This is a genomic window from Dinoroseobacter sp. S375 (assembly GCF_049800775.1).
Taxonomy (GTDB): domain Bacteria; phylum Pseudomonadota; class Alphaproteobacteria; order Rhodobacterales; family Rhodobacteraceae; genus Dinoroseobacter.
This window is the reverse complement of the sequence record NZ_JBNAFR010000016.1, coordinates 1-56,357: the sequence shown is the minus strand read 5'-3', so window position 1 is coordinate 56,357 and position 56,357 is coordinate 1. Positions and strand designations below refer to the sequence as shown.

Below are 56,357 nucleotides of genomic sequence, written 5' to 3'. Positions count from 1 at the left end.
GGGGTAGAGGCGCGGCGCGTCCATGGCCGCAGACTGGGCCCTGATGTCGCCGATCGCAACTCGGCGCTTGACCCGGTCGCGCCCGCCCCGCCATATCGCCGGAACCACGCGTCACCCCGGAGGATCCCATGAGCCGCATTGTCTATGTCAACGGAGACTACGTGCCCGAAGAAGAGGCCAAGATCTCGGTCTTTGACAGGGGGTTTCTCTTTGCGGATGGCGTCTATGAGGTGACCAGCGTGCTTGAGGGCAAGCTGGTGGATTTCGAGGGCCACGCCCAGCGGCTGGAGCGGTCTCTGGCCGAGCTGGAGATGCCCACGCCCTGCACCATGGATGAGTTGCTGGAGATCCATCGCGAGCTTGTCGCCCGTAACGAGGTGACCGAGGGTATGGTCTATCTGCAGGTGACGCGCGGGGCGGCGGACCGGGACTTCGCCTATCCTGCCGAGCCTGTGCCCTCGCTGGTGCTGTTTACCCAGACCAAGACGCTGGCCGATGCGCCTGCCGTGCAAAGCGGCATCAAGGTGATCTCGATCGAGGATGCGCGCTGGGGCCGTCGCGATATCAAGACCGTGCAGCTGCTCTACCCGTCCATGGGCAAAATGATGGCCAAGGCCGCCGGGGTGGATGACGCCTGGATGGTTGAGGACGGGGCGGTGACCGAGGGCACCTCGAACAACGCCTATATCGTCACGCAGGAGGGGACGATCGTGACCCGCCATCTGGGTACCGAGATTCTGCATGGGATCACCCGCGCGGCGGTGCTGCGCTTCGCCCGCGAGGCACAGATGAAGGTCGAAGAGCGTCCCTTCACCATCGAAGAGGCGCAGAATGCCCGCGAGGCTTTCATCACCTCGGCCTCGACCTTTGTGATGCCCGTCGTCGAAGTGGATGGCGCGCAGGTGGGCGAGGGCACCCCGGGCCCCGTAGCCCTGCGTCTGCGCGAGATCTATCTTGAGGAAAGCCGCGCCAAGGCGGTCTGACGGGCTCTAGCCGCGCGGGGCATCGCGCGCGATTAACGCATCGAAATGCCCGCGCAGCTCGTCTGCCGGGCGCACCCCCTGCAGGATCTGCTGCACCGCGCCCGCCCCCTCGAGCAGCACCAGTGTGACATGGGACTGCCCGTGCCGATGGGCAAAGGCGGTCCCGTCCGGGGTGCGGATGCTCGCGATCCGGTAGGCGACCATGTCGCTGTCCAACCCTTCCAGAGCCTTGCGGGTCTCGCGCTGCAATTCGATGCAGAGCGTGCATTGCGGATCGTGGATCTGCACGATGGTGGGCAGCCCCGTTCCGATCACGCTCAGATCCTGCTCGGCGATGGTGGCGCGCACCGCATTCACCGAAAACACCCCGATCCCACCCAGCACCAGCGCGCCGAGCGCACCGTTGCGAAAGGTCCTCAGGGTCTCGCGCCGTGTGGGCATCTCGGGCGCGGCGGGTGTCTTGGCAGATTTCGAGCGGGTCTTGGAGGATTTGCGCGGCATGTCGGACCTTCGGCAGACGGGGATCCCCCAGTCCTAGCCGGTTTGGCGATCACGCAGGGTCACGCTTGTGTCAGTGCGAGGGCGTGCGCGCGCGACTGGTTGTGTTAGGCTCGGGCACCTGCCGAAAGGACCCGCGATGACAGATCCGCAGACCCATGTTATGCCCGCCGAGGAGGCCCCGCATCAGGCGACCTTCATGCAATGGCCGGTCCATCCCAAGGTCTATCGCGACCGGATCTTTCGCGAGATGGTCCAGCAAACCATCACCGACATCGCCAACGCGATCGCAGAGTTCGAGCCGGTCTATCTGCTGGCCGATGGGGCCGAGCACCGCCGCGCGCGGCGGGGGCTGTCGGAGGGGGTGACGCTGTGGGATATCCCGACCGATGACCTTTGGTGCCGGGATGCCGGGCCGATCTTCGTTCAAGGCAGTGACGGAACGCTCGCGCAGCGGCAGATCCAGTTCAACGGCTGGGGCAGGCGGCAGCCTCACAGGCATGACGCTGCCATTGCGGCGCGGGTGGCCAAGCGGCTCGACCTGCCGTTTCTGCCCTCCGGGCTGATCGGAGAGGGCGGCGGGGTGGAACAGAGCGGCCATGGCCTGCTCATGGCGCATGAGAGCTCCTGGGTGAACCCGAACCGCAATCCCGGCCTGTCGCGCGACGAGATCGGTGCGCGGCTCTGCACGGCGCTCGGGGCGGAGCGGATCATCTGGAGCCCGGGCCTCGTCGGCGAGGACATCACCGATTACCATATCGACAGCCTCGCGCGCTTTACCGGACCCGAGCGGGTGCTCATCGCCCTGCCGGACAGGCCCGACCCCCGGGGCCCGTTCCACAAGGCCGCACTGGAAACCCATGACATCCTTGCCGCGGCCGGGCTCGAGATCGAGGTGATCCCCGAGCCGACCCGCGCCCGGATCGAGCATCCGGACTTCGTGGCCTCCTACGCGAATTACTATGTCTGCAACGGTGCGGTGATCGCCCCCTATTTCGGTGATGCAGAGACAGATGAGATCGCGGCGCAGGCATTGGCGCGGCACTATCCCGGGCGCGAGATCGTCATGCTCAATGTCGATCCGCTGGGCGAGCTGGGGGGCGGGATCCACTGCGCCACCCAGCAGATGCCCGCGGGCTGAGCCCTGCCGCGCGCGGGGTCGGGGCGGGTTCTGCCTTGAAACCCGGACGCGGAGCCTGCACCCCTTGGGCAGATGCGCGACGGAAAAGGACAGGCCATGGGCTGGTGGACGAAACATGCGAGCGGGATCGAGGCGATGGCCGCCCTGGTCACCGCCTGCGTGGCGATTGCGGCTCTGGTTGGGGCCAAGATCCAGCTGGATCACGCCGACCTGGTCCAGCGAGAGCAATCGGCCCGCGACGCCTATCGCGCCCATCTGGCGCTGGCGGCGACCCGGCCGGAGTTTGCGCGACCAGTCGATTCTTGCCAGTTGGTCCAGTCCAACGAGGGCGGGGCCTATATCGCCTTTGTCGATCACCTTCTCTATTCCGCCGAGCAGATGTTGGCGGTTGAGGAAGGCTGGTCCCTGACCTTTCTGGATCAACTGGCGCCCCATCAGGACTACTTGTGTTCGCTGGAGGGGGTCTTGCCCCTCGAGGACGGGGTGGCGGCGCTGATGGATCGGTTCACCGACGCCTATTGTCCGGTTGAGCCCGTCTGCGGGCCCGGCGGTTAAAGCGTTACGATGCAGTGATCCTGATGCGGGTCCGCGAAATGCGCGCGGCAGGCCTCGACCACATGCTGTACCAGACGGCGGGGGCGGGAGGTGTCATAGGCGATCGCGAGACTCAGCGCCGGGAGCGGGTCCGAGATCGGCAGGGCGACAAGCCCGTCGCCGCCATAGCTTGTGGCGCTGCGGGGGCGCATGTTCAGGATCGCGCAGCCATGGCCCGCGCCCACGAGGCTCCGCACCATCTCGGTCGAACTGGCATAGGCCGCGATATGCGGGGGCGTCGCCTGAGCCTTGAGGATCCGGGCGTAATAGGCCGCCGCAACCGGACGGTTCAGCACCACCAGCGGCCCTTGCGCGATCTCCGCGAGGGAAATCTCGGCCCGCCCGGCCAGCGGATGATCGCGCGGCATCAGGCAATAGGCCGGAGCCTCCACCAGCACCTCGTAAGAGATCATCGGGCGGACATCCTCGCTGACGAACAGGATGATGTCATAGGTCCCGTTCAGCAGGCCATCCTGCGCGCTGATATTGTCGCATTCCTCCAGCTCCAGCTGGACAGCGCCCGGATCCGCGAGGCTCTCATGCAGGATCCGGGGCAGAAAAGCGGGTGCGATGGGCGCGTAATACCCGATCCGCAAACGGCCGCCGAGCGCCTGTTTGAGATCCTCGGTCTCGGTCAGGATCGCGCGGTAATCCTCCAGCAGCCGCTCGAATTTGCGCGCGATGGCCAGCCCGTTTGCCGTGCCCTGAATGCCCCGCGCCCGCTGGCGGGTCACAAGGGTCAGGTCAAACTCTGCCTCGATTTGGTCAATGGCCGCCGAGACCGCCGAGGCCGCGATGTTCAACTCGCCCGCCGCGCGCGCGATATTGCCATGCCGGAGGGCGGTCACGAAATAGGACATCGCACGCAAGGAGATCGCCATCGTAACCTCGGAAAATCAGGGATTATTGATCCATTAAATCTCTTTTTCATGCGAAGCGTGATCTGTCAAACTCGGGAAAAACCCATGTCGATCCCCGAGGTGCCCATGTCTGATGCTCCGCTCAAGGGCTGGAACCATGTTCCGAATGTCCCGATCAAGGTGTCCCCCTTCTTCAGCTGGCCCCTGCGCCCGGCCGAAATGCTGCGCTGGGTCTGGAACTCGTGGTTCCTGATCACCGAGAAGCTGATCATTCTCGGCATCGCCTGCGCCTCGTTCTACTGGTTCCAGCCGCCGCTTTCCGAGACCAAGACGCTCGCCTTTGGCTGGATCGCCGAGATGTGGCTGCGCAACATGGTTCTGATGAGCGTGGTGGCCGGGGGGCTGCATCTCTATTTCTATACCTTCACCAAGCAGGGGCAGCGGCTGAAATACGACCCGCGTCCGCTGATGAAGAACGGTCGGCAATTCACCCTCGGCGGGCAGATCCGGGACAACATGTTCTGGACGCTGGCGAGCGGGGTGACGATCTGGACCGCCTATGAGGTGTTGATGTTCTGGGCCATGGCCAATGGCTATGCGCCGATGCTGACATGGGCGGCCAACCCGGTCTGGTTCATCGCGCTCTTCCTGCTGATCCCGATCTGGGAGAGCTTTTACTTCTACTGGATCCACCGGTTGCTGCATGTGCCGTTTCTCTACAAGCATGTGCATGCGCTGCATCACCGCAACATCAATGTCGGGCCATGGTCGGGCATGTCCATGCATCCCGTGGAGCATGTGATCTATCTCGGGACCGTGCTGATCCACTGGGTCGTTGCGGCCCATCCGGTGCATATCCTGTTCCACATGCAGTATTACACCCTGACGGCGGCCACGACCCATACCGGCTTCGAAGGGCTGGTAGTCAAGGATGAGAACCGCCTCGCGCTGGGCACCTTTCACCACCAGATGCACCACCGGTATTTCGAGTGCAATTACGGCTCGCTCGAGATCCCGTGGGACAAGCTCTTCGGGTCCTTCCATGACGGGACGGTGGAGGCGGATGCCCGCATGAAAGAGCGCCGCAAGCGCATAATGGGGAGCTGAGCGATGGGTGGACTGACGGTCATGGACCTGCTGGCCGCCAAGGGTCAGCGCAAGCTTGCCTATGTGCAGGTCGCCCGCGAGGAAGAGGCGCGCGCCGCCGCCGAGGCCGGAATGGACATGATCGGCACGGCCTTCGTGCCGGAGCGGGCGCAGTTCGCCCGCGCCGTGCCGGACACCCATTTCCAGTACGGCCTGCCCTGGGGCAGCCATGCCTCGGCGACCGAGGCGCTGCGCACGGCCATGGCCGCCATGGGGGCCGGGGCGCAGTCGGTCTATTGCGGGATGAGCCCCGCCGTGGTCGAGGTGCTGGCGCGCGAAGGCGTGCCGGTGATCTGCCATGTGGGGCTGGTGCCGCCCAAGGCGACCTGGACCGGCGGGTTCCGCGCCGTGGGCAAGACCGCGGATCAGGCTCGCATGGTCTGGCGCCAGGTTCGGGATTTCGAGGCTGCCGGGGCCTTCGCGGTCGAGCTGGAGGTTGTCGCCGCCCCGCTCGCCCGCGAGGTCAGCGCGCGGACAAGCATGCTGACGATCTCGCTCGGGTCCGGGCCCGATTGTGACGCGCAATACCTGTTCTCGGCGGATCTGCTTGGCGAGACCACCGGCCATATCCCGCGCCATGCCAAGACCTATCGCAACTTCGCCGCCGAGCGGGCCCGCCTGCAGGCGGAGCGGGTCGCGGCCTATCGCGAATACATCGCCGATGTCACCGGCGGCACGTTTCCGGAGCCCGGCCATTCCGTCCGCATGGCGGAGGAGGTGCTGGCAGAGGTGTTTGACGCCCCCTAGCGGCCCGGTCGGGGGGCATGATCTGGCGTGGCCGCGACGGAAACCGCGCCATGGCCCGTATTACTCTCTGCATAGCCAAGCGGAGCATCTGATGATCAAGCCCTTTTCCCTCATCGCCTGTCTGGTGGCCTGTCCGCCAGTCTACGCCGCAGAGCCCTTTTTCGCCGATATCTGGGCGGATAACTGGTTCGAGATGCGCGTGAACGGCGTTTCCGTGGCCGAAGACAGCGTGCCGATCACCACCGAACGATCCTTTAACGCCGAAAGCTTCGGGTTCGAGGCCACGCGCCCCTTCGTGATCGGCCTCGTCGCCAAGGACTTCATCGAGAATGATACCGGTCTCGAATACATCGGATCGCGGCGGCAACAGATGGGCGATGGGGGCGTCATCGCCCAGATCACCAATGGCGCGGGCGAGGTTGTCGCCGTCAGCAGTGCGGCGTGGCGCTGCCTCGTGATCCATACCGCACCGCTGGACAAAAGCTGTGAGGCAGAGCCGAATCCGGTCGCGGGCGAGGGGGCGTGCGCCTTCGAGATCTCGGAGGAGCCCGCAGGCTGGGACGCCCCCGGTTTCGACGCATCCGATTGGGCCCCGGCCACGGTCTATTCCGCCCGGCAGGTCTCGCCCAAAGGGGGGTATAACCGGATCGACTGGCATCCCGACGCCGCCTTCGTCTGGGGACCGGATCTGGAGCAGAGCAACACCATCCTCTGTCGGGGGATCGTGGAGTAAAACCGCAATTGGGCGCGCGCAGATCAAAAGTCCGTCAAGGATGCCCGCGCCACATGGGCCGCGTTGAGGACCTGAGGCGCGCCCTATTTGCGCAGCGGGTGCGGTCGCCATCGTCACACGCGCTGCGGTCGGCCTCGCTCTGACATTGGCGCGGCGGGGCAGCGAATTGCCCCGGGGCTGACCCTTCCGTCCGCCCCGAGGGTATTCAGCCCTGCTTGTCGGTCACGTTTTCCTTGAAGGCCACGTCGAACTCGGCCTTCTGCGCCGCGTTGGCCTCGGTCTGGTAATTGGCTTTCCATTCGGACATGGGCATGCCGTAGAAGATCTCGCGTGCTTCTTCCTTGCCCAGCGTGATGCCCTTTTCGGCGGCGGCTTCCTGATACCAGCGGCTCAGGCAGTTCCGACAGAACCCGGCAAGGTTCATCATGTCGATATTCTGCACGTCTGTGCGTTCTTCCATCAGGTGCTTGCGCAGGGTGCGAAAGGCGGCGGCCTCGAGCTCGATCTGGGTCTGCGGGTCGATATCTGCCATGTCAGGTCTCCTCCATCTGGGATTTTGCCACCTGCAGCAGCCCGGCAAGGCGGCGTCCCCAGGCGGATTGCGTCTCTGGGGTTGAAATGAGGTCGTTGCGCAGCTCGATCAAGACATGGGGGCGTCCGGGCTGCACGCCGTGGCGGTCCATCGTGTCGCCGGGCAGGTGACCGGAATAGGGCTTGTTATCCCCGACGCAGAGATCGGCCTCGCCCTCGGCGGCGGTGATGAAGGGCCGCGCGAGCCGCGCATCCTCGGCATAGAGCACGCCGATATGCCAAGGCCGCGGAGCGCGTCCGCGCAGCTGCGGTGTGAAAGAGTGGATCGAGACCAGCAGGGCCTCGGGATGCCGCAGCAGCATCGCGCCCACCGCGTCGTGGTAGGGCCGGTGCCAATCGGCGATCCGGCGGGCGCGCTCGGTGGCATCCGCATGGCGGTTGCCGGGTATGATCGTGCCGTCATAGAGCCGCATCAGCAGCGTGGGATCGTCCTCGGACCGGTTCGGATCGATCACCAGCCGCGAGAAGGTCGAGATCACCGCAGGCGCGCCCAGTTCGGCCGCCAGGGCCCGTGTCACGCCCTCCGCCCCGGGGTCAAAGGCGATATGACGGGCCATATCCTCGGCGGGCAGGCCCAGATCGCCTCCGGCGACTGTGATCGGCACGCGGTTACGGGCGTGATCGCAGACCAGCACCCAGTCTGACTGCGCGGGGCCGGCAACCTCGAGAAAGGCGGGGCCATCCGTCTGTAATCCTGTCGTCATGCGCCTAGGCCATAGCCTCCTTTGCGGGCCGGGACCAGACCTCTGCCTGCTGCAACTGCAAAACGCCATGGAAAGCCGCTGGGCGACGTGATACCGCTAACGGCGACGGGACCGTCCGGACCGAGGGAGCCGATTGTGAGACGCCATAGAAACCTGAAAATTGTTGCAACGCTGGGCCCGAGCTCCAGTGATTACGAGACCATTCGAGAATTGTTCGAGACGGGCGCAGATGTTTTCCGCCTGAATATGAGCCATGGCAGCCACGAAGATGTGGCCGCGCGGCATGAGATTATCCGGCAGGTTGAGAAAGACACCGGGCGCCCCATCGCGATCCTTGCAGATCTGCAGGGGCCGAAGCTGCGGGTCGGGGCCTTTGCCGATGGACCGCATCAGCTGGAGCTGGGACAGGCCTTCCGTCTGGATCTCGATCCGGCCGAGGGGGATGCGACCCGCGTCTGCCTGCCCCACAAGGAGATTTTCGACGCGCTGGAACCCGGCGCGCGGCTTCTGGTCAATGACGGCAAGATCGTGCTGAAGGTCACCGATTGCGGGGCCGATTTCGCCGAAACCGAAGTGACCGTCGCGGGCGAGATTTCCGACCGCAAGGGCGTGAACGTGCCCGATGTGGTGCTGCCGCTGGCGGCGTTGTCGGACAAGGACCGGGCGGATCTTGATTTTGTCTGCACCCTGGGTGTGGAATGGCTGGCGCTGTCCTTCGTGCAGCGCGCCGAGGACGTGCAGGAAGCGCGCAAGCTGGCCGGGGGCCGGGCGGCGATTTTGTCCAAGATCGAGAAACCCGCCGCCGTCGAAGCCTATGAAGAAATCCTCGCCGCCTCGGACGGAATCATGGTCGCGCGCGGCGATCTTGGGGTCGAGCTGCCGGTGCAGAAGGTCCCGCCGATCCAGAAGCGCCTCGTGCGCGGGGCGCGGCGCGAGGCCAAGCCGGTCATCGTGGCGACCCAGATGCTCGAGAGCATGATCACTTCGCCCATGCCGACCCGGGCCGAGGTGTCGGACGTGGCTGCGGCGATCTATGAGGGCGCGGATGCGGTGATGCTCAGCGCGGAATCCGCCGCTGGCCAGTTCCCGATCGAGGCCGTGCGGACGATGAACAACGTGGCCATCGAGGTCGAGAGTGACCCGACCTACCGTCAGGTGATCGAGGCCTCGCGCCCCGGGGCCCGCTCCACCGTGGCGGACGGGATCGTTTCGGCGGCCCGCGAGATCGCCGAGACCACCTCGGGGATCAAGGCGATCTGCTGTTTCTCGGAATCCGGGACCACAGTGTCCAAGGTCAGCCGCGAGAAACCGCGCGTGCCGATCATTGCCCTGACCAGCCGTCTCGGTACGGCGCGCAAGCTCTGCCTGACATGGGGGGCCCATTGCGTGATGGTCACCGAGATCTCGCGCTTCAAGATGGCGGTGGTCGCCGCAGCACGGGCCGCGCGCACCGAGGAGTTCGCCACCGAGGCCGACCAGATCCTGGTTGTCGCCGGTGTCCCCTTCAACCAGGCGGGCAGTACGAACATTCTGCGTGTAGCGCCCTGTGAGGAACGGCTGATCTTCTCGACCGAACCGGGCTGAGGCGTCCATGCTGACGGAGCTGACACTGGTCTTCGGACTGCTCTGTGTCGTGTTCTCCGTAACGCGCAGCCTTGTGGCCTCCATCGAGGAGCGATCGCTCTGGCCGACCCTCGCCCTGGGCGGGGTCGGCCTGCTTTTGCTGGGGATTGCCTGGTATACCGATCCGGATGGCCTCCGGATCGAGGATGTGCCCATCGCGGTGGTCAAGCTTTTCCGGGCGATGTCGGACTGAGGGCGCGCGGTGGCGCAGATCCGAGATCTGCGCGGGCGCCTTGCATCGGCCGGGGGGCATGGCCACGTCTGGTGCATGACGCATCCCCCCTCCGGCCCCCCGAAACCTGAAACGCCGCGCGCTGACATTGTGGTGCGCGCTGGTTTCCCCGAGGCGCAGCGCGACCGTGCCGCCGCCCTCTACTGGCAGGCTTTTCAAGGCAAATTGCATCGGCTCATGGGCCCGGAGGCCAAGGCGCTGAGCTTCCTTCGGCAGGTGGCCGACCCGGATTTCGCGATCAGCGCTCTGGGACCGGATGGTCGGCTTTTGGGGGTGGCAGGGTTCAAGACCGCCGAGGGCGGGTTCATGGGCGGCGAGATGGCAGATCTGCGCGCAGTTTATGGCGGGCTCGGCGCGCTGTGGCGGGGTCTCGGGCTGTCGGTGCTGGAGCGTCCGGTGACGCCGGGCATTCTGTTGATGGACGGGATCATGGTCGAGGCCTCGGCGCGCGGGCAGGGGATTGGCCGCGCGCTCTTGACCGCGATCAAGCAGACAGCGCGCTCGCAGGGGTGCAGGCAGGTGCGGCTCGATGTGATCGACACCAATCCAAGGGCCCGCGCTCTCTATGAACGCGAGGGGTTCGTGGCGGGGGATACCACGGATCTCGGTCCGTTCCGGGCGCTGTTCGGGTTTCGCAGTGCGACAACGATGATCTGCCCCCTCTAGCCTCTGCGCGGCGATACTCGACAGCGGGATCCTGCTCTGACAGGCTCGCGACCATGGATCAGGGAGGGATCGATGACCACGCAAGACACGCTCGATGCACTGGCCGAGGCCTATACGGCCGCATGGAATTCCGGCGACCCGAATGCGGTCGCGGCGTTTTATGCCGAGGGCGGCGGGATCACCATCAATCGCGGCACCCCGTGGGAGGGGCGCGCAAAGGTGGCCGAGATGGCGGCGGGCTTCTTCGCCGATGTGCCAGACCTGCGGCTGAGCTGCGATGCGATCCGAGGGGCGGGCGCGCATGTGATCTATGTCTGGACCTTCACCGGCCATGACGCCACGTCCGGGCGTCCGCTCAATGTGCGCGGCTGGGAGGAATGGGAGCTCGACGCGGATCTCAAGGTCCAGAAATCCCTTGGCTGGTTCGATGCCGAGGACTACGCCCGTCAGGCCGGAGGCTGACCGCGTCGTTCCGCCCTTTGCGCGCAAAGGGCTTGCCAATTCCCGGCACCTGTCCTAAACGCGCACGCTCAAGCCCGAGACCGGCCGAAGTGGCATGCCGAGTCGCGGGATCAAGCGTAGACGACAGGAGACGCAAATGCCCAAGATGAAGACGAAGTCGAGCGCCAAAAAGCGCTTCAAGATGACGGCCAGTGGCAAGGTCAAAGCCGGTCAGGCCGGCAAGCGCCACGGCATGATCAAGCGGACCACGAAGTTCATTCGCACCGCGCGGGGCACCACGACCCTCAGCGCGCCCGATGCGAAGATCGTCAAGTCCTACATGCCCTACTCGCGCTAAGGAGACCGGAATATGTCCCGTACCAAAGGTGGAACCGTCACCCACGCCCGTCACAAGAAGGTCACCGATGCCGCCAAAGGCTATTACGGTCGCCGCAAGAACACCTTCAAGGTCGCCCGTCAGGCGGTCGACAAGGCCAACCAATACGCCACGCGCGACCGCAAGGCCCGCAAGCGTCAGTTCCGCGCTCTGTGGATCCAGCGGATCAATGCCGCCGTGCGCGCCCATGACGAGGCGCTGACATATTCGCGCTTCATCAATGGCCTGTCGCTGGCCGGGATCGAAGTGGACCGCAAGGTTCTGGCCGATCTGGCCGTGCATGAGCCCGACGCGTTCAACGCGATCGTGGACCAGGCGAAAGCTGCGCTGCCCGCGTAACGGGCCGCGGCGTTCGAGATTACGAGACCGCGCCTTTCAGGCGCGGTTTTTTTGTGCCCATTTGGGCGCGAAAATCTCGGTTTCCGACCGTGGGATCCGGTTTTGTTCTCTTTTTGTTTACCTAAATGCGGCGAGGATAGTGCCAAAGGCAGGGCAGCCCGACACAGGACCGTCACGCGGGGCCCGGCCAGGTAGACAGGCAGCAAGGCGGAGATCCCCGAACCGTGGCGCGTATCAGCGAAATGCACTACTCGAACGCCTATGCCAAGAAATCCGGCGTATCGGAGTTTCTGGAGGTTTCGCTCGATCCGTCCGAGGATCCGGGCGATTTCACGGTCAGTTTCTACAATCACAATGGCACCTCGGTGATGGAGGTGGATCTCGACCACGAGGACGTGCGCGTGTCTTATGACCCGGACTCGGGTGAGAATGTCTATGTGATCTCGCAGGACGCGTTCGGGATCCAGCTCACGGATCCGGATGGTGGCGGCAAGTACAATTCCGAGGCCTTTGCCCTGACCGATACGTCCAGTGGCGACGTCATCGACTTCTATGACATCGGGGGCGGCACCAAGAATATCGAGGCGGTGGAAGGGGCGGCTGCCGGTGCTGTGTCCACCAACATTCCCCTGCCAACCAGTGCCAATGCGTCGACCTATTCCATACAATTCAACCAGCCCGACCCGACCACGCCGGTCTTCATGGCCGTGAATGCGGGCGATAGCGGCGTGTGTTTCACGCCCGGCACGATGATCGACATGGAATTTGGCGCGCGCGCGGTCGAGGATCTGGTCCCCGGGGATCGCATCTGGACCCGCGATGCCGGGATCCAGACCCTGCGTTGGGTCAGTGCGCGGACCGTGCCAGCGGCGGGGGTACTGACCCCGGTGCGGATACCGGCGGGGATGTTCGGTCTGACCCGGCCGCTGCTGGTGTCGCCCCAGCATCGGATGCTGCTGACCGGCTGGCAGGCGGAGCTGTTGACCGGGCGGGATGAGGTGCTGGTCGCCGCGCGTCATCTGGTGGATGGCGACCGCGTGGTGCGCTGGCCCGGGGGGATGGTGCGCTACATTCACCTGCTCTTTGACACCCACCAACTGGTCTGCGCCAATGGTGCGTGGTCCGAGAGCTTTCATCCCGGACAGCAGGCGCTCGACACGCTCGATCCCGCCGCCCGGGCCGAGCTGTCGCGGCTCTTTCCGGGGCTTGTCGCGGATGCGGCCAGCTATGGTCACAGCGCCCGGATGACCCTCCGCGCCCATGAAGCGCAGCTTTTGCGGCAAGACGGGGCGGTCTGAGCGGTTGCATTCGGCCTCCGGGCTCGCTACCTCCGGGCGCGACGCAGGACGAGGCGAAAGACCATGGACGATCTCAAAGCGAAATACCTGACGGCGATTGCCGAGGCGGCGGACGAGTCGGCGCTGGAGAGTTTGCGCGTGGCCGCCGTGGGCAAGAAGGGCGAGGTCAGCCTCAAGATGCGCGAGCTGGGCAAGATGACGCCCGAGGAGCGGCAGGTCGCCGGTCCCGCGCTCAACGCCTTGAAGGATGAAATCAACTCTGCGCTGGCGGCCAAGAAAGCCGCCCTCGCGGATGCGGCGCTGGATGAACGGCTGCGCTCGGAATGGCTCGACGTGACCCTGCCCGGCCGGCAGCGGCCTGCGGGTTCGCTGCATCCGATCAGCCAGGTCTCCGAAGAGGTTGCGGCGATCTTTGCTGATATGGGCTTCGCAGTGGCCGAAGGGCCGCGGATCGAAAGCGACTGGTACAATTTCGACGCGCTCAACATCCCCGGCCACCACCCGGCCCGCGCCGAGATGGACACGTTTTACATGAAGCGCGCCGAGGGCGATGACCGCCCGCCCCATGTGCTGCGGACCCATACCTCGCCGGTGCAGATCCGCTCCATGCAAGAGCAGGGCGCCCCGCTGCGGGTGATCTGCCCGGGCGGCGTGTATCGCTGCGACTACGACCAGACCCACACGCCAATGTTCCATCAGGTCGAAGGGCTGGCGATCGACCGCGACATCTCTATGGCGAACCTGAAATGGGTGCTAGAAGAGTTCGTGCGCAGCTATTTCGAGGTCGACGATGTGGAGCTGCGCTTCCGCGCCTCGCACTTCCCCTTCACCGAGCCCTCGGCAGAGGTGGATATCCGCTGCTCCTGGGAGGGCGGTCAGCTCAAGGTCGGCGAGGGCGATGACTGGCTCGAGATCCTCGGCTCCGGCATGGTGCATCCCAAGGTGCTCGAGGCGGGCGGGATCGACCCGGCGGAATGGCAGGGCTTTGCCTTCGGCATGGGGATCGACCGGATCGCGATGCTGAAATACGGCATCCCGGACCTGCGCGCCTTCTTCGATTCGGACCTGCGCTGGCTGCGGAACTACGGCTTCCGCGCGCTGGATGTGCCGACGATCAATGCGGGCCTGAGCCGCTAGGCCAACACCCGACCGCTTTGCGGCATCGCGTGGTGGCCTAACTATGGGCCATGGCGACCCGTCTCGCGCTTGGCGCGCTCATAACCCTGATCATCCTCGCCCATATCGGGCTTTGGACCTCGGACCGCTGGCCCGTGGGGCTGAAGCTGCGTCTGACGTTGCTCAATGCGCTGGGCTGGGCGGTGATCCTGCTGCCGGCCTATGGCGTGTCGCGCTGGTTTGCCGCGCGGGAGCGGCGTGAGGAGCGCGATCCCTAGTTGAGCGGTGCGGTCCATTCGGACTTGCGCGAGGTGTCGAGTTCTGCGCCCATCTCGGCACGTGCTTCGCCCAGCAGCCCGGCCGTCAGGCCGAGGACCAGGACAAAGGCCACGCTCATGGCAAGCGTTTCAAACCGGAGGGCGCGGGGCACGGGTGCGGTGGGGATCGTCATGGAACTGTCTCTCTGGGCGGGGTTGGCCGTTAACTGGGTGTTAACTACCGACGCCCCGTGGCGGGAATGTGGCAGGGGCCGGGTTGTCTCGCGGCATGGGGCGCCTTGGCGCGGGGAATTCTCGGCCCGGCCTCTTTCCCGCGCGCATCCCTTCGGATAAGAGCAGCGGGACGTTTTACCCATGCAGGACCGGCCCGATGAAATTCACGCTTTCCTGGCTCAAGGATCACCTCGAGACCGAGGCCTCCCTTGACGACATCCTTTATGCCCTGACCGATCTCGGGCTGGAGGTGGAGGGGGTCGAGAACCCCGCCGCGACGCTGTCGGAGTTTATCGTGGGCAAGGTGATCTCGGCCGAGAAACACCCCGAGGCCGACCGGCTGAAGGTCTGTCAGGTGGAGTATGGCGAGGGCCCGACCCAGATCATCTGCGGCGCGCCGAACGCGCGCGAAGGCATCACGGTCGTCGTGGCCCGCCCGGGGGTCTATGTGCCGGGCATTGACACAACCATCGGCGTCGGGAAGATCCGCGGGATCGAGAGCTATGGCATGATGGCCTCCGAGCGCGAGCTCGAGATGTCGGACGAGCATACGGGTATCATCGAGCTGCCCGAGGGCGAGATTGGCCAGAGCTTCCCGGACTGGCTGGCGGCGCATGATCCGGCGCGCGTCGATCCGGTGATCGAGATTGCGATCACGCCGAACCGTCCGGACGCTCTGGGCGTGCGGGGCATCGCGCTCGACCTCGCGGCGCGCGGGCTCGGGACGATGAAGGCGCGCGATACGGACCCGGTGCAAGGCAGCTTCCCCTGTCCGATCTCGGTCAGCATCGACGAAGACACCCTGGGCGCGGCGCCGGTCTTCTATGGCCGTCTGATCCGCGGCGTTAAGAACGGTCCCTCGCCGGATTGGCTGCAGGCGGCCCTGCGGGCGATTGGCTTGCGCCCTATCTCGACCCTCGTGGATATCACCAACTTCTTCACCTATGACCGCAACCGGCCCCTGCATGTCTTCGATGCAGACAAGGTCAAGGGCGGGCTGCGCGTCCATGCGGCCAAGGGCGGCGAGACCTTCACCGGTCTCGACGAGAAGGAGTATGTGCTCGAACCCGGCATGACCGCGATCTCGGACGAGAATGGCGTCGAGAGCCTTGGCGGGATCATGGGCGGGCTGGCCTCGGGCTGTACCGATGAGACCGTGAATGTCTTTGTCGAGGCGGCCTATTTCGACCCGATCCGGACCGCCTATACGGGGCGCGCGCTGAAGATCAATTCGGACGCGCGCTACCGGTTCGAGCGCGGGATCGACCCGGCCTGGACCCCTACGGGCATGGAACACGCGACGCGGATGATCCTCGATCTCTGCGGCGGGGAGGCCTCGGACGTGGTCATGGCAGGTGCGATGCCGGATGTGAGCCGGGCCTATAAGCTGGATACCGACCGGGTGCAGAGCCTTGTGGGCATGGAGATCGCGCCCGAGACCCAGCGCGCGACGCTGGAGGCGTTGGGCTTCACGCTTGAGGGCGACATGGCCCATGTGCCGAGCTGGCGTCCGGATGTGATGGGCGAGGCGGATCTGGTCGAGGAAGTCGCGCGGATCGCATCCTTGACCAAGCTCGAAGGGCGGCCCTTGCCGCGCTCGGAGACCGGCGTGCCCAAGCCCGTGGTGACCCCGGGCCAGCGGCGGCAGGCCATGGCGCGCCGCATGGCTGCGGGGCTCGGCTATAATGAATGCGTGACCTATTCCTTCATCGATCAGCCGACCGCGGCGCTGTTCGGGGGGGGCACCGAGGCCACGGAGCTCGAGAACCCGATCAGTTCCGAGATGAGCCATATGCGGCCCGCGCTTCTGCCCGGGCTGATGCAGGCGGCGGCGCGCAATCAGGCGCGGGGCATGATGGATCTGGCCCTGTTCGAGGTCGGCCCGGCCTTTCATGGCGGCGAGCCGGGCGAGCAGCATACGCTGATCTCGGGCCTGCTGGTTGGGCGTACCGGGCCCAAGGATGTGCGCGGCGAGAGCCGTCCGGTCGATATCTATGACGTCAAGGCCGATGCGGAGGCCGTTCTGGCCGCGATTGGCGCGCCCGCCAAAGTACAGATCCTGCGCGGGGCGCAGGAATGGTGGCATCCGGGGCGGCACGGCAAGATTTGCCTCGGTCCCAAGAAGGTCCTTGGCGTGTTTGGCGAATTGCACCCCAAGGTCGTTGCGGCGCTGGACCTCAAGGGGCCGGTCATGGGCTTCACCATCTGGCCCGACGAGATCCCGATGCCGCGCAAGTCGAGCGCGACCCGCCCGGCTTTGGAGGCCAAAGACCTGCAGGCGGTGGAGCGGGATTTTGCCTTTGTTGTGGATGCGGGCGTCGAGGCGCTGAACCTGACCAACGCGGCCGCAGGAGCGGACAAGGCGCTGATCGAAGAGGTGCGCGTCTTTGACGAGTTCATCGGGGGTGCGCTGGGCGAGGGGAAGAAATCGCTCGCGATCACCGTGCGGCTGCAGCCGAAGGATGCGACCCTGACGGAGAAGGATATCGAGGCTGTCGCCGCCAAGATCATTGCCAAGGTCGAAAAGGCCACGGGCGGGGTTCTGCGCGGCTGATCTCGCGCGCTGCTGCGTGCGGCGCGTGGGCTGAGCGGTTGATCTTGCCTCCGGCGGGGATATTTCCTGACTTAAGATGGGGGCGGGGTGCCCCCGTTCCAGCGAACGGAGGGGGCCATGGGGCTGAACATTTATCTTTCGGGTGAGATCCACACGGATTGGCGCGAGCAGATCGTCGATGGGGCGGCGGGGCTTGATGTAAGTTTCAATGCGCCGGTGACCGATCACGCGGCGAGCGATGATTGCGGTGTCGCGATCCTCGGGGCGGAGCCGAACAAGTACTGGCATGACCACAAGGGTGCGATGGTCAACGCGATCCGCACTCGCAAAGGCATCGCCGATGCGGATATCGTCGTGGTGCGGTTTGGCGAGAAGTACAAGCAGTGGAACGCGGCCTTCGATGCGGGCTACGCGGCGGCGCTGGGCAAATCGATCATTGTTCTGAATCCGCCAGAGCATCAGCACGCCTTGAAAGAGGTTCATGCAGCGGCTCTGGCCGTGGCCGAGACCCCGGCGCAGGTCGTCGAAGTGTTGCGCTATGTGCTGACCGGGGCTTTGCCTGCGGGGGCGGCCGCGGCGGCAGAGTAGCGGCTCAGATCACCAGTGCTTCGTCGCGGTTCCGGATCGCGCGCAGCAGGCTGAAGGCGGTGGTGGCCGAGGTGCCGGGCGTTGCCGAGGGTTTCGCGGTCACCGCGAACGACATCTCGGCAGCCTCGGATGCGACGGTATAGGCGTGACTGTTGCCGGTCGCAGCCGGGTCTGCGACCAGCCGTGCGTCGGTCTTGTCAAACCCCAGCCCGGCCAGCGCCAGTGTCGCGGCCACATTGGCATTCTTGGGAAACCGCAACGCCGCCTCTCGGGCCGTGCCCTCGAACAACGGCGTGGGGCGCGTCAGGGCCACCAGGTCATGCCCTTCGGCTGCCGGGCTTCCGGCCCAGGCGCGGGGCGGTTTGGTCCCGGTATAGGTCACCGAATGCAGGGTGGATTTCGGCAAGGCGGCGACCATGTCCAGCCCGCCGAGCGCCCCTGCGGGGATCAACAATTGCGCGCCCTTCTGCGGGGCGGACCGAAACCTGTCCTCGGTCTCGGGATCCGCGAGCGCGCCGACAGAGGCAAGCAGGACGGACATCCCGTCGGCGAGAAGGGCCGGGGCATAGCTGCGCGCGGCGGCATGCCCTGCCGCCTCCACCACCAGGTCCGGCGCGAAGTCGCGCAGTGCGTCGAGGGTGCCCAGGGCGGGAACCTCCGGGGCGGTCGCACCCTGCCGTGTCAGGGCAGCCATGGTGGCCGGCTGCGCGCCCTCCCTCAGTCCGGCAGCGACGGCGCGGTTGATTGCGCCGAGCCCGATGAAGGCGATCCTCATCCGTTGCGATCCGGAATGTTGAGGCCGGTCTGCACGGCCGGGCGGGCGAGAAACCGGTCCAGATAGGCGACCAGGTTCTTGTGTTCGGACCAGCCCAAAAGCTCGCGCGTGCCGTAAAACTCGAGCGCGCGGAGCCAGGGAGCGATCGCGATATCGGCGATGGAATAGGTGCCCGCGATCCAGTCTTTGCCCTCCAGCGCCCCTTCGAGCACGGCGAGGAGCCGCTTGGCCTCGGCGATGTAACGCTCTCGCGGGCGGGGGTCCTCGATCTCGCTGCCTGCGAATTTCACGAAATAGCCCAGCTGACCCAGCATCGGCCCGAGCCCGCCCATCTGGAACATCAGCCATTGCGTGATCACGGCTTTCTCTGCCGGGCTGTTGCCGATCAGCTTGCCCGTCTTCTCGCCGAGATAGAGCAGGATGGCCCCCGATTCGAACAGTGCGACGGGGCCGTCCGGGCCATCGGGATCGATGATGGCCGGGATCTTGTTATTGGGGTTGAGCGAGAGGAACTCCGGGCTTTTCACATCCGCGTCCGAGAGGGTCACCTTATGGGGCTCATAGGGCAGGCCGAGCTCTTCGAGCGCGATCGACACCTTGATCCCGTTCGGTGTCGGGAAGGAGTAAAGCTGCAGCACCCCCGGGTTTTCAGCGGGCCATTTTCGGGTGATCGGAAAGGCAGAGAGGTCGGTCATCGGGGGCTCCTTCGGCGTTGTTCTGCACAGGTAAGCCAGATGCAGTGGGAAAACAGGGGAGCGGCTGTTAACCTCGCCGCGCAGACCATGTGCACCCATGCAGGGGCCGCGTCTGGGTCAAGAGTATTCAAGGAGAGCTTTGCGCAATGCTCAACGAGTTCAAGGAATTTATCGCCAAGGGCAATGTCATGGACATGGCCGTCGGGATCATCATCGGTGCGGCCTTCACGGCCATTGTCACATCACTGGTTCAGGACCTTATTAACCCGATTATCAGCCTGTTTACCGGAGGTTTGGATTTCTCCGGGCTCGGGATCGCCCTGACCGAGGGTGAAGAGGCGGCCATCTTCGCCTATGGGAACTTCATCATGGCTGTGATCAATTTCCTGATCATTGCCTGGGTCGTGTTTCTTCTTGTGAAGATGGTGAACCGGGTGAAAACCATGGCGGAAGAGCCCAAGGAGGAGGCCCCCGCCGAGGACCCGGGCCCCACGGAAAAAGAGCTGCTGATGCAGATCCGGGATGCGCTCGCCAAGTCCTGAGGCGGCGCTAACCCGATAGAAATCTCTCTCCATCATGCTTGTCGCAAGGACAGGTGTGATGGATCTGGTTTACGCGTATATTCGGGACTTGCTGGCGGCGCCGTTCAATATGAACCTGCGGATCTCGCTGGTGTATCTCGGTTGCACGCTCGGTCTGGCGGCGTCGATCTGGTTCTGGCGTGGGCGACCGGGGGGCTTTCTGGCATGGCTCTTGCCGGCCAAGGTCTATCGTCATCGCTCCAACCTGTTGGATATCAAGCTGTTTTTTACCAATCGGCTGGTCGATGTTTCTGGTCTGGCCGGGGCGCTGTTCTTTCCGCCTCTGGTGGCGAGCGGGGTGCTCAGCCTGTGGGCGGAGTTTGCTGGCTACGCGCCGCCGCCCGAAAGCTGGCTTCGCGTGCTGGCCGCCACCGTGATCATCGTGATGGCCTCGGATTTCTGCAAGTATTGGGCGCATCGATGGCACCATGAATGGCCGATCCTCTGGCCGTTCCATGCGGTTCATCATTCAGCCGAGGTGCTGACGCCGCTCACGGTGATGCGCGCGCATCCGGTGGAGACATTGCTGCGCAACCTGCTGATGACCCTGATCGTGGGGCTGGTGCAGGCGGTTGTGCTGATCGTGCTGCTTGGGCGGATCGATATCGTGACCATTGGCGGGGCGAATGCGCTCTACGTGGTGTTCAACGCCTTGGGGGCGAACCTGCGGCACAGCCATATCTGGCTGAGCTATGGGCGCGTGATGGAGCACGTGTTCATCTCTCCGGCGCAGCACCAGATCCACCATTCCATGGCTGTCGAGCATCACGACAAGAATTACGGATCGATCTTCGCGCTTTGGGACTGGGCCTTCGGTACGCTCTACATCCCCGATCGGCAGGAGGATCTCACTTTCGGGATCTCGGAGGCTGACGGGACACCCATTCCCCAACCGCATCGGACGCTCGGCGCAGCGTTGGTCGGGCCTTTCCGCAACAGCTTCGCCGTGCTGCGGGAGAAATCCCCCGAAGCGTCGAGACAGGCATCGGATCCGTGACCAGTCCTGCACCGGGGGGTATGACGCCGGGGTTCTCTCTCTGGCTGGATTTGTTGCGTGCGGGCGCGGCGCTGATGGTGCTGTTGGGGCATATGGCGCATCTCCGGTTCACCCGGGGCGACTACTACGTCCTGCGCGAATGGAACGTGGCGAGCGACGCGGTGATCGTTTTTTTCGTGCTTTCGGGCCTTGTGATCGCCGTGGCGGCGGCGCGTGACGGCAATCTCGGGCGGTTTGCCTTCAAGCGGCTCACGCGCATCTATGGGGTCCTGATCCCGGCCTTGCTGCTGACGGTGGTTTTCGATGCTTTGGGGCGCTGGGTCGATCCCGCTGCCTATCAGGCCCCGTTTTTTGAGCCGGTCTCCGGCGCTGATATGCTGTTGCGCGGGGTCACTGTGACGAGCGAATGGCAAGGGCTCTGGCCGCGTTTGCGGCTCGGCAGCAATGGCCCCTTGTGGTCCCTCAGTTATGAGGTTGCCTTTTACATGCTGTTCGCCACTTGCATGTTTCTGCGCGGGCTGGTGCGGGTGATCCTCGTGCTTTTGCTGGGTCTTCTCGCCGGGCTTCCGATCCTCGCGCTATTGCCGTGCTGGTGGCTCGGCGTTTTGGTGTGGCGGCGGATGGACCAGAAGGCTGCCCCATCCCTCAGTATGGCCTGGCTTTGCGCGATTGGAGGCCCGGTTTGCGCGCTGGTGCTGAAGATCTCGGGCCTGCCGGACCTGTTATCCCAACGAACGGCAGAGGCGCTCGCACCGTTCAACCATCATCTTGTGCTGAGCTATTCGGACGAGGCGCTTTGGAGCTTTGTGCTCGCGAGCTGCATCGCCCTGCATCTTTGGGGGGTCTACGGATTGGCGTCCCGGCGCCCCAGTCTAGAGCAGACCGCCCATGCGCGCGCCATTCGCTGGATCGCTGGCGGCAGTTTTTCGATCTATGTGGTGCACTATCCGAGCCTGCATTTGCTCGACGCGGTCCTCCCGAATGACCTGCCGGGTCATGATCTCTGGATGCTCGGGCTAACGCTGACCATCTGCTTCGCCTTTGCCCGCATGTTCGAGCTCCCGCTTGCCTGGCAACGGGGCTGGCTCATCGGGGTCTGGCAGCGCCTCTCGCGGGGGGCGGCGCAGGCCAAGCTTGAGATGGAGTAAGGGCGGCGTAGGGTCTGCACCGCCCGTTCTTGGTTCGTGGCCGCGGCAAGCGCGCCCTCAGGCGGCGAGCAGTTCCGCTTCGGTGACCGGGAGGCCAAGCGCTTCGCCCACGGCGCGGTAGGTCAGCTTGCCCGCATGCACGTTCAGACCGGCCCGCAGATGGGGGTCGGCGGCGATGGCCGCGCGCCAGCCCTTGTCGGCAATGTCGAGCATATAGGGCAGGGTCGCGTTGCCGAGCGCGATGGTCGAGGTCCGGGCCACGGCGCCGGGCATATTCGCCACGCAGTAATGCATGATCCCGTCCACGTCATAAATCGGATCCTGGTGCGTGGTTGCGCGCGAGGTCTCGAAGCAGCCGCCCTGATCGATGGCTACATCGACGATGGCCGCCCCGGGCTTCATGCTGCCGAGCTGCGCACGGCTGACGAGCTTGGGGGCCGCGGCCCCGGGCACGAGCACCGCGCCGATCACCATATCGGCGCTGGCCACCAGTTCGGCCGTCGCGGCGGAGGAGGCGTAACGGTTCGCAAATGTGCGGCCATGCACTTCGTCGAGATAGCGCAGACGCGTGAGCGAGCGGTCGAGAACGGTCACTTTCGCGCCCATCCCGGCGGCCACGCGCGCCGCATGGGTCCCCACGACCCCGCCGCCGATCACGACCACCTCGGCCGCGCCAACCCCGGGCACGCCGCCCATCAGAACACCGCGGCCCCCATTGGCCTTCTGCAGGGTCCAGGCCCCCACCTGCGGGGCGAGACGACCGGCCACTTCGGACATCGGCGCGAGCAGCGGCAGCGTGCCGTCCGGCGCGGTCACGGTCTCGTAGGCGATGGCGGTCACGCCGGAGGCCAGCAGATCACGGGTCTGGTCGGGATCGGGTGCCAGGTGGAGATAGGTGAAGAGGACCTGACCCTCGCGCAGCATGGCGCGCTCGATGGCCTGAGGCTCTTTCACTTTCACGATCATATCGGCGGTTGCGAAGATCTCGGCGGCTGTGTCGAGGATCGCAGCGCCCGCGGCCACGTAATCGGCATCGTCGAAGCCTGCGCCAACACCGGCACCGGCCTGCACGACGACCTCATGGCCATGGGCGATGGCCTCGGCAGCGGCAGCGGGCGTCAGACCGACGCGATATTCCTGGGGTTTGATTTCTGTCGGGCAACCGATGCGCATGAGAGCCTCCCTCGTGAGAAATGAACGCGATGGACCGAAGCTGTCACGGTTTGTCCGGGAATGCTTTGAAAAGTGATGTGTGAAATTGCTCTGATGTGATAGAATATTGCGCAAGAACACAAATTCTGGGAAAATTGTGCAAGATGACTGTCCTTGACGACAAGGATCTCCGAATCCTCGCGGCCCTTCAGACCTCCGGGCGCATGTCCAATGCGGAGCTCTCGGATCTGGCGCATCTGTCGCCCTCGGCCTGTCATCGCCGCGTGGCCCGAATGGAGGCAGCGGGTGTGATCCGGGATTATGTCGCCCTGCTGGACCCCCGGGCCGTGGATCGCAAGACGACCGTGTTTGTCGAAGTGACCCTGTCGGGGCAGGCGGATGAGGTCCTCGCGGCCTTCGAGAAGGCGGTGCAAACCGTGCCGGAGGTGCTGGAATGCCATCTGATGGCGGGCAAGGCGGACTATCTTCTCAAGGTCGTGGCGCAGGATACGGAGGCCTTTGCCGCGCTCCATCGCAGCCGTTTGGCCACTTTGCCCGGCGTCGCACAGATCCAGTCCAGCTTTGCCCTGCGCACCGTGTTCAAGACGACGGCGCTCCCGCTCTAGAGACTCTGGGGGGCTGAACGGTCGGCGCGCATCCCTGATCCGTCCACGGCCTGGTCTCAGGCAGGATGCGCCGAGCGAGACCGACCCGAAACTGCCCCGACCCGGTGGATTTTGCATTTTCCTGACAGTTTCTTGCAAAGCGCTCACGCATTGCGTGCCCATTGCCGATCCAATGGCGGCATCAAAACTGGAGGACTATATGCGCACAGTCTTATTGACCGCTTTGCTTTGCTTGGGCAGTGCTGCCCTTGCCGATCAACCGACCCCGCGCGAGATGATGATCGAGGATCATGGCACCCATAACCCCGAGGAGCTGTCCCTACGTGGCGCGCTGGCCCGGCTCAAGATCGGCGAGGCCACCCCTATGGACAGTGCGCTCGGCTATGGCGCAGCCAAGGCCGGCCTGCATGAGGAGGCGCGCGCGCTGTTCGAGGACAGTGCCGCGCGGGGCAATGTGCAGGGCATGACATGGCTCAGCTGGATGGAGGATAACGGGCTTGCCGGGCCCGAGAACCCGCAAGCCGCCGCCGAGTGGGATCGCCGCGCCGCCGAGCTTGGCAGCGAGGTCGCCATGTTCAATTACGGGCTCGATCTCTTGCGGGGGCGCGGTGTGCCCCGCGACGAGGCCGAGGGGCGTCGGGTGATTGCACGGGCCGCCGAGCTGGGCGAGCCCTCGGCACAGCATCTGATCGACAATGATTACGATCTCGACAGTGTCACGCCCGATGCGGATGCCTGGAAATACGCGCCGCATCTCTTCTGAGCGGCCCCTGAAAAACAACAAACCCCCGGGCAAGGCCTCGGGGGTCGTCGTTTTCAGCGAAAGCTGAGCGAGTTGGGCTTAGAGCCCCCCTTCGCGCTGGGCTTTCTTGCGTGCGAGTTTACGGGCACGGCGAATGGCCTCGGCCTTCTCGCGTGCTTTCTTCTCGGAGGGCTTTTCGTAATGTTGCTTGAGCTTCATTTCCCGAAACACACCCTCGCGCTGCAGCTTCTTCTTGAGAGCCCGCAGTGCCTGATCGACGTTGTTGTCGCGTACGCTGACCTGCATGTGGTTGTCACCACCTTCCTAAGTTTGTGTTGCGTCAGATTGCAGGAGGTGGCCGTATAGCAAGGGCTGGGCTAGATGTCCAGCATGCCTGATCGCCCGTTTGTTCGCCGCCGTTGGAGACCCTGATGACCGATACCCGTACCACCCCGGAACTGCGTGACGCGCTGCTCGATGCCGCACTGATCCATGTGGCGTTCGATGGCTGGTCGCCTGCGACCTTCGAGGCGGCCTGCGCCGATGCCGGGGTCGAGCCCGGTCTGGCCGAGAGCCTTTACCCCCGCCGCCATGTGGACCTGGCGCTGGCGTTTCATGCCCGGGGGGATGCCGAAATGGTCGCCCGTCTCCGGCGCGAGCCGCTGGACGGGTTGCGGTTTCGCGACAAGGTCGCGGCGGCCGTGCGCTATCGTCTTGAGGCGGTGGATGACAAGGAGGCCGTGCGCCGGGGCACGACCCTCTTTGCGCTGCCGCAATACGCGGCGGACGGGGCCAAGGCGATCTGGGGGACCTGCGACCTGATCTGGGACACCCTTGGGGACAGTTCCAATGATTTCAACTGGTACTCCAAGCGCGCGACCCTGGCCGGGGTCTATGGCGCGACGGTGCTCTACTGGCTCGGGGACAGCTCCGAGGGGGATGCGGCCACCTGGGCCTTCCTTGACCGTCGGATTGACGATGTGATGAAAATCGAAGAGGTTAAAGGGGCCGTGAACAAGAACCCTCTGCTGCGCGGTCTGATGAGCGGCCCCAACTGGGTGCTGAGCCAGATCAAGCCGCCCTCGAAACTGCCCCGCGCGGATCTTCCCGGATCCTACCGGCCGAAATAGGACGACCCCATGGACCTGCCCCAGACAATGCGCGCCGTAGAGATCACGGAACCCGGCGGACCCGAGGTTCTGCGCCCCTGTGAGCGGCCCGTGCCCGTGCCCGGGGCTGGTCAGATCCTGATCAAGGTGGCTTTTGCCGGGGTGAACCGCCCCGATGCGTTGCAGCGCGCGGGCAGCTATGCGCCGCCCCCCACGGCGAGCGATCTGCCGGGGCTGGAGGTTTCGGGTACGGTCGTGGCCACGGGCCCGGATGTGGCGCGCTGGGCTGAGGGCGATGCGGTCTGCGCGCTGACCCCGGGCGGGGGGTATGCGGAATACGTGGTGTGCCCTGCGGCCCACGCCCTGCCGATCCCTGAGGGCATGCCCTTGGATCAGGCGGCAGCGCTTTGTGAGAACCATTACACGGTCTGGTCCAATGTGGTGACACGCGGCGGTTTGGTCGGCGGTGAGCGGTTTCTGGTCCATGGCGGCTCGTCCGGCATCGGGACCGTGGCGATCCAGCTGGCCCTTGCCCGCGGGGCGCGGGTCTTCACGACCGCTGGATCGGCTGAGAAATGTGCCGCCTGCACCGCGCTGGGTGCCGAGCGCGCGATCAACTATCGCGAGGAGGATTTCGTGCCGATCCTCAAGGCCGAGGGGGGCGCGGATGTGATCCTCGATATGGTCGGCGGCGACTACATCCTCCGCAACCTCAAGAGCCTGGCTGAGGATGGCCGCCTCGTGCAGATCGCGTTTCTGCAGGGGCCGAAGATGGCGGTGAACTTCGCGCCGCTGATGATGCGGCGGCTGACGATCACCGGGTCGACCCTGAGACCTCAGTCGGATCTGGCAAAGGCCCGGATCGCCGAGGATCTGGAGCGGGAGGTCTGGCCGCTTTTGTCCTCGGGGCGCATCAAGGTGGTGATGGACAGCACCTTCGCGCTGGAGGATGCCGAGCAGGCGCATGCGCGGATGGAAAGCTCCGCTCATATCGGAAAGATCGTGCTGTCGGTCTAATCCGGCGGGCGGAGGCGCTCGTGGCAGGGGGCGGAGCCTCCGGCGGGGAAATTTAGAGACTTAAGAGAACCGGTGCCGCGTGAGAGCCCCCGCGGCCCGCGACGGTGAGGTCGCGGGCCGGACGCGTGCGGTCATTCGGCTGCGATCTTGAGCGCGACGGACCGGCTGGGCGCGTCCGCGGCCTCGGCCCCCGAGGCCGCCCTGGATCTCCGGGGGCGGATGAGGGCGAAGAGCGGTGGGGTGAAATAGAAGCTCACCACAGTCGACAGCAGCACACCCCCGGCCACCGCCATGGCGAAAGGCGGCCAGAACCCTCCGCCGGCCAGGATCAGCGGCAGGAACCCCCCGAAGGTGGTCAGCGTCGTGGACAGGATATGGCGCGAGCCGTTCATCACGACTTGGGCCATGGCATCGCGATCCCCAGCCGCCGCCGCGTCATCCTGTTGCAAACCGGTCAGGATGATGATCGCTGCGTTGATCGACACCCCGATGGAGCCGATTACCCCGATGATCGCCGTGATCCCGAACGGGTATTGGAACACCGCAAGGGACAGGATGCTGAGCCCGGCGGACAGCACGGCCACCACCATGGTCACCGCCGAAAGCCGGAAGGAGCCGAAGGTCAGCACGATCGTCGCGAGCGACAGGGTCACGATCAGGCCAAGGGGCGCCATCAGCCGGTTCACCGTGTCGTTGCGCGCATCCGCGTCCCCGCCAATCGCGAGGTTGTACCCGGCCGGAAGGGCGAACCCCGCCGCATCGATGGCCGCCTGCGCGCGGACCAGCGCCTCTTGTGGCAACAGATCGGGCGCGATGAAGGCCTGCACCGTGTTCACCCGTGTCCCGTCGCGCCGCGCGATGGGGCTGTCCGAGGGCACGAGCGCGATTTCCGCGATGGCGGATAGGGGGAACGCGGGCAGGGTCTGGCTCTGACGGCCGGTCCCCGGTGGTGGTACGATGAGCATCTGTGAAATCCGCTCGAGATCGTCCCGCGTTCCCGCCCCCAGCTGCACCCTGACGGGGAGCTGTTCTGATGCCTCGATCAGAGACCCGCCGGTCACGCCATCGAGGCCTGTCTGCAACTGGCGCGCGACATCGGCGAGGCTGAGCCCGGCGAGCTGTGCTGCGGCCTCATCCACATCGACCTGCACCTTGGGCGCGCCGCCTTCGTAGCTCGCGCGCACGGTCGTGATCCCGTCGACGCCCAGCAGAATGGCGCGCAGCCGTTCCCCCTCGGCGCGCAGCACCTCGAGCGTCGGGCCTTCGAGCCGAAACTCCACCGGGGCATCCACGGGCGGGCCCTGTATCAGGCCGCGCACGAGGATACGGGCCTCGGGGTAGGCTTCGGTCAGGCGGGTTTGCAGCGGCTCCAGAAGCGCGGCCGTATCATCCGGCGATCGCGTGGTGATCAGCGCTTGGGCAAAGCTGGGCTCGCTCTGACGGGAGCCTACGATATTGTAATAGAAGGCGGGCGCGCTTTCCCCGAGGGTCCAGGCCACCCGGGTGATCCCGTCCGTGGCGCGCAGCTCGGCATCCATCGCCTCGACCAGGTCATGGGTCTCGGACAGGGCCGTGCCCTTGGCCAGATCCACTTCGATATGAAACTGGTCGCGATCCACGCCCGGGAAGAACTGCGCCGTCAGGGTGGGAAAGCTGACAAAGCCCATCACCGGCAGGACCAGCGCGAGCGCGACCGACCGGATCGGGTTGTGCACGGACCAGCGCAGGCTTGCGTGGAACACCCGGCCCGGCAGCCCCGAGGGCAGCCCCGCGCCCCGCCCGCCCTCGGGCAGGAGCCAGCCCGCAAGGGCCGGGGTGATGGTCAGGGCGATGATGAAAGACCAGACCAGCATCAGCACAACGGCAATCGCAATTGCGCCAACGAAATCCCCCGCCCCGCCGGGCAGAAGGATCATCGGCACGAAGCTCAGCGCCGTGGTCACGGTCGAGGCCAGAAGCGGCGCGGCCAGACGGCGGATCGCCGTATCCACGGCCTCCAGTCGCGTGGCTCCCTTGGCGAGGCGTTGGCGAATGTCGTCGGTCATCACGATCGCTGCATCGACCAGCAGCCCCAACGCCACGATCAGGCCGGTCACGCTCATCTGGTGGATTGGCAGGCCGATGAAGTTCATCGAGGCAATCGTCGCGAGGCTCACAAGGGGAAGGACCGCGGCCACGATCAATGCTGCCCGCACTCCGAGCGTCACCAGCAGCACCAGCACCACGAGGCCGACGCCGATGGCCATGTTCACGGCCACCTCGGTCAGCCGGTCCGCGGTATAGACGGCCTGGTCGAAGAGTTGTTCGACCACGAGGGAGTTCGGCAGGAGCGCTTCGAAATCCGCGACCTCTTCCTGCACCCAGCCCATCCAGACATCGATCTGCAGCCCTTCATTGGCCTGCACGCCCAGAAGCACGGCGTCTTGGCCATCGACCAGTGCGAGGGCCGCAGCAGGCGTGCGCGGCGTGCGCGAGATTTCGGCCACGTCGCCCAGCCGGGTCACCTGTCCTTCGGCGCCGGTGACCAGCACGATCCGGCGCAGGCGGTCCAGCGCCTCGATATCGCCCTGCACGTCGAGCAGGATGTCGGTGCTGCCACTCACCAGCCGTCCGGACTGGACCTTGGCGTCGGCGCGCTGCACCGCGCCCGAGATTGCCTCCGGCGTCAGTCCGAGGGCGGCGATCTGGGCCGGATCCAGAGTGACGAGGACCTCTTCTTCGGGGGTGCCGAAGCTCTCGACGCTTTTGGTTCCGGGCACGTTGCGCAGGCGTTCGGCCAATTCCTCGGCGGTGCGGGCGAGGACCGCGGGGTTGGCGGGCTCGGCGCTGGGCTTGACCGCAAAGATCGCGCCAAAGGCGGCGATTCCGTCGCTATCGAATTCCGGCGGCAATGCGCCGCCGGGGAAGGTGCGGGCGACATCTGTGACGCCGTCGCGGGCCTTGGACCAGATCTCTTCGATCTTGGCGGGGTCCGTGGTCTCGTTCAGCTCGAGGCTGATCACCGAGATCCCCGTGGCCGAGGTGGAGGAGATCGTGTTCATATCCGCCAGGGTGCGCATCTCCTCCTCGAGGGGCTGCGAGATCAGCGCCTCGATCCGGCTGGGCTCGGCACCCGGGTAGAGGGTCGTGATGGTGGCGTTGAGGTTGGTGATGGTCGGGTCTTCCTGCCGTCCGAGGGACAGGAAGGCCGAGGCCCCGGCCGAGATGATCACCAGCAGCGCAAGGATCACCAGTCGCGGGTTGCGAAAGGGGAGGGTGAACATGGATCAGCCCTCCGCCGCGATGGGGGTCACGCGCTGACCCGGGGCCACGCGGTGGGCGCCCGCGGGCACGTAGCGCGCGCCATGGGGGAAGGTTCCGGCGACAAAGGCCCGGCTGCCCGTGGCGTGCAGAACCTCGACCGATTCCCGACGCAGGGTGTTGCTGTCATCCAGCAGGTAGAGCGTCCAGAGGCCCTGGATCCCCTCGCTCAGCGCCGAGAGCGGAACCCAAGCCCCGGTTCCGGGCACCTCGCGGGCAAGCTCCAGCGAGACCAGCGTGCCCGAGGGCGCAGGCTGGTCGAGGGTAAAGAGTGCGGCGCGGGTCCGGGTCGCCGGGTCGAGATCCGGGCGCAGCCGGTCCAGCCGCGCCGTGCCGGTGCCCCGGGGCAGGGTCACAGTGACTTCGGTCTGCGGGGGCAGGGCGCTGGCCAGAGCATCGGGCAGGCCGACGCGCAGATGGGGCGCATCGGTTTCCTCCAGCCGCAGCACCGGCGTGCCGCTGCCAAGGCGCGCGCCCTCGTCCCGCAGCCGGTCCGACACCGTGCCCGGGAAGGGTGCGGTGATCTCGGATTTCGTCAGGGCGATGTCGATGGTCAGCAGGGCCGCGTCGAGCTGGGCGATCTCCGCCTCGGCTTCGGCAAGCCGGAAGCGGGCCTCATCCGCGCGCTGGGTCGAGGAGAAATCCGAGGCGGCCAGCCGTTTCTGCCGCTCGGCGGTCAGCTTGGCGAGATCCCGGCGGGCAATGGCGGCGTCCCGGGCGGCGCTCTGGGCGGCCCGCTCTGCCTGCAGGCTGCGAATGTCGAGCCGTGCCAGCACGTCGCCCGTGACCACCCGGTCGCCCTCATCCACCAGCACCTCCGCCAGAGTGCCGCCGGTCTCAAATCCCAAATCCGCGCTGCGGGCGGCCTCAACCTGCCCGGTAAAGGCGGCGGTGACCGCGTAGCTGTCCTGCACCACCAGCGGTGCGACCTCGACCGGCAGCACCGGGTCCTGCACCGGCGTGCTGTCCCCGGCTGCCCGTGCCGCGATCAACCCAGAGCCGCTCACCACCAGTCCCACGGCCAGCGCAATGGTCAGGCCCGTGCCGGTCAGGATCCCCAGGCGTCGCAGGGTGCGGCGCAGAAGGGACGGGCGGGGTGCGTCGTTGGAGGCGGGCGGAGCGGTGATGGACATGGCGGGTTCCTTGCAGATGGGCGACAAAGAAGTTAGAAGGTCTTACATCCGTTCTATGTAGGGCGCGAGTGTTAGAAAGTCTAACATTAATTCTTCCCATGCGCGGCGCAGACCGGGCGCAGGCGCGAAGGCGCTTGGAAAACAAGGCAGTTCGCTCGTGAAACAGGCAACGAAAGTGACGGGAAAGGCGGGGTACCATCACGGGGATCTCCGCCAGCAGCTTGTCACCGCGACTCGGGAACTGGTCGAGGAAAAGGGCCCCGAAGGCTTCTCGGTCTCCGAGGCCTGCCGCCGGGCCGGGGTCTCGACCGCGGCGCCCTATCGGCATTTTTCCGACAAGACGGATATGCTGGCGGCGGTGATCCTCGAAGGGATGACGCAGATGACCGCCGCGCTGCATGCGGCGGCGGCACCCTTCCCGCATGGCTCGGTCGAGGGGATCATCGCCTCGGGTGTCGCCTATGTGGATTTCGCCGAGGCCCATCCCGGGGTGTTCCGGGTGATGTTTTCCGAAGACTACAAACGAGATGACCTCGAGGAGGCCGGGCAAGACTGCTATGCGGGACTGTTGCTGCAGGTTGCAGCCTATCTCGGCAAGACCGAGGTGGACGAGGACGTTCTGAAGGCGTCTTTCCCGCTCTGGACCTTTGTCCATGGCATGTCCTTCCTGCGGATCGACGGCAAGGCGGAGTTTGCCAAGATGCAGACCCCGGTCGAGGATCTGGTGGCGGATGCCACGCGCCGGTTGCTGACCGGGCGCTGAGCGGAAGGTACTCGCTTCGGCGTCAAAGCCTGCTAGGCTCGACGCGGGAGGAGACACCATGACGATCTACAAAAGCGGCTACCGTGACACGCCCTTGCGCGATGTCTCGATCACTGAGGCCCTGTTCGAGGGGCTGGCCATTTCGGGGGACAATCCGGCGCTGGTTGACGGGCCCAGCGGCGCGATCATGACCGGCACCGAACTTGAGGCGCGGATCCGCGCCTTTGCGGGCGGGTTGCAGGCGCGGGGCATTGGCCCGGGCGACGTGATTGCCATCATGGCGCCCAACACGCCGGATTATGCGACCGCCTTTCACGGGGTGGCCTTTGCCGGGGCGACGGTCACCACGCTCAACCCCACCTACACCGCCGAGGAAGCCGCCCATCAGCTGCGCGACAGCGGTGCCAAGATGCTCATCACCGTCCCGCCCTTTGCCGAGCTCGCACAGGCGGCGGCTCAGGCTGCCGATGTCTCTGAGATCGTGATGATCGGGGTCGCGGGGCCCGGCGGGCTCGAGGCGCTGTTCGGCCCGCCGCTGGCGCAGCAGGTGCCCGTGGATCTGGAGACGGATCCGGTCGTGCTGCCCTATTCCTCGGGGACGACAGGCCTGCCCAAGGGGGTGATGCTGAGCCATCGCAATCTGGTGGTGAATGTCGATCAATGTCTGGATGTCATCGAAATCCGGCCGGGTGATGTGACCCTCGGGTTCCTGCCGTTCTTTCACATCTATGGGATGACGGTTCTGATGAACCTCTATCTGGCGCAGGGGGCTGTGGTGGTGACCATGCCGCGCTTCGATCTGGAGCAGTTCCTGTCGCTCTGCCAGACCCACAAGCCCCGGCAGCTCTATATCGCGCCCCCGGTCGCTCTGGCGCTGGCCAAACACCCGCTGGTGGATCAGTACGACCTGTCGAGCCTGGAATACATCGTGTCCGGTGCTGCGCCGCTGGGCGGAGATGTCGCCGACGCGGTGGCGGCGCGGTTGGGCTGCGAGATGGTGCAGGCCTATGGCATGACCGAGATGAGCCCGGTGTCCCATATCACGCCGCAGGGGCGGAATGTGACCGGGTCGGTGGGCCAGATCGTCGGCCGGACCGAATGCCGGATCGTGGAGGCCGAGACTGGTCAGGACGCGGAGGAGGGCGAGCTGTGGGTACGGGGGCCGCAGGTGATGCTCGGCTACCTCAACCGGCCCGACGCCACGGCAGAGACCATGGCCGACGGGGGCTGGTTGCGGACCGGCGATCTGGGCCGGTTTGACGATGCGGGCAATCTCTTCATCACCGACCGGGTGAAAGAGCTGATCAAGGTGAAGGGGTTTCAGGTGGCGCCTGCCGAGCTGGAGGCTGTGCTGCTGACCCATGACGGGATCAGCGATGCTGCGGTGATCGGCGTGCCGGATGACGAGGCGGGCGAGCGGCCCATCGCCTTTGTGGTCAGAACCCGCGACGATCTGGACGCCGAGGCGGTGATCGCCCATGGCGCGGCCCATCTGGCCCACTACAAGCAATTGGCGAAAGTGATCTTTGTCGAGTCTGTTCCGAAATCAGCCTCTGGCAAGATCCTGCGGCGGCTGTTGCGGGATCAGGTCGCAGCGGAGGGGTAACCAGGCTCCGCCGCGACCTGTGGGGTCGGTCTGCGGGTTCAGGCCTTACGGCGCATGAGCCCCAGACCGCCGAGACCGGCAAGCAGCAGGAGTGCCGGCGCAGGCAGCGGAACCGGTGGGATCACCAGCGGGTCCTGTTCCTTGATCGACAGGCGCAGATCGATGCCCAGGCAGGTGATCGATCCGCCCGTGGCGCAATCCGCCTGATTGTAGTTGCCCAGATCGCCCCAGAGGCTGATCTGGGTCAGATCGGTGCCGTTGGCTTCGGGGTTGTGGAACGTGTCCGCGAAGACGAAGGTCTGCGTCGTCGCGCCGAACATGCTGTCAGCGCTGAACGAGAAGTCGAGGCTTCCGGCCAGGCTTTGGTATCCGATGGAGCTCGTCGCGGTGCCGGTCAGGTCGAGCGTGCCCGAGGCCGTCCCGCCCCCACCACCCGCGAGGTCGAAGGTGAACCCGATATCGCCGGTCACGCTGTCCCAGGTGTTGAGGCCAAGCGGCGACGGTATCGCGAGGCTGAGCGTGTCAAGCACGCCGCCGGACATCTGGCCCGCTGTTTGGTCGTGGAACACCGAGCTGCCGAACCCGTTCGGATAGGGATCGGCCGTGCCGATCGTCTGGACAATGCCGGTAATGGAATAGGTGGTTGCTGCGGCGGCGAGTGGCGCGCAGAGCGCGGCGGCTGCGACACAAGCGCCGACGAGGGAACTACGAAACATGAGTGGGGCACCTCTTATACTCACAGGGTCTACAAGGCCCGATTTTATCACGATTTTCATAAACTGAACAGAAAATCGGCAAAGTCCCGCGATTTTAGTGATATTTTGAGCGAAATCTTGACATTAACACGAGCCGATTTGGCGCAAAAAGCCGAATCGGAGCCAAAACTGCTGCAATAGTGCTGATTATCTCAGTGGTGCGAACAATGCGTCGTCGAGCTGACATTCGCGCAAAACATCCGCTCCGCAGCGCCGCAGTGACAGGTCCCGGGTCAGGCAAATCCGCGCTTCCTGAATGCGGCGGTCGCGGCAGGTGATGGTGATCATATCCGGCTGCAGGTCGGGGTTTTCGCGCAGGAAGGCCTCTTCGACCACAGCGGCCGGCAGGGCGACCTCGCGATCAAGTTTGCGGAGGATCTCGGGGCGGGTGATCTGGCCATAAGCCTTGCGCGAGGCGTCGAAATACCCCTCCGCCGAGAGGCCCGAGCACCGCCCGTGCTTCTTCCACTGGTGCCAGGCGAGACCGCTCGATCCCATGATGTCGACCATATCTCCGGTCATGCGCCGGGACGGGTCCCGCGCGGAGGTCCGGCAATAGCTCGGCCAGCCCCGCTCGTATTGCGGCCAGAGCCCGTGCAGGGTCCAGCCCCGCGCCGCGCCCGGGGCGCATTCCGCCGCCTCGCGGGCATCGCCTTCGCGCAGGCACCAGTTGGGCGACCAGCTCAGCGCGAGGACGTAATAGTCGAACGCCCCGGCTTTTTCGCCATCCGCATGCGCCTGTCCGGGACCGAGTGCGGCCAGCAACAGACCGATCCAAAGCGTTACTACGCGGGGGCATGGGCGCATTTCGGGCTTCCCTCAGAATGGTTCCCAGACTATATACCCGGCAAGTTCCCCCAAAGCGAGAACCTGCACCACGGTCGGTGCCGCCGGTTTCCGGCACGGGGGGAGGTATGTCTGCGGCCCTCGACCGGCCCAGGATTTGAGGAGATGCATGCAATGGCAAAACCATTGATGACGAAGGCGACCGCGGTCTGGCTGGTCGACAACACGACGCTGAGCTTCAAGCAGATCGCCGATTTCTGTGAGCTCCATGAGCTTGAGGTGCAGGGCATCGCCGATGGTGATGTGGCGACGGGCGTGAAGGGGTTCGACCCGATCGCGAACAACCAGCTCGACCAGATCGAGATCGATCGCGGCGAGAAGAGCCCAAGCTACAAGCTCAAGCTGAAATACAACCCTGCCGCCACCGGCGAGGAAAAGCGCCGTGGACCGCGCTACACCCCGCTGTCCAAGCGGCAGGACCGTCCGGCCTCGATCCTGTGGCTGGTGAAGTTCCACCCGGAGCTGAGCGATGGCCAGATCTCCAAGCTCGTCGGCACCACCAAGCCGACCATTCAGGCGATCCGCGAGCGTACCCATTGGAATATCCAGAACATTCAGCCCATCGACCCGGTGGCACTGGGGCTCTGCAAGCAGACCGAGCTGGACGCCGCCGTGCAGAAGGCCGCAGCCAAGAAGGCCCGCGATGGCGAGCTGATGAGCGATGACGAGCGTCGCAAGTTGGTATCGACCGAGCAGTCGCTCGAGATGGAGCCGGAGCCGCGGATGCCCACGGCGATCTCGGGGCTCGAGAGCTTCACCCTGCTCGGCGGGGACGACGAGGAAGAAGAGGACAAGAGCACCCTCGTGGATGCAGACAGCCTCTTTAACTTGCCCGATACGAACGACGACGAAGACGAGCAGCCCTGATCCGGGGCGCGCGGTCTCGGCCTGCGGCGGATCAAACCGCCGTGCGCCGAGGTCTCAGGGCGTGCAATGCGCCTTGAAATCCGGGCACCGACCGCGTATCTGCACCAAATCCAACAGCGTCAGGCGATAGAGTTCCATGGCTACCACCAATCCGTTCCAGTTCCTTCAGCAGGTGCGCGCCGAAGTCTCCAAGGTCACTTGGCCGACCCGCAAAGAGGTCCTGGTCACATCGACCATGGTCTTCGTCATGGCGGTCCTGACGGCGATCTTCTTCTTCTTTGTGGACTGGACGATCCGCACGGGTCTGCAGGCGGTTCTGAACTTCTTCGGAAGTTGATCCCGGGCGCTGCCCTGCCGAGAGGCCGGGTCGCGCAGAACCCGGTTGAATTCGACCAGTAACGGGGCTAAACGCCACCGCATCCCCTGAAATAGCGTGCTGCGATTCGTGCTGCACGCTGTTTTTTGTAAGGGGGACCCGCCGGAGGTTGGTCCGGCAGACAGGAATTCTCCGGACGTTTCGTCCGGCAAGCGCCTCAAGGGCAGGGAAACGAGCGACATGGCCAAGCGGTGGTATTCGGTGAGCGTCCTCTCGAATTTCGAGAAGAAGATTGCCGAGCAGATCCGTCATTCTGTCGAGGAGGCGGGCCTCGAGGACGATATCGAGGAAGTGCTGGTTCCGACGGAAGAGGTCATCGAGGTTCGGCGCGGCAAGAAGGTCACCGCCGAGCGGCGCTTCATGCCCGGCTATGTTCTGGTGCGCATGGAGATGACCGACCAAGGCTATCACCTGATCAACTCGATCAACCGCGTCACCGGGTTTCTCGGGCCTCAGGGCCGCCCCATGGCCATGCGCGATGAAGAGGTGAACCAGATCCTCAACCGCGTCGAGGAAGGCGCCGAGGCGCCGCGCAGCCTGATCACCTTCGACATCGGCGAAGAGGTCAACGTGACCGACGGGCCCTTCGAGGGCTTCTCGGGCAGCGTCGAGGAAGTGGATGACGAGAACAGCCGCCTGAAGGTGACCGTCTCGATCTTTGGCCGGGCCACCCCGGTCGAGCTGGAATTCACGCAGGTCTCGAAAACGGCCTGAGTGCAAACGTGGGAGGCGCGGCGGTCGCGATCGCCAACCCGGACCACGGCAACCCGAACGGGTCCGCCCGTTCATGAAGCCCACCGGACGCGTCCGGCCGGGTGTTGACAAGAAGGAGAGGCCAGATGGCCAAGAAACTCGCAGGCACGATGAAGCTGCAGGTGCCCGCCGGACAAGCGAACCCGTCCCCGCCCGTGGGCCCGGCGCTCGGTCAGCGCGGTATCAACATTATGGAATTCTGCAAGGCGTTCAACGCCAAGACGCAGGACCTGGAGCCCGGCGCGCCGTGCCCGACCGTGATCACCTACTATCAGGACAAGTCCTTCACCATGGACATCAAGACGCCGCCCGCGTCTTACTACCTGAAGAAGGCCGCCAAGGTGAAATCCGGCGCCAACACCCCCTCCCGTCAGGTTGTGGGTACGGTGACCGCCGCGCAGGTGCGCGAGATCGCCGAAGCGAAGATGAAAGATCTGAACGCCAACGACATTGATGGCGCCATGCAGATCATCCTGGGCTCTGCCCGATCCATGGGCATCGAGGTGAAGTAAGATGGCTAAGCTTGGAAAACGCACCCGCGCCGCCCGTGAAGCTCTGGTTGGCAAGACCGATGTGACCGTGGAAGAGGCCGTCTCCCTGATCAAGGGCAACGCCACTTCGAAATTCGACGAGACCATCGAGATCGCCATGTGCCTCGGCGTTGACCCGCGCCACGCAGACCAGATGGTCCGCGGTGTGGTCAGCCTGCCCAACGGCACCGGCAAGACCGTCCGCGTGGCCGTCTTCGCCCGTGGCCCCAAGGCCGAAGAGGCGCAGGCCGCTGGTGCCGATATCGTCGGTGCAGAGGACCTGATGGAGACCATCCAGTCCGGCAAGATCGAGTTCGACCGCTGCATCGCGACCCCGGACATGATGCCGATCGTTGGCCGCCTGGGTAAGATCCTCGGCCCGCGCAACCTGATGCCGAACCCCAAGGTCGGCACGGTGACCATGGATGTCAAAGCCGCTGTCGAAGCCGCCAAGGGCGGTGAAGTGCAGTTCAAGGCCGAGAAGGCCGGTGTTGTGCATGCCGGCGTCGGCAAAGCCTCCTTCGATGAGGCCAAGCTGATCGAGAACGTCCGCGCCTTTGTGGACGCCGTCTCCAAGGCCAAGCCGTCCGGCGCCAAAGGGGCCTACATGAAGAAGATCGCGCTGAGCTCCACCATGGGCCCGGGCGTGACCATCGCCGTGGACAGCGCCACCGGCAACTGAGCCAGCCTCAGATCCAGTTTCAAAGGGCGGCCCTCGGGTCGCCCTTTTTCTTTGCGAGGTGGCGCATCGCGCGACCGGGTTTAGTCTCGGGCGGATATGTACGCCCAGTCCGGGCCCGCCCCGGGCGGGTACCATTTTCGCAGAGGCCACTGCCCGTTCGAACCTGTCCACTCATGTTGATGCCCAACTCGAAACATGCGCCGGGGCTGTCCGGGCCGGACAAGGGCCTGATCGCCATGGCCCTGGGATAACCGGACCTTAGGACCTTTCTGACAAGGCTTCGTGAAACCGCGAGGCCGATCCATGAGTGTCTTCGACGACAAGATAGACAATTACAGCAATGGGGCGACGGGATCGATGACGATGCCCGATGGCTCCAGCGTAGGCTACTCCGTCTCCTCCAACGCGCGGACCCGCGACTGGGGCGACGTCGATGATGGGGCGCAGATCCAGCAATCAAACGGCTTCGTTGAGGTGACGTTCGACGCTCCGGTGGCGAATACGGCGATCTACATTTCCAGCTCGAATGTCGGCGAGGAATATGTGGTGGAGGTGGACGGGCAGCCCACGGATCTCAACGCGATGATCGCCTCCGGTCAGGCCAGCTTTCATGATCTCGGCGGCAATCAGATCATCAATGCCGATGGTGAGCTTACAGCGTCGGGCAGCTGGCAGGGTATGGATACGGCGGTGCTGCAATTTCATGTGCCGGTCACAAGCATCAGGGTGTCGGGGGATGGTTCCGGCGGGGGCTGGGACATCTTCGATATCGGTCTGGCGGGCAGCGACCTGCCCTGCTTTGCCGGCGGTACCCTGATCGAAACGCCCATCGGGCCTCGCCCGGTCGAGGATATCGTGGCCGGAGATTTGGTTGTCACGCGGGATCACGGGGCGCAGCCTGTGTTATGGACGGGGCGGCGTCTGTGTTCCGAAGAAAGACTGCGTGTCTTCGAGCGGCAGCGCCCGATCGTGATTGCGCCGGGGGCGCTCGGCGAGGGTCTGCCGCGGCGCCAATTGGTGGTGTCGCGCCAGCACCGGGTGCTTTTGCATGTGGCTGGTGAAGAGATTCTCGTCCCCGCGATCAAGCTGGTGGACCGACCGGGCATTGACGTGGCCACGCCGAAGGGCGCGATCACCTATCATCACCTGCTGCTGCAGGGCCACGAAGTGCTCCTGGCAGAGGGGGCAGGCTGCGAGAGCCTGTTCTGGGGGCCGCGCAGTCCGGCGCTGTTTCCCGAAGCGTTCCGCGCTGTCCCGCCGCCGGCCCGAATACGGCTCTTGGGGATGACCCCGGCGCGCCGCTTTGTCGAGCGGAAGGCGGCTCTGCGCGCGCTCTTGCGCCCGGCCTGAGCAGGCTCTACCCGAAGCCCCCTTGCGCCGACGCCACCCGGAAGGGTCATTTGCCTGCATCCATCGGTCGAACCTGAAAACGGGCCTTGCCGTGCGCGGCGTTTCGGTCTACTTCGCCCTTCGCTGGAGTTGCGTGGATTCGCGGCTCTTTGCAGTCGTCCAAGACGGTGGGTGACCCTCAAGGTCATAATTCCTGCCCGAGACGGGATCAGACGTACCTCTGACGCGCCCACACTGTTGAGCGCCTGGTGGTGTTGGTTCCGTAGAAAAGGACCAAAACCGCCGGAGCGATCCGGTAAAACTGAGCCGGGGTTCCCCAAGCGATTGGGCCCCCAAGTTGGAGTGAAACTGTGGATAGAGCCCAGAAAGAAAAACTGGTCGAGGAACTCGGCCAGATCTTCGAAAGCTCTGGCGTTGTGGTCGTAGCCCATTACGCAGGTCTCACGGTTGCCGAGATGCAGGATTTCCGGGCGCGCATGCGTGACGCCGGTGGATCCGTTCGTGTCGCCAAGAACAGGCTCGCCAAGATTGCCCTTGAAGGGAAGCCGAACGAAAAGATCGGTGAACTTCTCACGGGCATGACCGTTCTCGCCTATTCCGAAGACCCCGTGGCAGCAGCCAAGGTCGCGGAGGCGTATGCCAAGGACAACACCAAGTACCAAATTCTTGGTGGTGCCATGGGCGAGGACTATCTGGACCCTGCGGGTGTCAAAGCTGTGGCCTCCATGCCGTCGCGCGAAGAGCTTATCGCTCAGATCGCGTCCTGCATCGGTGCCCCCGCTTCGAACATCGCAGGTGCCATTGGCGCCCCTGCTTCGAACATCGCGAGCATCCTGTCGACCATCGAGGAGAAGGCCGAAGCGGCCTGATCCCGTGGCGGAGATCTGCGTGGGGTTTAGCACCACGCGTTGGAACACATTTATACAGACGGAAACAGTAAAATGGCTGATCTGAAGAAACTTGCAGAAGAGATCGTTGGTCTGACGCTTCTCGAAGCACAAGAACTGAAAACCATCCTCAAGGATGAGTACGGCATCGAGCCCGCCGCTGGCGGCGCAGTGATGATGGCAGGCCCGGCAGGCGGCGACGCCGGCGGCGCAGCCGAAGAGCAGACCGAATTTGACGTGATCCTGAAGGCCGCTGGCGGTCAGAAGATCAACGTCATCAAAGAGGTCCGCGCGATCACCGGTCTTGGCCTGAAAGAAGCCAAAGAGCTGGTCGAAGCTGGCGGCAAAGCTGTCAAAGAAGGCGTCGACAAAGCCGAAGCCGAAGAGATCAAAGGCAAGCTGGAAGCAGCTGGCGCCGAGGTCGAGCTCAAGTAATCCGGACCTGTTCCGAATTACAAAAGGGTCGCGGGTTCCGCGGCCCTTTTTCTTTGCGTGAATGCCGGTTCCGTGTGGGTCTGCCCGCCGCGCCGACGGGCCGTGCCGGACAGGGGGGGCTGATCCGATTGCGGCTCTCAACGATCCCCGTTTGGGGGACGTTATTCCGGGATTGAAAAGCTGCGCTGCACCGGATCCCAAAGCAGGCCGGCACGCTGGGCGAAGACCGCGAACTGCTTCTCCAGCGACCGCGCGTTCAGTCGGGCGGACATGCTTCGAAGGGGGATCAGGTTACGCTCGCCATAGCCGTCGACCAGGAAGCAACCCATGCTGCCGTCCCGCGTGCCATAAACGATGTTCGAGCCGTTGATGTCGCGTGCCACGATGTGCAGATCAAACATCCTCTGCACAAAGTTGTTCAGCGCGCTCAGCAATGTCTCATCGATCTTGCGATCCCGGAGAACCCGGCCGATCTGCAGGGCGAGCTCCCCATCCGGGCCAGCAATCCGTTCGACCACAACACCGGGACCGCGATTGGTCTGAACAATTCCCATCATTCGGGAAATCGGCAAATGCCGGATTTCCTTATCCAGCCGTAGCGTGGCCAGAAACTCGCAATTCAACTCATTCAGCATGCTGCGGAATTTCATTGTCGGAAACAGCTTCCAGGCAAATCGCTTGAGCGGCTTTCTTGGGGATCTGTTTTCCGGCGTATGGAACACCTTTATCAAAAGCTCAGGCTGTCCGGGAAACGTGTAGACAGAGCGCACTGTGCCGCTGGCGACCCTCTGTGGTTCGGAAAGCTCAATGACCTCTGCGGTAAAAAGCATAGCTGCCCTGCTGTGTTATCGGGGTCCCCGGTATGGGTCTCGGGGGCGTAGAGTTGTTGTAATGACAGCAAAGCTCAAGCGGAGAAAGGGCCGTCTTACGGAGTGCTGCTATCGGTGGCGATGTGGGTGGGCTGCGTTCCGCGCACCCCGGAGCCATGCGCGCGTCTGCCATCCGGGTCGGCGGAATTTCTGGCACGACAATAAATTGCACGTGACACAGTTGCACTCCGCCATGGCCTGACCTAGATAGCTAATTCTGAGCAAGCGCGCGATTCGGGCGCTTTTTTGGCGTTTTCAGACAGAAGGAGCAACATTTTTCCGGTCACGTGAAACGCCCTTCACAGAAAGTCGCTGAAAATGCCGCCTCGCGCAAGGGGGTCAAGGTCGCAGCGCTTTTCTATGAGAGGCAAGGTCGAGCTGACATAGCATTTCATTCGGTCCCGAGAGGGCCCCAGAGACGCCGGGTTCGGAGTGTTCCGTGTCCGGCAAAACCTGTCTTGGTAAGCCGCTTGCTGCATCTGCAGGGGCCAGCGGTTTTCCCAGATGAGGTTTCCGGTTCGGGCGCGCGCCAGTGGGACGGTGCGCAAGGATAGGACCGGTCTTCATCCGACCCGGCGCGGCGAGCTTTCCCCCCAAGGCTCGCGGTGCTGCGATGCAAGAGGATACAGCGCGCATGGCTCAAACCGTTCTCGGCCAAAAACGGTTCCGCAAGTATTATGGCAAGATCCGCGAAGTTCTGGAGATGCCGAACCTGATCGAGGTGCAAAAGAGCTCCTACGATCTCTTCCTGAAATCCGGCGACCAGCTCCAGCCACTTGATGGCGAGGGGATCATGGGCGTGTTCCAGTCGGTCTTCCCCATCAAGGACTTCAACGAGACGGCTGTGCTGGAGTTCGTGAAGTACGAGCTCGAGAAGCCGAAATACGACGTCGAAGAATGCCAGCAGCGCGACATGACCTATTCGGCGCCGCTGAAGGTGACGCTGCGCCTGATCGTGTTCGATGTGGACGAGGATACCGGCGCGAAGTCGGTCAAGGACATCAAGGAACAGGACGTCTTCATGGGCGACATGCCCCTGATGACCCCGAACGGGACGTTCATCGTGAACGGCACCGAGCGTGTGATCGTGAGCCAGATGCACCGCTCCCCGGGCGTGTTCTTCGACCATGACAAGGGCAAGACCCATTCCTCGGGCAAGCTGCTCTTTGCCTGCCGGATCATTCCCTATCGCGGCTCCTGGCTCGATTTCGAATTCGACGCCAAGGACCTCGTTTTCGCGCGCATCGACCGTCGCCGGAAGCTGCCGGTCACCACGCTCCTGTATTCGCTGGGTCTCGACCAGCAGGATATCATGGACGCCTATTACGAGACGGTGAACTACACCTATCGCAAGGGCGAGGGCTGGGTGACCAAGTTCTTCCCCGAGCGGATCCGCGGCACCCGTCCCACACAGGATGTCGTTGATGCCGCCACGGGCGAGGTGATTGCTGAGGCCGGCAAGAAAGTCACCCCGCGCGCGGTCAAGAAACTGATCGACGAAGGTGCGGTCACCGAAATGCTCGTGCCCTTCGACGGAATTGTCGGCAAATTCGCCGCCAAGGACATCATCAACGAAGAGAACGGCGCGATCTATGTCGAGGCTGGCGACGAGCTGACCTGGGAAGTCGACAAGGATGGCGCGGTCACCGGGGGCTCCCTGAAGGAGCTGCTGGATGCGGGCGTCGAAGAGATCCCCGTGCTCGACATCGATAACGTCACCGTGGGCGCGTATATGCGCAACACCATGGCGGCGGACAAGAACATGAACCGCGACACCGCGCTCATGGATATCTACCGCGTCATGCGTCCGGGCGAGCCGCCCACCGTCGAGGCCGCCTCGGCGCTCTTCGACACGCTGTTCTTCGACAGCGAGCGCTATGACCTGTCGGCCGTGGGCCGGGTGAAGATGAACATGCGTCTCGCTCTCGATGCGCCGGACACCATGCGCACCCTGCGCAAGGAAGACATCATCTCCTGCATCAAGGCGCTGGTGGATCTGCGCGACGGGCGCGGCGATATCGACGATATTGACCACCTCGGCAACCGCCGGGTGCGCTCGGTCGGCGAGCTGATGGAGAACCAGTATCGCGTGGGTCTCCTGCGCATGGAGCGCGCCATCAAGGAGCGGATGTCCAGTGTCGAGATCGACACGGTGATGCCGCAGGATTTGATCAACGCCAAGCCGGCCGCCGCGGCCGTGCGCGAGTTCTTCGGGTCCAGCCAGCTGTCGCAGTTCATGGACCAGACCAACCCGCTGTCCGAAGTGACGCATAAACGCCGTCTCTCGGCGCTTGGGCCGGGCGGTCTGACCCGCGAGCGCGCAGGCTTCGAGGTGCGCGACGTGCACCCGACCCACTATGGCCGGATGTGCCCGATCGAGACGCCGGAAGGGCCGAATATCGGTCTGATCAACTCGCTGGCCACCTTCGCCCGCGTGAACAAGTACGGCTTCATCGAAACCCCCTATCGCAAGGTTGAGGGCGGCAAGGTCACCGATGAGGTGAACTACATGTCCGCAACCGAAGAGATGCGCCACACCGTGGCGCAGGCGAACGCCAATCTCGATGATGCGGGCGGCTTCGTGAACGAGATGGTCAACACCCGTCAGTCCGGCGAATACACGCTGGCCGCGCGGGAAAGCGTGGACCTGATCGACGTGTCGCCCAAGCAGCTGGTGTCCGTCGCGGCCTCGCTCATCCCGTTCCTTGAGAATGACGACGCGAACCGGGCTCTGATGGGCTCGAACATGCAACGTCAGGCTGTGCCGCTTCTGCAGGCGGATGCGCCGTTCGTCGGCACCGGTATCGAGGGCGTGGTTGCGCGCGACTCCGGTGCGGCCATCATGGCCCGTCGCGGTGGTTTCATCGACCAGGTGGACGCCACCCGGATCGTGATCCGCGCGACCGAGGATCTGGAACCGGGCGATCCGGGCGTCGACATCTACCGTCTGCGCAAGTTCCAGCGGTCGAACCAGAACACCTGCATCAACCAGCGTCCGCTGGTGAAGGTGGGTGACAAGGTCGGCAAGAACGATGTGATCGCCGATGGCCCCTCCACCGATCTCGGGGAGCTGGCGCTCGGCAAGAACGTGGTCGTCGCCTTCATGCCCTGGAATGGCTACAACTACGAGGACTCCATCCTCATCTCCGAGCGCGTGGCGCGGGACGACGTCTTCACCTCGATCCATATCGAGGAATTCGAGGTCGCTGCCCGGGACACCAAGCTTGGGCCGGAAGAGATCACCCGAGACATCCCGAATGTCGGCGAGGAAGCCCTGCGCAACCTCGACGAGGCGGGGATCGTCTATATCGGCGCCGATGTGGGGCCGGGCGATATCCTCGTGGGCAAGATCACCCCGAAGGGCGAGAGCCCGATGACGCCGGAAGAGAAGCTTCTACGCGCCATCTTCGGGGAGAAGGCCTCGGATGTCCGTGACACCTCCATGCGCCTGCCGCCGGGAGATTTCGGGACCGTCGTGGAAGTGCGCGTCTTCAACCGCCACGGGGTGGAAAAAGACGAGCGCGCCCTGCAGATCGAGCGGGAAGAGGTCGAAAGCCTCGCGCGCGACCGGGATGACGAGATGGTCATCCTCGAGCGCAACATCTACGCCCGTCTCAAGGACATGATCCTCGGCAAGGCCGCGGTGAAGGGTCCCAAGGGCATCAAGGCCGGGTCCGAAATCACCGAGGAGCTGCTCGGCACGCTCAGCCGTGGCCAGTGGTGGCAGCTCGCCCTCGAGGACGAGGCCGAAGCCCAGATGGTCGAGGCCCTGAACGCTCAGTACGAAGCCCAGAAGCGGGCTCTGACCGCGCGGTTCGAGGACAAGGTCGAGAAGGTCCGTCGTGGCGACGATCTGCCCCCGGGCGTGATGAAGATGGTCAAGGTCTTCATCGCGGTGAAGCGCAAGCTGCAGCCGGGCGACAAGATGGCCGGCCGTCACGGGAACAAGGGTGTGATCTCGAAAGTGGTGCCGATGGAGGACATGCCGTTCCTCGCCGACGGGACCCCGGTCGATTTCGTGCTCAACCCGCTCGGCGTGCCCTCGCGGATGAACGTCGGTCAGATCCTTGAAACCCATATGGGTTGGGCCGCGCGCGGCATGGGTCTGCAGATCGACGAGGCTCTGGGTGAGTATCGCCGCTCCGGCGACATGACCCCGGTGCGCGAGGCGATGCGTCTGGCCTATGGCGACGAAGCTTATGAGGATGCGATTGCCGGTCTCGATCAGGATGACCTGCTGGAGCGTGCAGGCAACGTGACTCGCGGTGTTCCGATCGCAACGCCGGTCTTCGACGGTGCGAAAGAGGCGGATGTCAACGACGCGCTCACCCGCGCCGGTTTTGACACCTCGGGTCAGTCGGATCTCTTCGATGGTCGTTCGGGCGAGAAATTCGCGCGGAAGGTCACGGTTGGGGTCAAGTACCTGCTCAAGCTGCACCACCTGGTGGACGACAAGATCCACGCGCGTTCGACTGGGCCGTACTCGCTCGTCACCCAGCAGCCGCTCGGTGGTAAGGCGCAGTTCGGTGGCCAGCGCTTCGGGGAGATGGAGGTCTGGGCGCTCGAAGCGTACGGCGCTGCCTACACCCTGCAGGAAATGCTGACCGTGAAGTCGGATGACGTTGCGGGCCGGACCAAGGTCTATGAGAGTATCGTCAAGGGCGAGGACAACTTCGAGGCCGGCGTGCCGGAGAGCTTCAACGTGCTCGTCAAAGAAGTCCGCGGCCTCGGCCTCAACATGGAACTCCTGGATGCGGAGGGGGAGGAGTGAGCCAGGCGGCAGGCTGAGGTCTGCCATTTGGCCCTTCGGTGAGGCGGGCGCGATCCCGTCCCACCGCCCCCAATGCCCGAATTCAAGGAATTGAGAATGAACCAGGAACTGACAACCAACCCGTTCAACCCGGTGGCGCCGGTCAAGACCTTTGACGAGATCAAGGTGTCGTTGGCGAGCCCGGAACGGATCCTCTCGTGGTCCTTTGGCGAGATCAAGAAGCCCGAGACGATCAACTACCGGACGTTCAAGCCCGAGCGTGACGGTCTCTTCTGTGCGCGGATCTTTGGCCCGATCAAGGATTACGAATGCCTCTGCGGCAAGTATAAGCGCATGAAGTATCGCGGGGTTATCTGCGAGAAATGCGGGGTGGAAGTCACCCTGCAGAAGGTCCGGCGCGAGCGCATGGGCCATATCGAGCTGGCCGCCCCGGTCGCCCATATCTGGTTCCTGAAATCGCTGCCGTCCCGGATCGGCACGATGCTGGACATGACCCTGCGCGATCTCGAGCGGATCCTCTATTTCGAGAACTACGTGGTGATCGAGCCGGGTCTCACGGACCTCACCTATGGTCAGCTGATGACCGAGGAAGAGTTCCTCGACGCTCAAGACGCCTATGGCATGGATGCCTTCACCGCCAATATCGGCGCGGAAGCCATCCGTGAGATGCTCTCGGCGATCGATCTGGAAACCGAGGCCGAGCAGCTGCGCGCGGATCTGGCCGAGGCGACCGGTGAGCTTAAGCCGAAGAAGATCATCAAGCGTCTGAAGCTGGTCGAGAACTTCCTCGAATCCGGCAACCGTCCGGAATGGATGGTTCTGACTGTCGTGCCGGTCATCCCGCCCGAGCTGCGCCCGCTGGTGCCGCTGGACGGGGGCCGTTTTGCGACCTCGGATCTCAACGACCTCTATCGCCGGGTGATCAACCGGAACAACCGTCTCAAGCGGCTTATCGAGCTGCGCGCACCGGATATCATCATCCGGAACGAAAAGCGGATGTTGCAGGAATCCGTCGACGCCCTGTTCGACAATGGCCGTCGTGGCCGCGTGATCACCGGGGCCAACAAGCGTCCGCTGAAATCGCTGTCGGACATGCTCAAGGGTAAGCAGGGTCGCTTCCGCCAGAACCTTCTCGGCAAGCGGGTCGACTTCTCGGGTCGTTCGGTCATCGTGACCGGCCCGGAGCTCAAGCTGCATCAATGCGGTCTGCCCAAGAAGATGGCGCTCGAGCTCTTCAAGCCGTTCATCTACTCGCGGCTGGAGGCCAAGGGCCTGTCTTCGACGGTCAAGCAGGCCAAGAAGCTGGTCGAAAAAGAGCGTCCCGAAGTGTGGGATATCCTCGACGAGGTGATCCGCGAGCACCCGGTGATGCTGAACCGTGCGCCGACGCTGCACCGTCTGGGCATTCAGGCGTTTGAACCGGTTCTGATCGAAGGCAAGGCGATCCAGCTGCACCCGCTCGTGTGTTCGGCCTTCAACGCCGATTTCGACGGCGACCAGATGGCCGTGCACGTGCCGCTCTCGCTGGAGGCGCAGCTCGAGGCGCGCGTCCTGATGATGTCCACGAACAACGTTCTGTCGCCCGCCAACGGCGCGCCAATCATCGTGCCGTCGCAGGATATGATCCTCGGTCTCTACTACATCACGCTGGAGCGTGAAGGCCTGCCCGGTCAGGGCATGGTGTTCGGCTCGGTCGAAGAGGTGGAGCACGCGCTCAATGCAGGCGAAGTGCACCTGCACACCAAGATCCAGGCGCGGGTCAAGCAGATCGACGGCGAAGGCAACGAGATCTATCAGCGGTTTGAGACCACGCCGGGCCGTGTCCGTCTCGGTGCGCTGCTGCCGTTGAATGCCAAGGCGCCCTTTGAGCTGGTCAACCGTCTTCTGCGGAAGAAGGAAGTGCAGCAGGTCATCGACACCGTCTACCGTTATTGCGGTCAGAAGGAGTCGGTCATCTTCTGCGACCAGATCATGACCATGGGCTTCCGCGAGGCGTTCAAGGCGGGCATCTCGTTTGGCAAGGATGACATGCTGATCCCCGACACCAAGTGGAACATCGTCGAAGGTGTCCGCAACCAGGTGAAAGAATTCGAGCAGCAGTATATGGATGGTCTGATCACCCAGGGTGAGAAGTACAACAAGGTCGTCGATGCCTGGTCGAAATGCTCGGATGAAGTTGCCGGCGAGATGATGGACGAGATCTCCAAGGATCGCTTCGATCCCGAGACCACCGAACAGATGGAGCCGAACTCGGTCTACATGATGGCCCATTCCGGTGCCCGTGGTTCGCCTGCCCAGATGAAGCAGCTTGGCGGGATGCGTGGTCTGATGGCCAAGCCGTCCGGCGAGATCATCGAGACGCCGATCATCTCGAACTTCAAGGAAGGCCTGACCGTTCTGGAGTACTTCAACTCCACCCACGGGGCCCGGAAGGGTCTGGCGGACACCGCGCTCAAGACTGCGAACTCGGGTTATCTGACCCGTCGTCTCGTGGACGTGGCGCAGGACTGCATCGTGCGGATGAACGATTGCGGCACCGAGAACTCGATCACCGCGACCGCCGCCGTCAATGACGGGGAGGTTGTGGCCAGCCTGGGCGAACGTGTTCTGGGTCGCGTGGCGGCTGAGGACGTGCTCGACCCGGCGACGGGCGATGTCATCGTCGCGTTGGGTGAGCTGATCGACGAGCGCAAGGCCGACCTGATCGAACAGGCCGACATTGCCTCCATGCGGATCCGCAGCCCGCTGACCTGTGAAGCGGATGAAGGCGTCTGCGCCCAGTGCTATGGCCGGGATCTCGCGCGCGGGACCAAGGTCAATGTGGGCGAGGCCGTCGGCATCATCGCGGCACAGTCCATCGGTGAGCCCGGCACGCAGCTGACGATGCGGACCTTCCACATCGGCGGCATCGCGCAGGGTGGTCAGCAGTCCTTCCAGGAAGCGGGTCAGGAGGGCAAGGTTGTCTTCCGCAACCCGAACCTGCTGGCCAATGCCGCGGGCGAGAACATCGTCATGGGCCGCAACATGCAGCTCGCGATTGTCGATGGCGAGGGCAACGAGCGGGCGAGCTTCAAGCTGGGCTACGGCACCAAGGTCCATGTGGCCGAGGGCACGGATGTGGCCCGGGGCGACAAGCTCTATGAATGGGACCCGTACACCCTGCCGATCATCGCCGAGAAATCGGGGATGGTCCGCTTCGTCGACCTCGTCTCGGGCATCTCGGTGCGCGAAGAGACCGACGATGCCACCGGCATGACCCAGAAAATCGTGTCCGACTGGCGCGCGGCGCCGAAGGGCAACGAGCTCAAGCCCGAGGTCCTCATCGCGGATCCGGAAACCGGCGAGCCTGTGCGCAATGATGCGGGCAACCCGGTGACCTACCCGATGTCCGTGGATGCGATCCTCTCGATCGAGGATGGCACCAACGTGACGGCAGGTGACGTGGTCGCCCGGATCCCGCGCGAAGGGGCCAAGACCAAGGACATCACCGGTGGTCTGCCGCGTGTGGCCGAACTCTTCGAGGCGCGGCGTCCCAAGGATCACGCGATCATCGCCGAGATCGATGGCTATGTCCGGTTCGGGCGCGACTACAAGAACAAGCGTCGCATCTCGATCGAGCCGTCGGATGACACGATGGAGCCCGTGGAATACATGGTGCCCAAGGGCAAGCACATCCCTGTGGCCGAAGGCGACTTCGTCCAGAAGGGGGATTACATCATGGATGGCAACCCTGCCCCCCATGACATCCTCCGGATCATGGGGATCGAGGCCCTCGCGGACTACCTGATCGACGAGGTCCAGGACGTCTACCGACTGCAGGGTGTGAAGATCAACGATAAGCATATCGAAGTGATCGTCCGCCAGATGCTGCAGAAATGGGAGATCCTCGACAGTGGCGAGACCACGCTGCTCAAGGGCGAGCATGTGGACAAACTCCAGTTCGAGGCGGCCAACGAGAAGGCGGTGGCCGAAGGGCGCCGTCCGGCACAGGGCGAGCCGATCCTTCTGGGGATCACCAAGGCGAGCCTGCAGACCCGGTCCTTCATCTCGGCGGCCTCCTTCCAGGAGACGACCAAGGTGCTGACCGAGGCCTCGACCATGGGCAAGCGCGACAAGCTGATCGGCCTGAAGGAGAACGTCATCGTGGGTCGCCTGATCCCGGCGGGCACCGGAGGTGCGACCCAGCAGATGCGCCGCATCGCCCAGGATCGCGACCAGAAGGTGCTGGAACAGCGTCAGGCAGAGGCCGAAGAGGCTGCCGCCCTCGCCGCGCCGGCACCGGAGGATGTGTTCGACGCCGGGGGTGATATGGACATGTCCGATATCGCCATGCCGGAGAGCCGCGAGTAAGCCGCGGCCCGATCCCAAGACTTGAAACCCCCGCATCCAGATGCGGGGGTTTTGCTTTGCCGCCCCGCGGTTCTTCCTGAGACCCAGCCATGCCCCAGCCCCTTGCCACCTCGCCCCGCGCCGCGGGCAATCTGCGTGGTGCCGCCTATATGCTGCTCGTCACGGCGAGCTTCACGGTGGGCGACGCGCTGATCCGGTCCGCCGCCGAGCAGATGCCCCTGTTCCAGGTGGTGTTCCTGCGCGGGCTGGTCGCCATGGCCCTGCTGGGCGGCATGGCCTGGCGGAGCGGGGCCTTTGCCCTTCGGATCGCGCCCCGGGACCGGCGTCTGATCGGGCTGCGCAGCGGGGCCGAGATCTGCGCCATGATCCCCTTCTTCATCGCGCTGGCCAATATGCCCTTCGCGAATGTCAGTGCTCTGCTGCAGGCTCTGCCGCTGACCCTGACCCTCGCCGGGGCGCTGTTTCTCGGCGAGCCCGTGGGCTGGCGGCGGCTCGCAGCGATCGGTGTGGGCCTTGTCGGGGTTCTGTGCATCGTGCAACCGGGCGGGGCGGGGTTCAGCGCCTATGCGCTGCTGGTGCTGCTGGCGGTAGGGTTCGTGACCTTCCGGGATCTCTCCACCCGCCGGATCGACCCGGGGATCCCCGCCGTATTCCTGGGCTTCGTCATGGCGGTCTTCGTGACCGTGGCGGCCGGGGGGCTGTCGCTGCTGACGCCCTGGGCACCGGTGACCGGGGCAGGGGGGCTGCTGCTGGTTGGGGCAGGGGTGTTCATTGCGTCGGGCTACACTTTTGCGGCGCTGGCCATGCGCCATGGCGAGATCGGATTCGTCACGCCGTTCCGTTATATGGCGCTGATCTGGGCGGTGCTGATCGGCTTTTTCGTCTTCGGCGAATGGCCGGATCCGCTGACATGGATCGGGGCGGGAATCGTGGTGGCCACGGGGCTTTACACCCTGTACCGGGAACAGGTCGTGCGCCGCCGGCGCCGGGCGCGGTAGCGCCCTGCGCGAAAAGCCCGAAGGCGCCTTCGGGGCGTGTTGACAACCCTCCCGACTCCCCCTATACCCCGCGCCACTTGAGGTGCCGGAACGCTGGTCCTCGGGCATCACAATTCGAAGTGGTCACGATCCGGGTTCACGCCCCGATCCTCTGGAATTCCACCGCGCCGGGCTCGCGAAGGGTCCGTCCGCGGTTTTGCGCTTTGCGGACGCGTGAAGTGCCTAACGCAATCCGCGCGACCGTCGCGCGATGTCATGACGAGCTAAACGGGGAACCGGAATGCCAACGATTCAACAGCTGATCCGCAAGCCGCGGCAGCCCAAAGTAAAACGCTCCAAGTCTCAGCACCTGGAAGGTTGCCCGCAAAAGCGCGGCGTCTGCACGCGGGTCTATACGACCACGCCGAAGAAGCCGAACTCGGCCATGCGGAAGGTCGCCAAAGTGCGCCTGACCAACGGCTTCGAGGTGATCAGCTACATCCCGGGTGAAAGCCACAACCTGCAGGAACACTCCGTGGTCCTCATCCGCGGCGGTCGTGTCAAAGACCTTCCCGGTGTGCGCTATCACATCCTGCGTGGTGTTCTGGATACCCAGGGCGTCAAAGACCGTAAGCAACGCCGTTCGAAGTACGGCGCGAAGCGTCCGAAGTAAGAGGAAGAGTAGATGTCTCGCCGTCACGCCGCCGAAAAACGCGAAGTTCTGCCGGACGCCAAATTTGGCGACCGCGTTCTGACCAAGTTCATGAACAACCTGATGATCGACGGCAAGAAGTCCGCCGCCGAAAAGATCGTCTACAACGCGTTTGACCGCGTTGAGGGCAAGCTGAAGCGCTCGCCGCTCGAAGTGTTCCACGAATGCCTCGACAACATCAAACCGTCGGTCGAGGTTCGCTCCCGCCGGGTTGGTGGCGCCACCTACCAGGTGCCGGTCGAAGTGCGTCCCGAGCGCCGCGAAGCCCTGGCCATCCGCTGGTTGATCAACGCCTCCCGCGCGCGCAACGAGAACACCATGGAAGAGCGTCTCGCCGGTGAGCTGGTCGATGCCGTGAACTCCCGTGGTTCCGCCGTGAAAAAGCGCGAAGACACGCACAAGATGGCCGAAGCCAACAAAGCTTTCAGCCATTACCGCTGGTAACATTCCTTCAGCCTAGGACCGAACCCAATGGCACGCGACTATCCCCTCGACCGCTACCGTAACTTCGGGATCATGGCGCATATCGATGCAGGCAAAACCACCTGCTCCGAGCGCATCCTGTATTACACCGGCAAGTCCCACAACATCGGCGAAGTTCATGATGGCGCGGCCACCATGGACTGGATGGAGCAGGAGCAGGAGCGTGGCATCACGATCACCTCTGCTGCGACCACCACCTTCTGGGAGCGCACCGAAGACGGCGCGACGGCTCAGACGGAAAAGCACCGGATGAACATCATCGACACGCCGGGTCACGTGGACTTCACCATCGAGGTGGAGCGTTCGCTCGCCGTTCTCGACGGTGCGGTTGCTGTGCTCGACGCAAACGCTGGTGTGGAGCCCCAGACCGAGACCGTGTGGCGTCAGGCTGACCGCTACAAGGTTCCGCGGATCGTCTTCGTCAACAAGATGGACAAGATCGGCGCAGACTTCTTTAACTGCGTCGAGATGATCCAGGACCGCACCGGGGCCATCCCCGCACCCATTCAGATCCCGATCGGGGCCGAGAACGAGCTTGAAGGCATCGTCGACCTGATCACCATGGAAGAGTGGGTCTGGGCCGGTGAAGACCTGGGCGCTTCGTGGGAGCGTCGCCCGATCCGCGACAGCCTGAAGGACACTGCCGACGAATGGCGCGCCAAGCTCATCGAGACTGCGGTCGAGATGGATGACGACGCCATGATGGAATACCTCGAAGGCAACGAGCCCGACGTGGACACGCTGCGCGCGCTGATCCGCAAGGGCACCCTCGAGATCGCTTTCATCCCCGTGCTGTGCGGCTCCGCGTTCAAGAACAAGGGTGTTCAGCCCCTGCTCAACGCTGTGATCGACTTCCTGCCGAGCCCGGTCGACGTGGTCGACTACATGGGCTTCAAGCCGGGCGACGAGACAGAAACCCGCGATATTGCACGTCGTGCGGATGACAACATGCCGTTCTCGGGCCTCGCGTTCAAAATCATGAACGACCCCTATATGGGCACGCTGACCTTCACGCGGATCTATTCGGGCACCCTGGCAAAGGGGGACAGCCTGATGAACACCACGAAGGGCAAGAAAGAGCGCATCGGCCGGATGGTGATGATGCACTCCAACAAGCAGGATGAGATCACTGAGGCATTTGCCGGTGACATCATTGCGCTTGCGGGCCTGAAGGACACCACAACCGGTGATACGCTGTCGGATGAGAAGGACCAGGTGGTTCTCGAAACCATGACCTTCCCCGATCCGGTGATCGAGATCGCCGTCGAGCCGAAGACCAAAGCCGACCAGGAGAAGATGTCTCAGGGTCTGCAGCGTCTCGCAGCCGAGGATCCGTCCTTCCGCGTCGAAACTGACCTCGAGTCCGGTCAGACCATCATGAAGGGCATGGGCGAACTTCACCTGGACATCCTGGTGGATCGCCTGAAGCGCGAGTTCAAGGTTGAGGCGAATATTGGTGCGCCGCAGGTGGCCTATCGCGAGACCATCGGTCACGAGGTCGAGCATACCTACACCCACAAGAAGCAGTCGGGTGGGTCCGGTCAGTTCGCCGAAGTGAAGATGATCATCACACCGACGGAGCCGGGCGAAGGCTACTCCTTCGAGTCCAAGATCGTTGGTGGTGCTGTGCCCAAGGAATATATCCCGGGCGTGGAAAAAGGCATCAACTCGGTGATGGATAGCGGCCCGCTGGCTGGCTTCCCGGTCATTGACTTCAAGGTTGCTCTGATCGACGGCAAGTTCCACGACGTGGACTCCAGCGTTCTGGCCTTTGAAATCGCCGCCCGTATGGGTATGCGCGAAGGCATGAAGAAAGCGGGCGCCAAGCTGCTTGAGCCGGTGATGAAGGTCGAGGTGGTGACACCCGAAGACTACACCGGTGGCATCATCGGCGACCTGACCTCCCGTCGCGGGCAGGTCACCGGGCAGGAGCCGCGCGGCAATGCCGTGGCGATCAACGCCTTCGTTCCGCTGGCCAACATGTTCGGCTACATCAACACTCTGCGGTCCATGTCTTCGGGCCGTGCGCAGTTCACGATGCAGTTCGATCACTATGATCCGGTTCCGGCCAATATCAGCCAGGAAATCCAAGAGAAATTTGCATAACCGGGACGGCGGGGGGATCCCCGCCCTACCCAACACCGTAGGGCGGGGCCGACCCCGCCACCCCGACAAGAGACAAGGAGGCCATCATGGCTAAGGAAAAGTTTGAGCGTTCTAAACCGCATGTTAACATCGGCACGATCGGGCATGTTGACCACGGCAAGACGACGCTGACGGCTGCGATCACCAAGCAGTTTGGCGACTTCAAAGCCTATGACGAGATTGACGGCGCGCCGGAAGAGAAGGCCCGCGGGATCACGATCTCGACCGCGCATGTGGAATACGAGACGGACGCCCGTCACTACGCCCATGTGGACTGCCCGGGTCACGCCGACTACGTCAAGAACATGATCACCGGTGCGGCCCAGATGGACGGCGCGATCCTCGTGGTGAACGCGGCCGACGGCCCGATGCCCCAGACCCGCGAGCACATCCTGCTCGGCCGTCAGGTGGGCATCCCCTACATGGTCGTCTTCATGAACAAGGTGGACCAGGTCGACGACGAAGAGCTCCTGGAGCTGGTCGAGATGGAAATCCGCGAGCTTCTGGACAGCTACGAGTACCCGGGCGACGACATTCCGATCGTTGCGGGCTCCGCTCTGGCAGCCCTCGAGGGCCGTGACGACGCGATCGGCACCGAGAAGATCGCCGAGCTGATGGCGGCTGTGGATGACTACATCCCGACCCCGGCGCGCGCCGTGGACCAGCCCTTCCTGATGCCGATCGAGGACGTGTTCTCGATCTCCGGCCGCGGCACGGTTGTGACCGGTCGTGTGGAGCGTGGCGTGATCAATGTGGGCGACGAGATCGAAATCGTCGGCATCCGCGACACCACCAAGACCACCTGCACCGGTGTGGAAATGTTCCGCAAGCTGCTGGATCGCGGTGAAGCGGGCGACAATATCGGCGCCCTGCTGCGCGGTGTGGACCGTGAAGGTGTCGAGCGTGGTCAGGTTCTCTGCAAGCCGGGCTCCGTGACGCCGCACACCAAGTTCGAAGCCGAAGCCTACATCCTGACCAAGGATGAGGGTGGCCGTCACACGCCGTTCTTCGCGAACTACCGTCCGCAGTTCTACTTCCGGACGACGGATGTGACCGGGACCGTGACGCTGCCGGAAGGCACCGAGATGGTGATGCCGGGCGACAACCTGAAATTCGGTGTCGAGCTGATCGCCCCGATCGCCATGGAAGACGGCCTCCGCTTCGCCATCCGCGAAGGCGGCCG

At 64.3% G+C, this 56,357-nt stretch carries 55 protein-coding genes; 41 read left to right on the top strand and 14 right to left on the bottom strand.

Annotation, left to right across the window (positions count from 1 at the left end; all coding sequences use genetic code 11):
• Positions 1–128 precede the first annotated feature (128 nt).
• On the top strand, positions 129–983 hold the full coding sequence (locus ACP150_RS21335) for a D-amino-acid transaminase (RefSeq protein ID WP_424968742.1): 855 nt from the start codon (positions 129–131) through the stop codon (positions 981–983).
• 6 nt (positions 984–989) lie between these two features.
• On the opposite strand, the gene ACP150_RS21330 is transcribed toward ACP150_RS21335, so the two are convergent.
• Complete coding sequence (locus tag ACP150_RS21330; RefSeq protein ID WP_424968741.1) at positions 990–1,484, bottom strand: hypothetical protein; 495 nt, start codon at positions 1,482–1,484, stop codon at positions 990–992.
• A 136-nt stretch (positions 1,485–1,620) separates the two neighbouring features.
• Here ACP150_RS21330 and ACP150_RS21325 point away from each other — a divergent pair, with 136 nt between their 5' ends.
• Positions 1,621–2,622, top strand: coding sequence for an agmatine deiminase family protein (locus tag ACP150_RS21325; protein WP_424968739.1), 1,002 nt, complete (start codon positions 1,621–1,623; stop codon positions 2,620–2,622).
• Between the two features lie 72 nt (positions 2,623–2,694).
• Positions 2,695–3,177 (top strand): hypothetical protein, encoded by a 483-nt coding sequence (locus tag ACP150_RS21320; protein WP_424968738.1) that lies wholly within the window; start codon positions 2,695–2,697, stop codon positions 3,175–3,177.
• Here ACP150_RS21320 and ACP150_RS21315 read toward each other — a convergent pair.
• On the bottom strand, positions 3,174–4,097 hold the full coding sequence (locus ACP150_RS21315) for a LysR family transcriptional regulator (protein WP_424968737.1): 924 nt from the start codon (positions 4,095–4,097) through the stop codon (positions 3,174–3,176). The two genes, ACP150_RS21320 and ACP150_RS21315, sit on opposite strands and share 4 nt — an antisense overlap.
• A gap of 105 nt (positions 4,098–4,202) precedes the next feature.
• On the opposite strand from ACP150_RS21315, the gene ACP150_RS21310 reads away from it, so the two are divergent.
• From ACP150_RS21310 to ACP150_RS21300, 3 genes are all read left to right on the top strand, one after another.
• The gene (locus tag ACP150_RS21310; RefSeq protein ID WP_424968751.1) at positions 4,203–5,183 is read left to right on the top strand and encodes a sterol desaturase family protein; all 981 of its coding nucleotides are present in this window, start codon (positions 4,203–4,205) and stop codon (positions 5,181–5,183) included.
• Between the two features lie 3 nt (positions 5,184–5,186).
• Entirely contained in the window at positions 5,187–5,969 is a 783-nt protein-coding gene (locus ACP150_RS21305; RefSeq protein ID WP_424968736.1) for a 3-methyl-2-oxobutanoate hydroxymethyltransferase, read from the top strand.
• A 91-nt stretch (positions 5,970–6,060) separates the two neighbouring features.
• The gene (locus ACP150_RS21300; protein WP_424968735.1) at positions 6,061–6,702 is read left to right on the top strand and encodes a PEBP family protein; all 642 of its coding nucleotides are present in this window, start codon (positions 6,061–6,063) and stop codon (positions 6,700–6,702) included.
• Between the two features lie 205 nt (positions 6,703–6,907).
• Here ACP150_RS21300 and ACP150_RS21295 read toward each other — a convergent pair whose 3' ends face one another.
• Positions 6,908–7,225, bottom strand: coding sequence for a DUF1244 domain-containing protein (locus ACP150_RS21295; RefSeq protein ID WP_424968750.1), 318 nt, complete (start codon positions 7,223–7,225; stop codon positions 6,908–6,910).
• A gap of 10 nt (positions 7,226–7,235) precedes the next feature.
• Entirely contained in the window at positions 7,236–7,997 is a 762-nt protein-coding gene (locus tag ACP150_RS21290) for an N-formylglutamate amidohydrolase (protein ID WP_424968734.1), read from the bottom strand.
• Between the two features lie 135 nt (positions 7,998–8,132).
• On the opposite strand from ACP150_RS21290, the gene pyk reads away from it, so the two are divergent.
• The 9 genes from pyk (at position 8,133) to ACP150_RS21245 (ending at position 14,387) form a co-directional block, all read left to right on the top strand.
• Positions 8,133–9,581 (top strand): pyruvate kinase, encoded by a 1,449-nt coding sequence (gene pyk, locus ACP150_RS21285; RefSeq protein WP_424968733.1) that lies wholly within the window; start codon positions 8,133–8,135, stop codon positions 9,579–9,581.
• 7 nt (positions 9,582–9,588) lie between these two features.
• Positions 9,589–9,813: a hypothetical protein gene (locus ACP150_RS21280; protein WP_424968732.1), complete on the top strand. Its 225-nt coding sequence runs from the start codon at positions 9,589–9,591 to the stop codon at positions 9,811–9,813.
• Between the two features lie 75 nt (positions 9,814–9,888).
• A complete protein-coding gene (locus ACP150_RS21275; protein ID WP_424968731.1) occupies positions 9,889–10,518 on the top strand; it encodes a GNAT family N-acetyltransferase in 630 nt (209 codons plus the stop codon).
• Between the two features lie 72 nt (positions 10,519–10,590).
• A complete protein-coding gene (locus ACP150_RS21270; RefSeq protein WP_424968730.1) occupies positions 10,591–10,980 on the top strand; it encodes a nuclear transport factor 2 family protein in 390 nt (129 codons plus the stop codon).
• Positions 10,981–11,116: 136 nt separating this feature from the next.
• On the top strand, positions 11,117–11,317 hold the full coding sequence (gene rpmI / locus ACP150_RS21265; RefSeq protein WP_424968729.1) for a 50S ribosomal protein L35: 201 nt from the start codon (positions 11,117–11,119) through the stop codon (positions 11,315–11,317).
• A gap of 12 nt (positions 11,318–11,329) precedes the next feature.
• On the top strand, positions 11,330–11,695 hold the full coding sequence (gene rplT, locus ACP150_RS21260; RefSeq protein ID WP_424968728.1) for a 50S ribosomal protein L20: 366 nt from the start codon (positions 11,330–11,332) through the stop codon (positions 11,693–11,695).
• A gap of 224 nt (positions 11,696–11,919) precedes the next feature.
• Positions 11,920–12,993 (top strand): Hint domain-containing protein, encoded by a 1,074-nt coding sequence (locus ACP150_RS21255; RefSeq protein ID WP_424968727.1) that lies wholly within the window; start codon positions 11,920–11,922, stop codon positions 12,991–12,993.
• A 63-nt stretch (positions 12,994–13,056) separates the two neighbouring features.
• On the top strand, positions 13,057–14,130 hold the full coding sequence (gene pheS, locus ACP150_RS21250) for a phenylalanine--tRNA ligase subunit alpha (RefSeq protein ID WP_424968726.1): 1,074 nt from the start codon (positions 13,057–13,059) through the stop codon (positions 14,128–14,130).
• 50 nt (positions 14,131–14,180) lie between these two features.
• Positions 14,181–14,387, top strand: coding sequence for a phenylalanyl-tRNA synthetase subunit beta (locus tag ACP150_RS21245; RefSeq protein WP_424968725.1), 207 nt, complete (start codon positions 14,181–14,183; stop codon positions 14,385–14,387).
• On the opposite strand, the gene ACP150_RS21240 is transcribed toward ACP150_RS21245, so the two are convergent.
• Positions 14,384–14,560 (bottom strand): hypothetical protein, encoded by a 177-nt coding sequence (locus tag ACP150_RS21240; protein ID WP_424968724.1) that lies wholly within the window; start codon positions 14,558–14,560, stop codon positions 14,384–14,386. The genes ACP150_RS21245 and ACP150_RS21240 overlap by 4 nt on opposite strands.
• A 197-nt stretch (positions 14,561–14,757) precedes the next feature.
• Here ACP150_RS21240 and pheT point away from each other — a divergent pair, with 197 nt between their 5' ends.
• Positions 14,758–17,154: a phenylalanine--tRNA ligase subunit beta gene (gene pheT / locus ACP150_RS21235; RefSeq protein WP_424968723.1), complete on the top strand. Its 2,397-nt coding sequence runs from the start codon at positions 14,758–14,760 to the stop codon at positions 17,152–17,154.
• Positions 17,155–17,271: 117 nt separating this feature from the next.
• Positions 17,272–17,742, top strand: coding sequence for a YtoQ family protein (locus ACP150_RS21230; protein ID WP_424968722.1), 471 nt, complete (start codon positions 17,272–17,274; stop codon positions 17,740–17,742).
• 4 nt (positions 17,743–17,746) lie between these two features.
• Here the strand turns inward: ACP150_RS21230 and ACP150_RS21225 are convergent, their stop codons facing one another.
• Complete coding sequence (locus tag ACP150_RS21225; RefSeq protein WP_424968721.1) at positions 17,747–18,517, bottom strand: aspartate dehydrogenase; 771 nt, start codon at positions 18,515–18,517, stop codon at positions 17,747–17,749.
• On the bottom strand, positions 18,514–19,212 hold the full coding sequence (locus ACP150_RS21220; protein ID WP_424968720.1) for a glutathione S-transferase family protein: 699 nt from the start codon (positions 19,210–19,212) through the stop codon (positions 18,514–18,516). The genes ACP150_RS21225 and ACP150_RS21220 overlap by 4 nt, the downstream gene beginning before the upstream one ends.
• 146 nt (positions 19,213–19,358) lie before the next feature.
• On the opposite strand from ACP150_RS21220, the gene mscL reads away from it, so the two are divergent.
• From mscL to ACP150_RS21205, 3 genes are read left to right on the top strand one after another with little or no spacing between them, the layout of a single operon-like run.
• Positions 19,359–19,754 (top strand): large-conductance mechanosensitive channel protein MscL, encoded by a 396-nt coding sequence (gene mscL, locus ACP150_RS21215; protein ID WP_424968718.1) that lies wholly within the window; start codon positions 19,359–19,361, stop codon positions 19,752–19,754.
• A 58-nt stretch (positions 19,755–19,812) separates the two neighbouring features.
• Entirely contained in the window at positions 19,813–20,790 is a 978-nt protein-coding gene (locus tag ACP150_RS21210) for a sterol desaturase family protein (RefSeq protein WP_424968717.1), read from the top strand.
• Positions 20,791–20,810: 20 nt separating this feature from the next.
• Entirely contained in the window at positions 20,811–21,938 is a 1,128-nt protein-coding gene (locus ACP150_RS21205; RefSeq protein WP_424968716.1) for an acyltransferase family protein, read from the top strand.
• A gap of 57 nt (positions 21,939–21,995) precedes the next feature.
• Here ACP150_RS21205 and ald read toward each other — a convergent pair whose 3' ends face one another.
• On the bottom strand, positions 21,996–23,111 hold the full coding sequence (gene ald / locus ACP150_RS21200; protein ID WP_424968715.1) for an alanine dehydrogenase: 1,116 nt from the start codon (positions 23,109–23,111) through the stop codon (positions 21,996–21,998).
• Between the two features lie 143 nt (positions 23,112–23,254).
• Here ald and ACP150_RS21195 point away from each other — a divergent pair, with 143 nt between their 5' ends.
• Entirely contained in the window at positions 23,255–23,716 is a 462-nt protein-coding gene (locus ACP150_RS21195) for an Lrp/AsnC family transcriptional regulator (protein ID WP_424968714.1), read from the top strand.
• 232 nt (positions 23,717–23,948) lie between these two features.
• Positions 23,949–24,479, top strand: coding sequence for a tetratricopeptide repeat protein (locus tag ACP150_RS21190; protein ID WP_424968713.1), 531 nt, complete (start codon positions 23,949–23,951; stop codon positions 24,477–24,479).
• Between the two features lie 78 nt (positions 24,480–24,557).
• Here the strand turns inward: ACP150_RS21190 and rpsU are convergent, their stop codons facing one another.
• Positions 24,558–24,764 carry a 30S ribosomal protein S21 gene (gene rpsU / locus ACP150_RS21185; RefSeq protein ID WP_012176928.1) on the bottom strand — a complete coding sequence of 69 codons (207 nt, stop codon included), beginning with the start codon at positions 24,762–24,764 and terminating at the stop codon, positions 24,558–24,560.
• 125 nt (positions 24,765–24,889) lie between these two features.
• Here rpsU and ACP150_RS21180 point away from each other — a divergent pair, with 125 nt between their 5' ends.
• Entirely contained in the window at positions 24,890–25,588 is a 699-nt protein-coding gene (locus ACP150_RS21180; protein ID WP_424968711.1) for a COQ9 family protein, read from the top strand.
• A gap of 9 nt (positions 25,589–25,597) precedes the next feature.
• On the top strand, positions 25,598–26,584 hold the full coding sequence (locus ACP150_RS21175) for an NAD(P)H-quinone oxidoreductase (protein ID WP_424968710.1): 987 nt from the start codon (positions 25,598–25,600) through the stop codon (positions 26,582–26,584).
• Positions 26,585–26,715: 131 nt separating this feature from the next.
• On the opposite strand, the gene ACP150_RS21170 is transcribed toward ACP150_RS21175, so the two are convergent.
• Entirely contained in the window at positions 26,716–29,847 is a 3,132-nt protein-coding gene (locus tag ACP150_RS21170) for an efflux RND transporter permease subunit (RefSeq protein WP_424968709.1), read from the bottom strand.
• Positions 29,848–29,850: 3 nt separating this feature from the next.
• Complete coding sequence (locus tag ACP150_RS21165; protein ID WP_424968707.1) at positions 29,851–31,017, bottom strand: efflux RND transporter periplasmic adaptor subunit; 1,167 nt, start codon at positions 31,015–31,017, stop codon at positions 29,851–29,853.
• Between the two features lie 157 nt (positions 31,018–31,174).
• On the opposite strand from ACP150_RS21165, the gene ACP150_RS21160 reads away from it, so the two are divergent.
• Both ACP150_RS21160 and ACP150_RS21155 read left to right on the top strand, forming a co-directional pair.
• A complete protein-coding gene (locus tag ACP150_RS21160; RefSeq protein ID WP_424968706.1) occupies positions 31,175–31,780 on the top strand; it encodes a TetR/AcrR family transcriptional regulator in 606 nt (201 codons plus the stop codon).
• Positions 31,781–31,838: 58 nt separating this feature from the next.
• Positions 31,839–33,386: an AMP-binding protein gene (locus tag ACP150_RS21155; RefSeq protein WP_424968705.1), complete on the top strand. Its 1,548-nt coding sequence runs from the start codon at positions 31,839–31,841 to the stop codon at positions 33,384–33,386.
• A gap of 38 nt (positions 33,387–33,424) precedes the next feature.
• Here ACP150_RS21155 and ACP150_RS21150 read toward each other — a convergent pair whose 3' ends face one another.
• Positions 33,425–34,102 (bottom strand): VPLPA-CTERM sorting domain-containing protein, encoded by a 678-nt coding sequence (locus tag ACP150_RS21150; RefSeq protein WP_424968704.1) that lies wholly within the window; start codon positions 34,100–34,102, stop codon positions 33,425–33,427.
• A 186-nt stretch (positions 34,103–34,288) separates the two neighbouring features.
• Positions 34,289–34,948 (bottom strand): ribonuclease T2 family protein, encoded by a 660-nt coding sequence (locus tag ACP150_RS21145; RefSeq protein WP_424968703.1) that lies wholly within the window; start codon positions 34,946–34,948, stop codon positions 34,289–34,291.
• 153 nt (positions 34,949–35,101) lie between these two features.
• Between ACP150_RS21145 and ACP150_RS21140 the strand changes: the two genes are divergently transcribed.
• The 8 genes from ACP150_RS21140 to rplL all read left to right on the top strand — a co-directional run bounded on the left by ACP150_RS21140 (position 35,102) and on the right by rplL (position 40,867).
• The gene (locus ACP150_RS21140) at positions 35,102–35,854 is read left to right on the top strand and encodes a DUF1013 domain-containing protein (RefSeq protein ID WP_424968702.1); all 753 of its coding nucleotides are present in this window, start codon (positions 35,102–35,104) and stop codon (positions 35,852–35,854) included.
• A 136-nt stretch (positions 35,855–35,990) separates the two neighbouring features.
• A complete protein-coding gene (secE, locus tag ACP150_RS21135; protein ID WP_424968701.1) occupies positions 35,991–36,191 on the top strand; it encodes a preprotein translocase subunit SecE in 201 nt (66 codons plus the stop codon).
• A gap of 219 nt (positions 36,192–36,410) precedes the next feature.
• Complete coding sequence (gene nusG, locus ACP150_RS21130) at positions 36,411–36,944, top strand: transcription termination/antitermination protein NusG (protein WP_424968700.1); 534 nt, start codon at positions 36,411–36,413, stop codon at positions 36,942–36,944.
• 125 nt (positions 36,945–37,069) lie between these two features.
• Positions 37,070–37,495 (top strand): 50S ribosomal protein L11, encoded by a 426-nt coding sequence (rplK, locus tag ACP150_RS21125; protein ID WP_424968699.1) that lies wholly within the window; start codon positions 37,070–37,072, stop codon positions 37,493–37,495.
• A 1-nt stretch (position 37,496) separates the two neighbouring features.
• The gene (rplA, locus tag ACP150_RS21120; protein WP_424968698.1) at positions 37,497–38,195 is read left to right on the top strand and encodes a 50S ribosomal protein L1; all 699 of its coding nucleotides are present in this window, start codon (positions 37,497–37,499) and stop codon (positions 38,193–38,195) included.
• 303 nt (positions 38,196–38,498) lie between these two features.
• Positions 38,499–39,545: a Hint domain-containing protein gene (locus ACP150_RS21115; protein WP_424968696.1), complete on the top strand. Its 1,047-nt coding sequence runs from the start codon at positions 38,499–38,501 to the stop codon at positions 39,543–39,545.
• A gap of 350 nt (positions 39,546–39,895) precedes the next feature.
• Positions 39,896–40,414 (top strand): 50S ribosomal protein L10, encoded by a 519-nt coding sequence (gene rplJ / locus ACP150_RS21110; protein WP_424968695.1) that lies wholly within the window; start codon positions 39,896–39,898, stop codon positions 40,412–40,414.
• A 72-nt stretch (positions 40,415–40,486) separates the two neighbouring features.
• The gene (gene rplL / locus ACP150_RS21105; RefSeq protein WP_424968694.1) at positions 40,487–40,867 is read left to right on the top strand and encodes a 50S ribosomal protein L7/L12; all 381 of its coding nucleotides are present in this window, start codon (positions 40,487–40,489) and stop codon (positions 40,865–40,867) included.
• Positions 40,868–41,028: 161 nt separating this feature from the next.
• On the opposite strand, the gene ACP150_RS21100 is transcribed toward rplL, so the two are convergent.
• Positions 41,029–41,697, bottom strand: a complete 669-nt coding sequence (locus ACP150_RS21100; RefSeq protein WP_424968693.1) for a YrbL family protein — start codon at positions 41,695–41,697, stop codon at positions 41,029–41,031.
• Positions 41,698–42,370: 673 nt separating this feature from the next.
• Between ACP150_RS21100 and rpoB the strand changes: the two genes are divergently transcribed.
• The 7 genes from rpoB to tuf form a co-directional block, all read left to right on the top strand.
• On the top strand, positions 42,371–46,507 hold the full coding sequence (gene rpoB, locus ACP150_RS21095; protein WP_424968692.1) for a DNA-directed RNA polymerase subunit beta: 4,137 nt from the start codon (positions 42,371–42,373) through the stop codon (positions 46,505–46,507).
• Between the two features lie 96 nt (positions 46,508–46,603).
• Positions 46,604–50,857 (top strand): DNA-directed RNA polymerase subunit beta', encoded by a 4,254-nt coding sequence (gene rpoC, locus ACP150_RS21090; RefSeq protein WP_424968691.1) that lies wholly within the window; start codon positions 46,604–46,606, stop codon positions 50,855–50,857.
• Positions 50,858–50,946: 89 nt separating this feature from the next.
• The gene (locus ACP150_RS21085) at positions 50,947–51,855 is read left to right on the top strand and encodes a DMT family transporter (protein WP_424968690.1); all 909 of its coding nucleotides are present in this window, start codon (positions 50,947–50,949) and stop codon (positions 51,853–51,855) included.
• A gap of 280 nt (positions 51,856–52,135) precedes the next feature.
• Positions 52,136–52,507: a 30S ribosomal protein S12 gene (gene rpsL, locus ACP150_RS21080; protein ID WP_116133146.1), complete on the top strand. Its 372-nt coding sequence runs from the start codon at positions 52,136–52,138 to the stop codon at positions 52,505–52,507.
• Between the two features lie 12 nt (positions 52,508–52,519).
• Positions 52,520–52,990: a 30S ribosomal protein S7 gene (gene rpsG, locus ACP150_RS21075; RefSeq protein ID WP_424968689.1), complete on the top strand. Its 471-nt coding sequence runs from the start codon at positions 52,520–52,522 to the stop codon at positions 52,988–52,990.
• A 27-nt stretch (positions 52,991–53,017) separates the two neighbouring features.
• The gene (gene fusA, locus ACP150_RS21070; RefSeq protein WP_424968688.1) at positions 53,018–55,135 is read left to right on the top strand and encodes an elongation factor G; all 2,118 of its coding nucleotides are present in this window, start codon (positions 53,018–53,020) and stop codon (positions 55,133–55,135) included.
• A gap of 86 nt (positions 55,136–55,221) precedes the next feature.
• Positions 55,222–56,357: elongation factor Tu (gene tuf / locus ACP150_RS21065; RefSeq protein WP_424968687.1), on the top strand; the 1,136-nt coding region annotated here is incomplete at its 3' end.

Bases quoted from the DNA above. Each gene is read 5' to 3' on its own strand.
- ACP150_RS21335 (WP_424968742.1), top strand. From the start codon at position 129: ATGAGCCGCATTGTCTATGTCAACGGAGACTACGTGCCCGAAGAAGAG.
- rplL (WP_424968694.1), top strand. From the start codon at position 40,487: ATGGCTGATCTGAAGAAACTTGCAGAAGAGATCGTTGGTCTGACGCTT.
- rplT (WP_424968728.1), top strand. From the start codon at position 11,330: ATGTCCCGTACCAAAGGTGGAACCGTCACCCACGCCCGTCACAAGAAG.
- ACP150_RS21175 (WP_424968710.1), top strand. From the start codon at position 25,598: ATGGACCTGCCCCAGACAATGCGCGCCGTAGAGATCACGGAACCCGGC.
- ACP150_RS21300 (WP_424968735.1), top strand. From the start codon at position 6,061: ATGATCAAGCCCTTTTCCCTCATCGCCTGTCTGGTGGCCTGTCCGCCA.
- ACP150_RS21230 (WP_424968722.1), top strand. From the start codon at position 17,272: ATGGGGCTGAACATTTATCTTTCGGGTGAGATCCACACGGATTGGCGC.
- rpmI (WP_424968729.1), top strand. From the start codon at position 11,117: ATGCCCAAGATGAAGACGAAGTCGAGCGCCAAAAAGCGCTTCAAGATG.
- ACP150_RS21305 (WP_424968736.1), top strand. From the start codon at position 5,187: ATGGGTGGACTGACGGTCATGGACCTGCTGGCCGCCAAGGGTCAGCGC.
- ACP150_RS21275 (WP_424968731.1), top strand. From the start codon at position 9,889: ATGACGCATCCCCCCTCCGGCCCCCCGAAACCTGAAACGCCGCGCGCT.
- ACP150_RS21280 (WP_424968732.1), top strand. From the start codon at position 9,589: ATGCTGACGGAGCTGACACTGGTCTTCGGACTGCTCTGTGTCGTGTTC.
- ACP150_RS21310 (WP_424968751.1), top strand. From the start codon at position 4,203: ATGTCTGATGCTCCGCTCAAGGGCTGGAACCATGTTCCGAATGTCCCG.
- ACP150_RS21170 (WP_424968709.1), bottom strand. From the start codon at position 29,847: ATGTTCACCCTCCCCTTTCGCAACCCGCGACTGGTGATCCTTGCGCTG.
- ACP150_RS21270 (WP_424968730.1), top strand. From the start codon at position 10,591: ATGACCACGCAAGACACGCTCGATGCACTGGCCGAGGCCTATACGGCC.
- rpsG (WP_424968689.1), top strand. From the start codon at position 52,520: ATGTCTCGCCGTCACGCCGCCGAAAAACGCGAAGTTCTGCCGGACGCC.
- ACP150_RS21150 (WP_424968704.1), bottom strand. From the start codon at position 34,102: ATGTTTCGTAGTTCCCTCGTCGGCGCTTGTGTCGCAGCCGCCGCGCTC.
- ACP150_RS21115 (WP_424968696.1), top strand. From the start codon at position 38,499: ATGAGTGTCTTCGACGACAAGATAGACAATTACAGCAATGGGGCGACG.
- ACP150_RS21320 (WP_424968738.1), top strand. From the start codon at position 2,695: ATGCGCGACGGAAAAGGACAGGCCATGGGCTGGTGGACGAAACATGCG.
- ACP150_RS21325 (WP_424968739.1), top strand. From the start codon at position 1,621: ATGACAGATCCGCAGACCCATGTTATGCCCGCCGAGGAGGCCCCGCAT.
- ACP150_RS21085 (WP_424968690.1), top strand. From the start codon at position 50,947: ATGCCCCAGCCCCTTGCCACCTCGCCCCGCGCCGCGGGCAATCTGCGT.
- fusA (WP_424968688.1), top strand. From the start codon at position 53,018: ATGGCACGCGACTATCCCCTCGACCGCTACCGTAACTTCGGGATCATG.
- ACP150_RS21140 (WP_424968702.1), top strand. From the start codon at position 35,102: ATGGCAAAACCATTGATGACGAAGGCGACCGCGGTCTGGCTGGTCGAC.
- ald (WP_424968715.1), bottom strand. From the start codon at position 23,111: ATGCGCATCGGTTGCCCGACAGAAATCAAACCCCAGGAATATCGCGTC.
- ACP150_RS21210 (WP_424968717.1), top strand. From the start codon at position 19,813: ATGGATCTGGTTTACGCGTATATTCGGGACTTGCTGGCGGCGCCGTTC.
- rplK (WP_424968699.1), top strand. From the start codon at position 37,070: ATGGCCAAGAAACTCGCAGGCACGATGAAGCTGCAGGTGCCCGCCGGA.
- ACP150_RS21155 (WP_424968705.1), top strand. From the start codon at position 31,839: ATGACGATCTACAAAAGCGGCTACCGTGACACGCCCTTGCGCGATGTC.
- ACP150_RS21290 (WP_424968734.1), bottom strand. From the start codon at position 7,997: ATGACGACAGGATTACAGACGGATGGCCCCGCCTTTCTCGAGGTTGCC.
- rplA (WP_424968698.1), top strand. From the start codon at position 37,497: ATGGCTAAGCTTGGAAAACGCACCCGCGCCGCCCGTGAAGCTCTGGTT.
- ACP150_RS21145 (WP_424968703.1), bottom strand. From the start codon at position 34,948: ATGCGCCCATGCCCCCGCGTAGTAACGCTTTGGATCGGTCTGTTGCTG.
- ACP150_RS21205 (WP_424968716.1), top strand. From the start codon at position 20,811: ATGACGCCGGGGTTCTCTCTCTGGCTGGATTTGTTGCGTGCGGGCGCG.
- ACP150_RS21180 (WP_424968711.1), top strand. From the start codon at position 24,890: ATGACCGATACCCGTACCACCCCGGAACTGCGTGACGCGCTGCTCGAT.
- mscL (WP_424968718.1), top strand. From the start codon at position 19,359: ATGCTCAACGAGTTCAAGGAATTTATCGCCAAGGGCAATGTCATGGAC.
- ACP150_RS21195 (WP_424968714.1), top strand. From the start codon at position 23,255: ATGACTGTCCTTGACGACAAGGATCTCCGAATCCTCGCGGCCCTTCAG.
- pheT (WP_424968723.1), top strand. From the start codon at position 14,758: ATGAAATTCACGCTTTCCTGGCTCAAGGATCACCTCGAGACCGAGGCC.
- ACP150_RS21100 (WP_424968693.1), bottom strand. From the start codon at position 41,697: ATGCTTTTTACCGCAGAGGTCATTGAGCTTTCCGAACCACAGAGGGTC.
- secE (WP_424968701.1), top strand. From the start codon at position 35,991: ATGGCTACCACCAATCCGTTCCAGTTCCTTCAGCAGGTGCGCGCCGAA.
- nusG (WP_424968700.1), top strand. From the start codon at position 36,411: ATGGCCAAGCGGTGGTATTCGGTGAGCGTCCTCTCGAATTTCGAGAAG.
- ACP150_RS21165 (WP_424968707.1), bottom strand. From the start codon at position 31,017: ATGTCCATCACCGCTCCGCCCGCCTCCAACGACGCACCCCGCCCGTCC.
- ACP150_RS21330 (WP_424968741.1), bottom strand. From the start codon at position 1,484: ATGCCGCGCAAATCCTCCAAGACCCGCTCGAAATCTGCCAAGACACCC.
- rpoB (WP_424968692.1), top strand. From the start codon at position 42,371: ATGGCTCAAACCGTTCTCGGCCAAAAACGGTTCCGCAAGTATTATGGC.
- rpsL (WP_116133146.1), top strand. From the start codon at position 52,136: ATGCCAACGATTCAACAGCTGATCCGCAAGCCGCGGCAGCCCAAAGTA.
- rpsU (WP_012176928.1), bottom strand. From the start codon at position 24,764: ATGCAGGTCAGCGTACGCGACAACAACGTCGATCAGGCACTGCGGGCT.
- rpoC (WP_424968691.1), top strand. From the start codon at position 46,604: ATGAACCAGGAACTGACAACCAACCCGTTCAACCCGGTGGCGCCGGTC.
- ACP150_RS21315 (WP_424968737.1), bottom strand. From the start codon at position 4,097: ATGGCGATCTCCTTGCGTGCGATGTCCTATTTCGTGACCGCCCTCCGG.
- ACP150_RS21225 (WP_424968721.1), bottom strand. From the start codon at position 18,517: ATGAGGATCGCCTTCATCGGGCTCGGCGCAATCAACCGCGCCGTCGCT.
- ACP150_RS21245 (WP_424968725.1), top strand. From the start codon at position 14,181: ATGGCGACCCGTCTCGCGCTTGGCGCGCTCATAACCCTGATCATCCTC.
- ACP150_RS21220 (WP_424968720.1), bottom strand. From the start codon at position 19,212: ATGACCGACCTCTCTGCCTTTCCGATCACCCGAAAATGGCCCGCTGAA.
- ACP150_RS21240 (WP_424968724.1), bottom strand. From the start codon at position 14,560: ATGACGATCCCCACCGCACCCGTGCCCCGCGCCCTCCGGTTTGAAACG.
- pheS (WP_424968726.1), top strand. From the start codon at position 13,057: ATGGACGATCTCAAAGCGAAATACCTGACGGCGATTGCCGAGGCGGCG.